The 53,704-nt window shown below is 63.6% G+C and carries 40 protein-coding genes; 22 read left to right on the top strand and 18 right to left on the bottom strand.

Annotated features, from left to right (window positions below):
* Window positions 1–195: 195 nt before the first annotated feature.
* Together HHL21_RS20540 and HHL21_RS20535 are read right to left on the bottom strand one after the other, a co-directional pair.
* A complete protein-coding gene (locus tag HHL21_RS20540; protein WP_169469382.1) occupies window positions 196–1,827 on the bottom strand; it encodes a M28 family peptidase in 1,632 nt (543 codons plus the stop codon).
* A 283-nt stretch (window positions 1,828–2,110) separates the two neighbouring features.
* On the bottom strand, window positions 2,111–2,770 hold the full coding sequence (locus HHL21_RS20535; protein ID WP_169469380.1) for an energy transducer TonB: 660 nt from the start codon (window positions 2,768–2,770) through the stop codon (window positions 2,111–2,113).
* Window positions 2,771–3,102: 332 nt separating this feature from the next.
* Here HHL21_RS20535 and HHL21_RS20530 point away from each other — a divergent pair, with 332 nt between their 5' ends.
* The 4 genes from HHL21_RS20530 to HHL21_RS20515 are packed head-to-tail and all read left to right on the top strand — an operon-like array spanning window position 3,103 to window position 7,651.
* Complete coding sequence (locus HHL21_RS20530; protein ID WP_169469378.1) at window positions 3,103–3,753, top strand: response regulator transcription factor; 651 nt, start codon at window positions 3,103–3,105, stop codon at window positions 3,751–3,753.
* Window positions 3,753–4,607 carry a hypothetical protein gene (locus HHL21_RS20525; RefSeq protein WP_169469376.1) on the top strand — a complete coding sequence of 285 codons (855 nt, stop codon included), beginning with the start codon at window positions 3,753–3,755 and terminating at the stop codon, window positions 4,605–4,607. Before HHL21_RS20530 ends, HHL21_RS20525 begins: the two co-directional genes overlap by 1 nt.
* Window positions 4,604–5,914: a sensor histidine kinase gene (locus HHL21_RS20520; RefSeq protein ID WP_169469374.1), complete on the top strand. Its 1,311-nt coding sequence runs from the start codon at window positions 4,604–4,606 to the stop codon at window positions 5,912–5,914. Before HHL21_RS20525 ends, HHL21_RS20520 begins: the two co-directional genes overlap by 4 nt.
* 48 nt (window positions 5,915–5,962) lie before the next feature.
* Window positions 5,963–7,651 carry a M14 family zinc carboxypeptidase gene (locus tag HHL21_RS20515; protein ID WP_169469390.1) on the top strand — a complete coding sequence of 563 codons (1,689 nt, stop codon included), beginning with the start codon at window positions 5,963–5,965 and terminating at the stop codon, window positions 7,649–7,651.
* Window positions 7,652–7,698: 47 nt separating this feature from the next.
* Here the strand turns inward: HHL21_RS20515 and HHL21_RS20510 are convergent, their stop codons facing one another.
* From HHL21_RS20510 to HHL21_RS20495, 4 genes are all read right to left on the bottom strand, one after another.
* Window positions 7,699–9,513, bottom strand: coding sequence for a DUF885 domain-containing protein (locus tag HHL21_RS20510; protein WP_169469372.1), 1,815 nt, complete (start codon window positions 9,511–9,513; stop codon window positions 7,699–7,701).
* Between the two features lie 16 nt (window positions 9,514–9,529).
* On the bottom strand, window positions 9,530–11,287 hold the full coding sequence (locus HHL21_RS20505; RefSeq protein WP_169469370.1) for a DUF885 family protein: 1,758 nt from the start codon (window positions 11,285–11,287) through the stop codon (window positions 9,530–9,532).
* Window positions 11,287–12,417, bottom strand: coding sequence for a branched-chain amino acid ABC transporter substrate-binding protein (locus tag HHL21_RS20500; protein ID WP_169469368.1), 1,131 nt, complete (start codon window positions 12,415–12,417; stop codon window positions 11,287–11,289). The genes HHL21_RS20505 and HHL21_RS20500 overlap by 1 nt, the downstream gene beginning before the upstream one ends.
* A 73-nt stretch (window positions 12,418–12,490) precedes the next feature.
* Window positions 12,491–12,976: an Lrp/AsnC family transcriptional regulator gene (locus HHL21_RS20495; protein WP_169469366.1), complete on the bottom strand. Its 486-nt coding sequence runs from the start codon at window positions 12,974–12,976 to the stop codon at window positions 12,491–12,493.
* 125 nt (window positions 12,977–13,101) lie between these two features.
* Between HHL21_RS20495 and HHL21_RS20490 the strand changes: the two genes are divergently transcribed.
* Together HHL21_RS20490 and HHL21_RS20485 are read left to right on the top strand one after the other, a co-directional pair.
* Window positions 13,102–15,237 carry an aminotransferase class V-fold PLP-dependent enzyme gene (locus tag HHL21_RS20490; RefSeq protein ID WP_169469364.1) on the top strand — a complete coding sequence of 712 codons (2,136 nt, stop codon included), beginning with the start codon at window positions 13,102–13,104 and terminating at the stop codon, window positions 15,235–15,237.
* 111 nt (window positions 15,238–15,348) lie between these two features.
* Complete coding sequence (locus HHL21_RS20485) at window positions 15,349–16,995, top strand: CehA/McbA family metallohydrolase (protein ID WP_169469362.1); 1,647 nt, start codon at window positions 15,349–15,351, stop codon at window positions 16,993–16,995.
* On the opposite strand, the gene HHL21_RS20480 is transcribed toward HHL21_RS20485, so the two are convergent.
* Window positions 16,992–17,567, bottom strand: a complete 576-nt coding sequence (locus HHL21_RS20480) for a TMEM165/GDT1 family protein (protein WP_169469361.1) — start codon at window positions 17,565–17,567, stop codon at window positions 16,992–16,994. The genes HHL21_RS20485 and HHL21_RS20480 overlap by 4 nt on opposite strands.
* A gap of 151 nt (window positions 17,568–17,718) precedes the next feature.
* Here HHL21_RS20480 and HHL21_RS20475 point away from each other — a divergent pair, with 151 nt between their 5' ends.
* A complete protein-coding gene (locus tag HHL21_RS20475; protein WP_169469359.1) occupies window positions 17,719–19,575 on the top strand; it encodes a M1 family metallopeptidase in 1,857 nt (618 codons plus the stop codon).
* A gap of 15 nt (window positions 19,576–19,590) precedes the next feature.
* Window positions 19,591–21,213, top strand: a complete 1,623-nt coding sequence (locus HHL21_RS20470) for a serine hydrolase (RefSeq protein WP_169469357.1) — start codon at window positions 19,591–19,593, stop codon at window positions 21,211–21,213.
* Window positions 21,214–21,331: 118 nt separating this feature from the next.
* Here HHL21_RS20470 and HHL21_RS20465 read toward each other — a convergent pair whose 3' ends face one another.
* Window positions 21,332–22,873 carry a S1C family serine protease gene (locus tag HHL21_RS20465; RefSeq protein ID WP_229496646.1) on the bottom strand — a complete coding sequence of 514 codons (1,542 nt, stop codon included), beginning with the start codon at window positions 22,871–22,873 and terminating at the stop codon, window positions 21,332–21,334.
* A gap of 103 nt (window positions 22,874–22,976) precedes the next feature.
* Window positions 22,977–23,774 carry a class I SAM-dependent methyltransferase gene (locus HHL21_RS20460; RefSeq protein ID WP_169469355.1) on the bottom strand — a complete coding sequence of 266 codons (798 nt, stop codon included), beginning with the start codon at window positions 23,772–23,774 and terminating at the stop codon, window positions 22,977–22,979.
* Between the two features lie 348 nt (window positions 23,775–24,122).
* Between HHL21_RS20460 and HHL21_RS20455 the strand changes: the two genes are divergently transcribed.
* The 10 genes from HHL21_RS20455 to HHL21_RS20410 are packed head-to-tail and all read left to right on the top strand — an operon-like array spanning window position 24,123 to window position 36,930.
* The gene (locus HHL21_RS20455) at window positions 24,123–25,760 is read left to right on the top strand and encodes a TldD/PmbA family protein (RefSeq protein WP_169469354.1); all 1,638 of its coding nucleotides are present in this window, start codon (window positions 24,123–24,125) and stop codon (window positions 25,758–25,760) included.
* 13 nt (window positions 25,761–25,773) lie between these two features.
* Entirely contained in the window at window positions 25,774–27,111 is a 1,338-nt protein-coding gene (locus tag HHL21_RS20450; RefSeq protein ID WP_169469352.1) for a TldD/PmbA family protein, read from the top strand.
* Between the two features lie 18 nt (window positions 27,112–27,129).
* Window positions 27,130–28,767: a TldD/PmbA family protein gene (locus tag HHL21_RS20445; protein ID WP_169469350.1), complete on the top strand. Its 1,638-nt coding sequence runs from the start codon at window positions 27,130–27,132 to the stop codon at window positions 28,765–28,767.
* Between the two features lie 8 nt (window positions 28,768–28,775).
* Window positions 28,776–30,110: a TldD/PmbA family protein gene (locus HHL21_RS20440; RefSeq protein ID WP_169469348.1), complete on the top strand. Its 1,335-nt coding sequence runs from the start codon at window positions 28,776–28,778 to the stop codon at window positions 30,108–30,110.
* Window positions 30,111–30,121: 11 nt separating this feature from the next.
* Window positions 30,122–30,742, top strand: coding sequence for a DUF4159 domain-containing protein (locus HHL21_RS20435; protein WP_169469346.1), 621 nt, complete (start codon window positions 30,122–30,124; stop codon window positions 30,740–30,742).
* A 2-nt stretch (window positions 30,743–30,744) separates the two neighbouring features.
* Window positions 30,745–31,749, top strand: coding sequence for an AAA family ATPase (locus HHL21_RS20430; protein WP_370659772.1), 1,005 nt, complete (start codon window positions 30,745–30,747; stop codon window positions 31,747–31,749).
* Between the two features lie 7 nt (window positions 31,750–31,756).
* The gene (locus HHL21_RS20425; RefSeq protein WP_169469344.1) at window positions 31,757–32,641 is read left to right on the top strand and encodes a DUF58 domain-containing protein; all 885 of its coding nucleotides are present in this window, start codon (window positions 31,757–31,759) and stop codon (window positions 32,639–32,641) included.
* On the top strand, window positions 32,638–33,609 hold the full coding sequence (locus HHL21_RS20420; protein ID WP_169469343.1) for a BatA domain-containing protein: 972 nt from the start codon (window positions 32,638–32,640) through the stop codon (window positions 33,607–33,609). The genes HHL21_RS20425 and HHL21_RS20420 overlap by 4 nt, the downstream gene beginning before the upstream one ends.
* Window positions 33,593–35,560 (top strand): DUF4175 family protein, encoded by a 1,968-nt coding sequence (locus HHL21_RS20415; protein ID WP_169469342.1) that lies wholly within the window; start codon window positions 33,593–33,595, stop codon window positions 35,558–35,560. Before HHL21_RS20420 ends, HHL21_RS20415 begins: the two co-directional genes overlap by 17 nt.
* Complete coding sequence (locus HHL21_RS20410; protein WP_229496644.1) at window positions 35,557–36,930, top strand: hypothetical protein; 1,374 nt, start codon at window positions 35,557–35,559, stop codon at window positions 36,928–36,930. Before HHL21_RS20415 ends, HHL21_RS20410 begins: the two co-directional genes overlap by 4 nt.
* A gap of 3 nt (window positions 36,931–36,933) precedes the next feature.
* On the opposite strand, the gene HHL21_RS20405 is transcribed toward HHL21_RS20410, so the two are convergent.
* The 9 genes from HHL21_RS20405 to HHL21_RS20365 form a co-directional block, all read right to left on the bottom strand.
* A complete protein-coding gene (locus HHL21_RS20405) occupies window positions 36,934–39,420 on the bottom strand; it encodes a TonB-dependent receptor plug domain-containing protein (protein ID WP_169469340.1) in 2,487 nt (828 codons plus the stop codon).
* 194 nt (window positions 39,421–39,614) lie between these two features.
* The gene (locus HHL21_RS20400; protein WP_169469339.1) at window positions 39,615–40,385 is read right to left on the bottom strand and encodes a fused MFS/spermidine synthase; all 771 of its coding nucleotides are present in this window, start codon (window positions 40,383–40,385) and stop codon (window positions 39,615–39,617) included.
* Window positions 40,386–40,409: 24 nt separating this feature from the next.
* Entirely contained in the window at window positions 40,410–41,744 is a 1,335-nt protein-coding gene (locus tag HHL21_RS20395; protein ID WP_169469338.1) for a sensor histidine kinase, read from the bottom strand.
* The gene (locus tag HHL21_RS20390) at window positions 41,744–43,075 is read right to left on the bottom strand and encodes a sigma-54-dependent transcriptional regulator (RefSeq protein WP_169469337.1); all 1,332 of its coding nucleotides are present in this window, start codon (window positions 43,073–43,075) and stop codon (window positions 41,744–41,746) included. The genes HHL21_RS20395 and HHL21_RS20390 overlap by 1 nt, the downstream gene beginning before the upstream one ends.
* A 30-nt stretch (window positions 43,076–43,105) precedes the next feature.
* A complete protein-coding gene (locus HHL21_RS20385; protein ID WP_169469336.1) occupies window positions 43,106–44,344 on the bottom strand; it encodes an ABC transporter permease in 1,239 nt (412 codons plus the stop codon).
* A 9-nt stretch (window positions 44,345–44,353) separates the two neighbouring features.
* Window positions 44,354–45,670, bottom strand: a complete 1,317-nt coding sequence (locus tag HHL21_RS20380) for an ABC transporter permease (protein WP_169469335.1) — start codon at window positions 45,668–45,670, stop codon at window positions 44,354–44,356.
* 9 nt (window positions 45,671–45,679) lie between these two features.
* On the bottom strand, window positions 45,680–46,384 hold the full coding sequence (locus HHL21_RS20375; RefSeq protein WP_169469334.1) for an ABC transporter ATP-binding protein: 705 nt from the start codon (window positions 46,382–46,384) through the stop codon (window positions 45,680–45,682).
* Window positions 46,385–46,412: 28 nt separating this feature from the next.
* A complete protein-coding gene (locus HHL21_RS20370) occupies window positions 46,413–47,702 on the bottom strand; it encodes an efflux RND transporter periplasmic adaptor subunit (RefSeq protein WP_229496642.1) in 1,290 nt (429 codons plus the stop codon).
* A 130-nt stretch (window positions 47,703–47,832) separates the two neighbouring features.
* The gene (locus HHL21_RS20365; protein ID WP_169469333.1) at window positions 47,833–49,683 is read right to left on the bottom strand and encodes a phosphoethanolamine transferase; all 1,851 of its coding nucleotides are present in this window, start codon (window positions 49,681–49,683) and stop codon (window positions 47,833–47,835) included.
* A gap of 353 nt (window positions 49,684–50,036) precedes the next feature.
* Between HHL21_RS20365 and rpsL the strand changes: the two genes are divergently transcribed.
* The 4 genes from rpsL to HHL21_RS20345 form a co-directional block, all read left to right on the top strand.
* The gene (gene rpsL / locus HHL21_RS20360) at window positions 50,037–50,420 is read left to right on the top strand and encodes a 30S ribosomal protein S12 (RefSeq protein ID WP_131429156.1); all 384 of its coding nucleotides are present in this window, start codon (window positions 50,037–50,039) and stop codon (window positions 50,418–50,420) included.
* 113 nt (window positions 50,421–50,533) lie between these two features.
* On the top strand, window positions 50,534–51,004 hold the full coding sequence (rpsG, locus tag HHL21_RS20355; RefSeq protein ID WP_131429157.1) for a 30S ribosomal protein S7: 471 nt from the start codon (window positions 50,534–50,536) through the stop codon (window positions 51,002–51,004).
* Window positions 51,005–51,118: 114 nt separating this feature from the next.
* The gene (gene fusA / locus HHL21_RS20350; RefSeq protein ID WP_169469332.1) at window positions 51,119–53,224 is read left to right on the top strand and encodes an elongation factor G; all 2,106 of its coding nucleotides are present in this window, start codon (window positions 51,119–51,121) and stop codon (window positions 53,222–53,224) included.
* An 80-nt stretch (window positions 53,225–53,304) separates the two neighbouring features.
* The coding region (locus HHL21_RS20345; RefSeq protein ID WP_169463945.1) for a GTP-binding protein at window positions 53,305–53,704 on the top strand (400 nt) is incomplete at its 3' end.

The following is a 53,704-nucleotide window of genomic DNA, read 5'->3' as shown; positions in this document are numbered from 1 at the left end:
GCAAGATCAACACCAACTCGTGTAGCATACATTTGGACTCCTCCTCTGTGATTGAATTGTCTGCTCGACACTTCAGTCTGGCACAGTTGCTGCCGTAGGTGGAGGAGTCCATTCCATTGCCCTACGCGTCGCGTCGACAAAAATGCCGCATCAGTTTCCTGGTGCGGCATTCTTCATTCAGGGCTACAGAAACGGTTACTTCGTCCCGGCGCGCACCTTGCCAAACGCATCGCCCGGTTTCCACGCAGGCATCTTCGGCGAGTTAGCAACCATGCGGCCCAGGTTCAGCGTGAACTGCGCCTGCTGTACCATACCCGACAGGTCCCAGCTCGGATCGTACTCATCCTTGACCTGGTGGTAGCGCGGAGCGTAGGTCTTCTGCTTGGCCTTGGCCGCTTCCGGATCCTTGATGTAGTCGCTGCCGCCCGCGATCGAGAACGCAGGAATGCCGGCCTTGGCGAAGCTGAAATGGTCGCTGCGGAAATAGCCGCCTGCCAGGTCAGGCTTCGGTACCGAAACCGCCAGCCCCATCGCCTTTGCCGTTGCCTCAGCCATCGCGCCGAGTTCGGTACGTTCGCTGCCCTTGGTGCCGATATCCTTCGCCGCGCCAATCCAGTTCAGGCTGTCGAGGTTCAGGTTGGCCGCGGTCTTGTGCGCTGGCCACAGAGGGCTCGATGCGTACGCGGCGCTGCCCAGCAGGCCTTGCTCTTCAGCGGCTACCCACAGGAACATCTGGCTGCGCTTGGCTGGCTGGCGCACCGCCGCCTGTGCCATGGCCAGCAGGCCAGCGGTTCCCGACGCGTTGTCGACCGCGCCGTTGTAGATATTGTCGGGGCCGTCGCCCTGCATGCCGAGGTGATCCCAGTGTGCCGAGTAGATGACTACCTCATCCTTTAGTTTCGGATCGGTGCCCGGCACGATGCCTGCCACGTTGAACTGTTCGATGCTGCGCACGACAGCTTTGGTTTCGCCCTTGACCTTGATACCGAGCGGAACGGCCTTGAAGTCCTTCTTTTCCGCAGCAGCGCGCAGCGTGTCGAGGTCGTGGCCGGCGGCCTTGAAAAGGGTGCGGGCGGTGTCTTCCGTCATCCAGCCTTCCATGCCCGCTCCCAGGTCACCCTGTGCCAGCTGGAAGCGTTCCGCCATCCAGCTGTTCTGAACCACGCTCCAGCCATACGATGCCGACGCATCGGTGTGGATCAGCAACACGCCTGCAGCGCCCTGGCGCGCGGCTTCTTCAAACTTGTAGGTCCAGCGGCCGTAGTAGGTCAGGCCCTTGCCGCCGAAGCGCTCTGGTTCGGCGGCCGTCGGCATCGGATCGTTCACCATCATCACGACGACCTTGCCTTTGACGTCCAGGCCCTTGTAATCGTTCCAGCCTTCTTCGGCAGCATTGATGCCGTAACCCACGAAAACCATGTCCGCGTCCATCTGATGCATCGGCTTGGCATCGCCCGGCGCCCATACCCATTCCTTGCCGAACTCAAACGCCTGCTGCTTGCCGCCGATGTCGAAGGCAACGTTGCTTTCCTTCGGCGATGCTTTCACACCGGCGATCTTGACCGCCTGGCGGTAGCTGTTGCCATTGGCTGGCTTCAGGCCTGCGGCCATCGACGCCGCTTCAAGGTAAGCCACGGTCAGGTCGCCGCCGCGCTGGCCGGTTCCGCGGCCCTCCATCAGGTCGCTCGACAGGAATGCCATGTGGCCGCGCAGTGGCGCTTCTTCAACGGTCGGCCCGAGGGCTGGCTTGGCTGCGTGAACTGGGACAGCGAGAACGAGGCTGGCCGCCAGCGTGGTGGCCGTGAGGGAAAAGAGCTTCTTATGCATGGGTTCCTGGTACGAATATGGTGAATAGAAACTGCACCCTCATGGGATGCGACAAACATTGTATGCGATTCAGAAACTGTTGCAGCGCAGCGATTCTCGAGCGGTGTGGGGTCAGCGGTGTGGGGTCAGCGGTGTGGGGTCAGCGGTGTGGGGTCAGGTCTGTCATTCGGACACGAGCTCAACAGCGCCGCTGTTGAGCTCGTGTCCGAATGACAGACCTGACCCCAAACGAAAAACGCCCCGCCCGGTAAAACGGGGCGGGGCGTGCTTGAAACGTTGTTGATTAGCCTTCGAGCTTCCAGACGTAGGCGATCTGGGCCCAGCCGGCTTCGGGAGCGCCACCGGCCATGGCCGGCTTGAAGCTGCACATGCTCAGCGCGCTGATGGCTGCCTTGTCCAGGTCGCGCGAGCCGCTCGACTTCTGAACCCGCGAGTCGTTGACTTTACCGTTGGCGCCAACAAGCAGTGCCAGGGTGACGGTGCCTTCCTCGCCATTGCGGGCGGCGCGGGTAGGGTAGTCAGGCACCGAGCAGCCATCGTTCAGCACTGCGGTACGCAGCGAACCCGCACCAGGGTCGGCCGGCGGCGCGACTTCGGTGGTGGTCGGGCCCGGTACCGGCGGCGCAGGGTCGGGAACCGTCGAGGTTTCCATCACTTGCTCAGTCTGCGGCTGCTGCGGTACCTCGACTTCCACTTCCGGCACGAACGGCTTCGGCGTCGGCGCCACTTTTGGCACCGGCTTCGGCGGCTCCGGCGGCGGAGGTGGCGGTGGTTCGATCTTCGGCAGGAACACGACGATATCGTCCGCAAGTTTCGGCATCGAGATCGAGACGCTGTTCATGTTGTTGATCAGCGCGACGCCCACCGCTATGTGCAGCGCGGCAACGATACCAATCTTGACGAATTTGCTGCCGCCGCCCTCCGGTGTATGTGAGAAATGCATGGCTATCTCCTCATTGTTGTTTTGCTCATGGGCTTTGTCGGAAGGCCCGAGCTGTTGCTGCCGGGCTCAATCAGCGTGATTTGCTAAGCGTTGGCACCAAGATATGCCACTCGCTGGCAATTGAACAGCGTTTTCTTGGTAAATATTGTTGCCAGTTGTTTCGATTCGCTGCGGGATGGGAGCTGCCCCTCAGGGCGGGCCGAGATAACTCGCGTCGGCCTTCGTTGTATGAAATAATCGCATCAATGAATTTGAATGTCTGTTAGGTCGCACACATTGCTGCTATCCGTTGGTAAGCAGATGTAACGGGCGCGGCCATGGAGGAGTAGTAAATGCAGAGTGAGCAGAACAAGATCCGCGTATTGCTGGCCGATGACCATCCGATCGTCATGACCGGGTTCGCCATGTCGCTGTCGGGCCTGGGCATGGACGTGGTCGGGCAGGCCAAGACGCCCGACGAGGTGACGGCAATGTATGCCGAGCTGCAGCCCGACGTGCTTGTGCTCGACATCCGCTTCGGTACCGAGCTGACCGGGCTGGACGCGGCGCGCGGCATCCTCGCCCGGTTCCCGTCGGCGCGCATCGTTTTCCTGAGCCAGTTCGACCAGGACAGCCTGATCAAGGAAACCTACCGTATCGGCGCGCGCGCCTTCGTCACCAAGGATTGCGACCCTGCGGACCTGGCCACGGCCGTGCGCCACGCGCATACGGACAAGTTGTACTTCCTGCCGCAGATCGCAGAGCGCCTCGCCAACCTGTCGGTGCGGGGCGATGTGTCGCCGCAGTCGCAGCTCGATGCGCGCGGCCTTGAGATTTTCAAGCTGATGGCCGAGGGCCTGACCAATGCGGAGATCGCGGAGAAGCTGAACCTGTCGGCCAAGACCATCAGCAATATCAGCCAGGCGGTCAAGGAAAAGCTGGGCGTGCATCGCCAGGCCTACATCACCAGGCTGGCCGTCAAGCACGGCCTGATCGAGCCGTAGTGCGCGCGGTCCTCGCCGTTGTGCTGGCAAGTGCCGCGTGCAGCGCGTTTGCCGTCGATGGCAGGACTCCCCGTTTCGAGATCTTCACCGGCGACGACACCAGCGTCACGCGGCGCATAACGGCGGACCTCGCGCGCCGGCTCTCGCCGCTATTTGAGGGCGCTGCGGCGAATGGACGCAAGAAGCTGTGTATCGCAGTCGGACCGGTGGCCTTACGCGACGCGGTGGCGCGCAGCGGCGATTGCGCGCTGCTCGCCGCCTATACGTCCAGCCCAGTGTGGCAAGCCGTCGCGGGCCATCTGCCGCAGTCCCGGGCAACTGCCGTCTACGCGGAGCCTTCCCCGGCCGACCAGCTGCAGCTGGTGTCTCTCCTGTACCGCCGTCCGGTGCGCGCGGCCGCCATCGTGGGCCCCGACACGGCATTCCTCCGGGCCGCACTGAGCGCCGGTGCGGAGCTGTACGAGTTCGGACGCGGTGACGACATCAACGGTGTATTGAACCGCATGGCGAAGGCCGAAGTGCTGCTCGCCACGCCCGACAGCGCGGTCTACACGCCTGAAAACTTCCGCAACATCCTGCTATCGAGCTACCGCCACAACCAGGCCGTGATCGGCTTTTCGGCCGACATGGTGAAATCCGGCGCGCTCGCATCGACCTACTCGGACATCGAGGATATCAACGCGCAGGTTGCCGAGGTGGCCGCCAGTTATGCCGCGAGCGGCGCACTCCCTCCACCGCAGTTCCCGCGCTACTTCCGCACCATCATCAACGAGGCGGTCGCGCGCTCGCTGAACATCAAGGCTGACAACGCGGCGCGCAGCTTCTCCCGCCGGCCGGTGCAGGTGGCGCCATGAAGCTCAGGCTCGGCATCGGCACGCGGATGGTCGCGATCGCCATGCTGCCGGTGATGTTCCTGTTCTCGAGCTTCATCTGGTATTCGTGGTACTCGCACCGCGCGCAGGTGGCCGAGGAGCTTGCCGAGCGTGGCCGCATCCTCGCCAAGGCACTGGCCGAGACCAGCGAATACAACGTCATCTCCGGTAACCTGTCCGACCTGCGCCTGACGATCAATGGCCTGGTGCAGTCCGACCGCAGCATCCACCGCATCGACGTGGTCGACGCCAACCAGCAGCCCACGGTCAGCGTCGCATCCGACACGTCGGCCGACGCCGAGCCGCGCTACTACGAAGCGCCGATCCGCAAGCAGCTGATCTGGATTAACCTGTTTTCCGATAACGGCGCACCGCACGTGTCGGGGTCGAGCGATACCAGGCCGCCGACGCTGACGACCGAAACCGTCGGCTGGGTGCGCGTCACGATGTCGCCGTCGCACATGCTCGACAAACAGGCGCGCCGCTTCCGGCTCGAACTGGCGATGGCCGCGCTGGCACTGATCATCAGTGTCGCGCTGGCGCTCGCTCTCGCGCGCAAGGTGGCCGAACGCACCAGGGAGCTGGTCGAATCGCGCAACGAGGCGCTCAAGGCAGATGCCGACAAGCGTAAGCTTATCCAGAAGGTCAACTCGATCATCGAGGATGAACGAAAGAGCATCGCCGTCGAGATCCACGACGAACTCAATGCCTCGCTGATCGCCGCGCGCCTTGAGTCGCAAAGCATCCTCCACCTTGCGGACAAGGCGGGCCAGGGCCCGGTCATCGAAGAGATCAAGGCCAAGTCGCAGGCGATCACCAAACTGACGCTCGACCTGTACGCCAGCGGCCGGCGGCTGGTGCGGCGCCTGCGCCCTGAAGTGCTCGACATGCTCGGGCTGCACGGCGCGGTCGAGGAGATGATCCGCCACTACGACAGCAGCCATGGCGGCAACCGTTTCGAGTTCCGCTCCGAAGGCGACTTCTCGCAGCTGGGGAACGAGCTCGCCATTTCGGCATACCGTATCGTGCAGGAAGCGCTGTCGAACGTGATGAAGCACGCCACTGCCACGCGCACCAAGGTATCGCTGGTGCTGTCGAAGGACGACGGCATGCTGCACATCGAGGTGGCCGACAACGGCGCCGGCTTCGACATGGCGACATCGTCGTCCGGCATCGGCATCATCGGCATGCGCGAGCGCGTTTACGCCCTGGGCGGCACGATTTCGTTCGCCTCGGAACCGGGCAGTGGCACCATCATATCCATCTCCCTGCCGCTTGATGTATCGTAGCGGTCTGGCGCAACCACGCGCAATTCTTTGACTTCACAAGACACCATCATGCTGAACGACCTGCAAACGCCCTACGAGAAGGGCAACAAGAACCAGACCACGACCTGGGCTGAATGCATCTCCTGGTACGAAGAACTCGCGCGACGCTTCCCGAAAGTGCTGCGCTTCAGCGTCGTCGGCACCTCCGACGCGGGCGTGCCTATCCATGTTGGCGTAATTACCGCCGACGGCGTGTTCGGCCGCGAGCAGCTCAAGCGCGAAGGCCGTCCGGTCTTCTTCAACAATAACGGCATCCACCCGGGCGAGCCGGAAGGCGTCGACTCCTGCATGGCGCACGTGCGCGACTTCTGCACGCAGCCGGAGCGCCTTGCCGCGCTGGGCAAAGCGGTGTTCCTGTTTGTCCCGATGTACAACGTCGACGGCAGCCTGAATCGCGCCAACACCTCGCGCGTCAACCAGGACGGCCCCGAGCAGTTCGGCTTCCGCGGCAACAGCCGCCACCTCGACCTGAACCGCGATTTCGTCAAATGCGACACGCTGACCGCGCAGGTATTCAACAAGCTGTTCACCGCCTGGGACCCGGACGTGATGGTCGACACCCACACCTCCAACGGTGCGGACTACACGTACACGATGACCCTGATCCACACGCAAGCCGACAAGCTTGGCGGCGGGCTTGGCGAGTTTTTGCGCGACACGATGCTGCCGCATATGTTCAAGGAGATGGAGCAGCGCGGCTGGCCTACCTGCCCGTACGTCAATCCGGTCAAGGACTGCCCGGACCACGGCATCGCTGAATTCCTTGAAACGCCGCGCTTCTCGACCGGCTACGCGGCGCTGCATCACACCATCGGCTTCATGCCCGAGACGCACATGCTCAAGCCGTTCGCCGACCGCTACGAATCGATGCGCGCGCTGGTAGAAACCGCGCTCGACTTCACGATTGCGAACGCCGGCCAGATCCAGTCGCTGCGCCGCGCCGCGAAGGAAGAGGGCAAGACGCGCCGCGAGTGGCCGATTCACTGGGCGATGAGTGAGGAGAAGGTATCGAGCTTCCGCTTCAAGGGCTACGAAGCGCAGTATTCGCCTAGCCTGCTCGGTAACTACACGCGCCTGTCGTATGACCGCAGCAAGCCGTGGGAACGCGACATCAAGTACTTCAACAGCTTCCCGGCCGATATCACCGTCGCCGCCGCGCGCGCGTATGTGATCCCGCAGGCGTGGCGCGAAGCGATCGAACGGCTGGAGTGGAACGGCGTGAAGATGGAGCGTATCGACGCGGAGAAGACCATCGACGTGCAGTGCTACCACATCAAGTCGGTGTCATCGCGTCCGAACGCGTACGAAGGGCACATGTTCCATGACGATGTGCAGCTGGAGAAGCGCACGGTGCGCGTGACGCTGCGTCCGGGCGACGTATGGATTCCGCTCGACCAGGACAACGCGCGCTACGCGATTGAGACGCTGGAACCGCAAGCGCACGACAGCTTCTTCCGCTGGGGCTTCTTCAACAGCGTGCTGGAGAAGAAAGAAGCGTATTCGGATTATGTGTTCGAGGATCACGCGATGGAACTGCTGCGCGATGAGCCGGAGCTGAAGGCGAAATTCGAAGCGTGGAAGGGAGAGAACCAGGGACTGCTGGGGAATCAGGAGGCGGTACTGGACTTCATCTTCGCGAACTGCCAGCGGTATGTAGAGCCGGAGTGGCGCCGCTATCCGGTGTATTCGGTGGTCTGACGCTCAGCATGGGTTCCCACGGGAACCCATAACCCATAACCCATCAATTACTTCGCGCCATCCTTTTCAATCCACCGCTGCACCTTCGCCTCCAACAGCGACAACGGCACCGTCCCATCCTCCAGCACGATCTCATGGAACTTCGGCAGGCTGAATTTCGGGCCTAACGCCGCCGTCGCCTGCTGCCTCAGCTCCGCGATCTTCAGCGAGCCAATCTTGTAGCCCAGCGCCTGTCCCGGCCACACCATATACCGCTCGGTCTCGCTGCGCGCCACCGCCTCGGTGTAGCCCAGGGTATCGCGCATATACTGGATCGACTGCTCGCGCGTCCATCCCTTCGCGTGCATGCCCGTATCCACCACCAGGCGCACCGCGCGCAGCATCTCGTCGTTCAGGTGACCAAAGTAATCCTCCGGCTTCCCGAACAATCCCATCTCCTTGCCCAGGGTCTCCGCATACAGCGCCCAGCCTTCGGTGAACGCGTTATTTCCGCCAAACTTGCGGAATTTCGGCAGATCCATCTCCTGCAGCAGCGCGATATGGAAGTGGTGACCCGGCTGACCCTCATGCAGGAACAGCGTCACCATGCCGGTGCTGCCGTACTGCTTCGGATCGTTCACCACCGACCAGAACACGCCCGGACGCGAGCCGTCCGACGCCGGTGCCGTGTAATGGTCCGACGCCGTCGCGCGGCTCAATTCAGGCTCGAGGCGCAGGTCGAGCGGCGCCTTTGGCATCAGGGTGAACAGCGCCGGCAGCTTCTCGCGCAGCACGCCGTCGAGCTTGCGGTACACGTCGATCACTTCCTGCTCGGTCTTGAACGGACGATACTTCTCCTGCTCCGCAACCCAGGTCGGCAGCCCCGATGCAGGCCCGGTGTAACCCATCTTCGGCCCGACAACGCCGTACTCCTGCTGGATGCGCGCGACTTCCTTCAAGCCCGTCGCGTGGATCTGCTCCGGCGTCAGCGAAGTCGTGGTCTGCGCCGCGACATTCGCGTGGTACCACTCCTTGCCGTTCGGGAGGCCGTCGATGCCGGTGCTGGTGCGCGTCGCTGGCAGGTATTCCTTTTCCAGGAAGACCGTGAGCTTCGCCAGCGAAGGCATCAGCTTTTTCGCGACGGTGGCGCGGTATGCCGCCGTCAGTTCCAGCTTGTCTTTCGCGCTGAACGTCGCGGGCATCTTCTTCACTGGCGTGTAGAAGATGTTCGCCTCGGGCGTCTTGCTGGACAGCTTCTGGAACTGCGGCAGTGCCGACGTCATCGCGGCGCGCTGCAGCACGACGCCAGTGCGCATCCCCTCGCGCATGTTGGCGATGGCCTGGTCGATCCATGCCGGCAGCTGGTTCAGGCGGCTCAGGTAGGCGCGGTACTGCTTCGGCGTGGTCAGTGGCTGCGCGCCCTCGCCGCCGGCGAAGTTAGCCAGCGTGACCGGCATGCTGCTCATCTGGTCGATCGGCAGCAGGTGGTCGGGGAAGCGCTTGAACGTCAGCAGCGTCTTCAGCTCGTATTCGAGGATGTCGTAGTTGATCTGCGCGCCGCGGTCCAGGCTGCCGCGGTCGATCGCATGCAAGCGCTTGAGGAAGGCGTCGTAGCGCGCGAACTGCTGCGCGCGCAGCGTCGGCGAAATGGTGATGCCAAGCTTGTCGTCGAAACGGTTGTCGCCGTTCTGGGTCGCGCCGACCGGGTCGTGGCGCGCCTGCGCTTCGTAGTAATCGTCGGCCAGCTTGTCGAGCCGCTTCTCGGCCTGGTCTGCGACTGCGCCGGCGACTTTGCCGGCTGGTGCTTGCGCGGCAGCGGTAACCGGCGCGAACGCCAGGGCCAGGGCTGCGCTGAGTGCGCAGAGCGTGAGGGTCTTCTTCATATTCGTTTTCGCTTGATCAGTTATAAAAACGCCAGGTCGGGCGGAAATCGCGCGGGATCTTCTCGCCCTTCAGGCGCGCGCGAACCAGCTCGGCCGGCAGCATGCCGCCTTCCAGCACGCCGTCATGGAAGCGCTTGAGGTTCATGGCGCCGCTGCCGACCAGCTCCTTGTTCAGCGCGCGCAGCTGCAGCGCGCCGATCATGTACCCGGCCTGGTACAGCGGCGTGTAGTCGCCGTTGAACGAGCGGCGTACTTCCGCGCGCGCGTTGTCCGGTTCGTGGCCGACGCGCTTGATCAGCATATCGACCGCCTGCTCCGGCGTGATCTTCCCAAGGTGAAAACCAAGCGAGAACAGGATGCGCGCGGCGCGGTGGTTCCGCCAGAACATCATCCCGATGCGGTCTTCGGGCTTGGCCGCGAACTTGCGGTCGTACAGCAGCATCTCCCAGTACACGGCCCAGCCTTCGACGAAGAACGGCGAGTCGAACAGCTTGCGCTGCGGCTGGTAGCGGTCGGCCATGAACAGCTGCAGGTGATGGCCCGGAATCAGTTCGTGATGAACGATCGCGCGCGAGAAGTGCGGGTTATTGCCGCGCATGGTCATCAGCTTCTGCTCGTGCGTCATGGTGTCGGTCGGGTACGAGACCAGGATGGTGTCGCCGCCCAGGAAGAATGGGCTGACCATCTGGCTTTCGGCCGACAGCATGTCCATGCGCCAGCTGCGCAGCGCGACTTCCGGCACCGTGACCATGTCGTTCGCGGTCACGTAGTCGATCGCTTCGCGTGCCAGCGCGCGCACCATCGCGGGCTGTTCGCCCGGCGCCACGTACATGTTCTTGACCTTCTCCATGGCGGCGCGCCAGTTGTCGCCGAAGCCCATTTCATTGGAGGCTTTGCGCAGCTCCGCTTCGCCCCACGCGAGCTCCTTCTCGGCCAGCGCCATCAGTTCTTCCGGCGTGTAAGGCAGCATTTCGCGCTTGAGCGCACTGACCAGGCCATCGCGGCCGATCGGGTCGCCGGTAACGTTCAGCAGCTTGGCGGACGCTTTGCCGACCAGCCGCTCGTCAAGCAGCGCCGAGTAGTCGGCGATGGCTTTGTCGAGCGCGATGTAAGGCTGCTTGACCCACCACGTCAACTGCGGGTCGTAGCCGTCGTAGTAAGCGTACCATTCTTTCAGGTCCGCGCTGAGTTCACCCAGTACCTTGACTGCGCGGTTGGCGGTGCTGCGCGAGGCAACCGGTTTGGACGACGACAGGTCGCCGCCGGCCTTCAGGTTTTCGGTGGCTTGCTGGACTGCGCCGATCGATTTTTGCAGCAGTGCGGCGGTTGCGCGGCCATCCTGCGCCTTCATCAGGCGGCGTGCTTCGGCCAGGTCGATCAATGGGCGCGCGAACGGCGCCAGCGGCTCCGCTTCGCGGAAGCGGCTTGCCACGTCGCTTTGTTCGCGCAGCTCGAATTCGATCTGGTTGCGCAGCATGGTCCAGTCGATGCGGTCTTCCACGCCCAGTGCGTCGAACGGCAGCGCATCCAGCGCGGCCAGCCACTGCCGGTAGAAGCGGCCGAATTCCTCGTCGCGCGCGATGCCGCTGCGGACGGTGTAAAGGTGGGCGAGGCTGGCGTGATCGAGCTGGTAACGCTGGATCAGCGCCGGCATCGCCTGTTGCGAAGCGCCGAACGACGCCATCGGGGGCGTCAGCGGCGCTGCTGCCGCGGGCGGCGCGGCATGCGCCGCGCTGCAGGCAAGTGCCGCTGCGAGCAGGAGGCGGGTGCGCATCAGTAGCTTGCGAGCGGCGCGAGGGCGCCGTTGCGGAAGGTGTAGATCGTGACGCTCGATTTCTTCATGTTGCCGGCATCGTCGTAAGCATAAGTTCCGACCACGCCCTTATGGCTGGTCGTATGCAGCGCGGCGCCGACAACCGACGGGTCGGTCGAATTGGTAGCGCGAATCGCCTGGGCGATGAACATCATCTGGTCGTAGAACGACGGCGCATATACGTCCGGATCCTGCTTGAAGCGCTTCTTGTAGTTGGCCTTGAAGGCCGGGCCGCCGGCCTGCTTCTCGAGGATCGCGCCGCCTTGTGCGCACAGTACGTTCTCGCCGACGGCGTCGCCGCCCAGCTTCGCCATCTCGGGGCTGCACAGCGTATCGCCGCCGAGCAGTTTCGCATTCAGGCCCAGTTGACGCATCTGGCGCACCATCGGCGCGCCTTGCGGGGCGTAGCCGCCGAAGAAAATCGCGTCAACTTTTTTGGCTTTGAGCGCGGTCAGGATCGCAGCGAAGTCGGTCGCCTTGTCGGTCGTGAATTCATGTGCCGCGACTTTGAGGCCCAAACGTTTTGCCTGCTTCACGAATTCCATCGCGATGCCCTGGCCGAAGGCGGTGCGGTCGTCGATGACGCCGACCGTTTTTACCTTCAGCTGTTTGGCCGCGTAGTCGGCCACCGACGAACCAACCTGCGTATCGCTGGCGACAATGCGGAACACCGACTTGTAGCCCGCCTGCGTAACCTTCGGATTGGTGCCGACGGTCGACATCAGGATGCCAGCGTCGTTGTATACGCGCGAGGCTGGAATCGCCACGCCGGAGTTGTAAGGGCCGAGCACGAACTTGACGCCGTCGTCGACGAATTTCTGCGCAACGGAGACACCGGCTTTCGGATCGCCCTGGTCGTCCTCGGAGCTGAGCGCGAAGGTGACGACCTTGCCGCCGGCCTTGATCTTTTTGGCGTTCAGTTCTTCGATCGCGAGGCGTGCGCCGTTTTCATTGTCCTTGCCGGCGAAGGCGTTGGCGCCCGACAGCGGCCCGCTCACGCCAATCTTGACGACTTCTTGTGCGCTAACGGTGTGGGATGCGAGCAGCAGGATGGCGCCAGCGATCGGCAGTGTGTATGTACGTGACTGCATGTATGTATGTCCCCTTCGATTTCTTAGAGCGCAATGATCGCACGATTCAGGTGCTAATTGTATAGGCCAGTCGTCAGGCCGGAAGCCCGTGCGACACCAGTTCCAGCGGGAGGGCGGTGCTGTATTTGATCTGCTCCATCGAGAACGCCGACGACACCCCCGACAGCCGCGCGGCCTTGATCAGCTTTTTGTAAAAGCGGTCGTAGCCGTCGATATCGGTGGTGACGACCTTGAGCAGGTAATCGACGTCGCCGCTCATGCGGTGGAACTCGAGCACTTCGGGCAGGTTGACCACGGCGGCGGCGAAGTTCTTCAGCCATTTTTCGTCGTGGTCGCCGGTGCGTACGCTGACGAATACCGTCACCGGCAATCCGACCTTGCGCCGGTTGACCAGCGTGACGCGGCTTTCGATATGGCCTTCTTCTTCCAGCCGCTTGACGCGCTTCCAGCACGGGGTGCTGGACAGGCCGATCTTTTCGGCCAGCGCCGCGATCGACAGGGTGGCGTCGCCCTGCAGCGCAGAGAGTATCGCGTAATCGAATTTATCAAGATCGTTCATATTAAAAACTCTGAATTGCGAGAATAAACATTCTTAATTCTAGCGATAAATAGCACATTTTGGAATACTTTCACTCGCCCTGATGGCTAATATAGGGGTCGGATGAACCAACTTGCACCGCTGCCATGACCCACGATATCTACCTCGACGCTAACGCCACCTCGCCCGTGCTGCCGGCTGCAATCGCCGCGGCGGCGGACGCCATGGGCGCCTGCTATGGCAATCCAAGCAGCGGCCATGCCACGGGACTGCGCGCGAAGGCGCTGCTCGACGGCGTGCGCGAACGCGCGCGGCGCATGATCGGGGCCGGCGCGGGAAGTGTCATCTTCACCAGCGGCGCCACCGAAGGCATCCAGACCGCCGTGCTGTCCGCCCTGTGCGCGGTGCGCGAGCGCCAGGCGGCCGGCGAAACTGTCGGCGACCTGCTGTTGTACGGCGCGACGGAACACAAGGCCGTGCCGGAAGCGCTCGCCCACTGGAACCGCCTGCTCGGCACCGGGCTGACCTTGCGCGCATTGCCGGTCGATGGTGAAGGCCGCCACAAGCTCGACGTGCTGCGCCAGCTGGCGCCGCGCGCCGCGATGGTGTGCACCATGGCGGCCAATAACGAAACGGGCACGATCTCCGACCTCGCCGCCATCGAGAAGGCGCTGCTGGTCACGGCCAGCAACGCCTACTGGATGGTCGACAGCGTGCAGGCGCTCGGCAAACTGCCGCTGGCGCTGGAAAGCACGCGCATCGACTACGCGCCATTCTCGGGGCACAAGCTGTACGCGCCTAAAGGCATCGGCATGCTGTACGTGCGCGATGGCGCTCCTTATACCGCGTTGATGGCCGGCGGCGGGCAGGAGTCAGGCCAGCGTTCCGGCACCGAGAACATGGCCGGCATCGCCGCACTGGGCGCCGTGCTGGCGGCGCTCGAAACCGGCGACACCTTCCGTACGCCCGCGCAGCTGCACGCCTGCCGCGAGCGCCTGGTCGCCAGCCTGCGTGAAGCATTGCCGGGCATCGTGTTCAATACGCCGCTTCACGCATCGCTTCCAACCACCGTCAACTTCTCCGTCGAAGGCTTGTCGGGCCGCGACCTGCTCGATGTCTTCGACGCAGCGGGCATGCGCGTCAGTGCCGGCTCGGCGTGTTCCGCAGCGAAGGCGGCCCCGAGCTATGTGCTCGAAGCGATGGAGCTGCCGGACTGGCGCAGCGCCTCCGCCGTGCGCCTGTCGTTTGGGCCGGCCGTCGACGACGCATTCATCGATGCCGCCTGCGAACGTATCGCGCACTGCGGCCGCGCGATGCATACCGGCGGACTGGTTCCGCATGCGCTGCGGCGGGAGGTGCGCGAAGATGTGATCCGCCTCGGCCTCGATGGCGCAACCACCTGGCTCGTACTGGACGAAGCAAGCCGCAGCTGCGTCGTCATCGACCCGATTGGCGCGCTGGGAGAACGCATCGCCTCGATGATCCGTTCGGGCGACTACCGCGTGCGCGGCATCATCGGCACGAGTACCTGCGGCGACCAGCCACCGGTGCGCGCCGCGCTTGGCGCGCTGCTGGCCGAACAAATCGACTTTACCGGATCGGCCGATCCGTTTGGCTGGCCCGCCGGAAGCGACCGCGTCAGCCTGGATGACGGAACGCGCACCGACGGCATCGCGCTGGGCGGCCAGGTAATCGCGCGCGTGCCGCACGGCGGCGACACCTCGCAAAGCTACCTGATGGGCGCGAACAGCGACGGCGCCCTGCACGCGGCCGATGTGCGTTTCGCCTTCACCGGTGCGACGCCAGCGGAGCTGCTGCACGACGCCGTGCAGCGCATGACGGCGCTGCTGAACGGCGACACCGTCGTATGCCCATCGCTTGACAGCGCCAACCTGGTCTGCACGACGCCGACGGCGGGCGCGCGGCCGGTCCCCCCACTCGACTCGATGGAGCTGCAGCCGGCGGAACTTGACCGCTTCCTGCGCGAGCGGCCGGACGCCATCCTGGTCGACGTACGCGACCCGTGGGAGCACGAAGCGGGCCGCCCGATGATCCAGGGACGGACCGCGTTCAACGTGCCGCTCTCACGCCTGCCATCGCAACTTGCGCAGTGGCTGGGCGGCGTCGAATCGCGGCCACTTGTATTCATCTGCCGGCTGGGCACGCGAAGCCAGCGCGCCGCGCAATGCCTGCATCGCGCCGGCTACACCCAGGCGTGGCATCTCGGCGGCGGGCTGGCGCTGCATTTTTCCAACCGGAAAACCGGCCTTTCTCACCCTTAACTTTTGTCAATTCGACACTAATTAATTGACCCGATTCAATTGTCGAGGTCATGTTCCCCGGAAGCGGAGTTGCGAAGATGTTAACAACGCAACCGCCTCGCGGGGAACGTCATGCAATCGAACCACATTCGCAACATCCTGTGGACCCTGGCGGCGCTGGCAGCCGCCGCGCCAGCGCTGGGATCTGTCGCCGACCACCGCGAATTCGACGCCACGCTTTACGCGCCTTACCAGGCCGAAAAGGCGGACACCGGCGCGCGCACCTTCACGCTGGTGTTCGACTATCCGATGTCGCAGGCGGCCCACGCGGTGCGCTGGCGCGTTGATCTGCTGGCGCCGTCGGGGAAGACGGAGCAGCAGTGGCGTGGCGCGCTCACGCTCACGGGCCGGCCGGCCGCCGTCAACCTGAAGTGGGGAGGGCGGCGCAACGCGGCGTCGATGCCGGACGGCGTGTACCGCGTCCGCATGCGCGCCAACGTTCACGAAGAAGTGATTGAACAGGCCTGGGACATCGCGCTTGGCAAGCTGCCCGCGGCCGCGATGCCGGCATTCGGTGCGATGGCAACCGGGCTCGCGTCGAGCGCGGCACGCGGACCGCTGCCGCCTTCCGCCGCACCGGCAGCCGCATCGCTTCCCTTCACCGTCTATCTCGCCAACCTGCACAGCCAGACGAACCACAGCGACGGCGGTGGAGACCTCGGCAACTGCAAGGGCGCGCAAGGGCCGCAGGGCGGGGCCCAAGGACCGCTCGAAGCCTACGCCTTCGCACAGGCGCGCGGCCTGGACGTGCTGATGGCGTCGGAACACAACCACATGTACGACGGCTCGGACGGATCGAATCCCGAAGCCGGCGCGGACGCCGCCAAAGCGCTGTACCGGCGCGGGCTCGCGACAGCGGCCAGCTTCAGCGAAGCCAACCCCGGCTTCCTCGCGATGTACGGACTGGAATGGGGCGTCATCAACAACGGCGGCCACGTGAACATCTTCAACGCCCCCGAGCTGCTGGCGTGGGAGCGCGACGCGAAGGGCGAACTGCTTGGCGACACGCTGACCGCGAAAGGCGATTACAGCGCGCTGTATGGCCTGATGCGCCAGCGCGGATGGATTGGCCAGTTCAACCACCCATCGGCCGGCGGACAGTTCGCCGTCAACGGTATCGCGATGGGATATACGAAGGACGGCGATGAGGCGATGGCGCTGTGCGAGGTGCTGAACACGTCCGCGTTCTCCACCAACACGCAGGAAGGCGAGACCCGCCGCAGCAATTACGAAATGGCCTGCAACAAGGCGCTGGAAGCGGGTTACCACGTCGCGTTCAGCAGCAACCAGGACAATCACTGCGCCAACTGGGGCGCCGCGTACACCAACCGCACCGGCGTCCTGATCCCGAATGGCACGGCGTTAACCCAATCGAGCTTCATCGAAGCGCTCAAGGCGCGCCGGGTGTTTGCGACGATGGACAAGAACTCGCAGCTGGTACTGACAGCGAATGGCCAGCCGATGGGATCGCGCATCACCAACAGCGGCCCGCTGCGGTTGGTCGCAAACTATGCCAACGCGGATGGCCGGACGGTGGCGAGCGTGTCGATCATCGAAGGCGTCCCAGGCCGGAACGGCACTGTCAGCGAGGCCGCATCGTCGGCGGATGCCACGTTAACGCCCGCTCCTGGAGAACACTTCTACTACGCCCGCATTACCCAGGACGACGGCAAGCTCCTATGGTCCGCGCCGGTCTGGGTAACCCAGCAAGCCGACTAGAAGCCGAGGCTCTTGCCGGCGCCGAGGAGGGTGGCGACGCCGAGGGCGGCGAACAGGGCAGCGGCGATGCCGTGCACCAGCTTGAGCGGCACCTTGTTGGCGATGCGCTCGCCGAAGTACACCGCAGGGACGTTCGCGATCATCATGCCGACCGTCGTCCCGGCCACCACCGCGAGCACCGCGTCGTAGCGCGCTGCCAAAGCCACCGTCGCGATCTGGGTCTTGTCGCCCATCTCGGCGATGAAGAAAGCCACCAGCGTCGTCGCGAACACGCCGTATTTGCCAAGGTTGCTGTCTTCTTCGTCGATCTTGTCGGGGATGAGCGTCCATGCGGCCATCGCGAGGAAGGAGACGCCAAGGATCCAGCGCATCACATCCGGCCCGATCATGGCGTTGATCCACGCACCCAGTGCGGCGGCGAAGGCGTGGTTGGCGAGCGTCGCCACCAGGATGCCCAGCACAATCGGAACCGGTTTGCGGAATTTGGCGGCGAGCAGGAAGGCGAGCAGCTGGGTCTTGTCGCCGATTTCGGCAAGGGCGACGATACCGGTGGAGATGAGGAGGGCTTCCATTGATCTGGCGTTGGACAAAAGGCCGATCATAGCAGGAAGCCCGGTAAATACTGGCGGCGTGGGCATTGCCGGTGCTTTCGCCGCGCTGGCGGAAGTGATATTCTGCACCCGCCCGGGGGCGTGCCGCTCCCGCACCATAACAGAGACGCCCATGACCAAGATGACCTTCCTGCGGGTGGCGGCTGCCGCCATCCTCGCCCAGTGCAGCGCCCTCGCGCTGGCCCTCGATCCGCTTAGCTACGCGCGCTACGACCAGGTGAAAACCAGCGCGCTGCACATGGACCTGAAGGCAGATTTCACCGGGAAGACGCTGTCCGGCTTCGCCGAGCTGTCGCTGAACTGGATCGACAAGAAGGCGCGCACCCTCGACCTGGATACGCGCGACCTGTCGATCTCGAAGGTCGAGGCGCAGGATGCAAAGGGCGTATGGAAGGTGGTCCCATACACGCTGGACCAGCGCGACGCCGAAAAAGGCCAGGCGATGCATGTCAAGCTGTCCGGCCAGCCGCAGAAGGTGCGCATCCATTACCGCACCGCGCCGACCGCAACCGCGCTCCAGTGGCTGTCGCCGGTGCAGACGATGTCGGGCAAGCGCCCATACATGTTCAGCCAGTCGCAAAACATCGAAGCGCGTTCGTGGGTGCCGCTGCAGGATACGCCGGCCGTGCGCTTCACCTACACCGCACGCATCGAGGCGCCGGAAGGCCTGCGCGTGGTGATGAGCGCGGATAACGATCCGAAGGCCACCGGCAAGGGCGGCTGGCGCTTCACGATGCCGCAGGCGATTCCGTCCTACCTGCTGGCGATCGCCATCGGCGAGATCGACACCCGTACCCTCGGCCCGCGCACGGGCGTGTACGCCGAGCCGAAACGCATCGAGGCCGCCGCATACGAACTGGCCGACACCGAGAAAATGGTCGCCGCCGCAGAATCGCTGTACGGCCCATATCGCTGGGGACGTTACGACATGCTGGTGCTGCCGCCGTCCTTCCCGATCGGCGGCATGGAGAACCCGCGCCTGACCTTCCTGACCCCGACCATGATCGCGGGCGACCGCAGCCTGGTCGACCTGATCGCACATGAGCTGGCGCACAGCTGGTCGGGCAACCTGGTGACCAACGCGTCGTGGAAGCACTGGTGGCTCAACGAAGGCTTCACCACCTACGTCACCACCCGCATCCTCGAGAAGATCTACGGCGAAGAAGTCGCGACCATGAACCTGCAGCTGGAACAGGAAGAGGCGCTGACGTCGCTGGCCGAGATCCCTGCGGCCAGGCAGGCGCTGATCACCACGCATCCCGACACCTCGTCGCAGCACTACACCGATGACGCGCTGGCCTATCCGAAAGGCGCGTGGTTCCTGCGCACCCTGGAGCAGCGCGCCGGCCGCGCTGTGTTCGATCCGTTCCTGCGCGGCTGGTTCGACCAGCACGCGTTCCAGAGCGTGACCACCGAGCAGTTCGTCAGTTACCTGCGCAAGAACCTGCTGGAGAAGCATCCGAAGGTCCTGAGCGAAGCGGAACTCGAAGAGTGGCTGTACGGCCCAGGCATCCCCGCAAGCGCGACGCACGCGGTGTCGAAGCGGCTGGCCGCATTGAACGCAACCCGCGACGCCTGGCTGAAGGGCGCCGTGAAAACCTCCCAGCTCGATACCAAAAACTGGAACGCCACCGAGTGGATGAAGTTCCTGAACGATATCGACGAGAAGGCAAACGCCGCCCAGCTCAAGGAACTGGACCAGGCGTTCAAGCTGTCCGGGACCGGCAACAACGAAGTGGCCTTCCGCTTCTACCGCGCGTCAGTCAACGCCGGCTACCGCGATGTTCGCCCGGCGATGGAGGCTTTCCTCATGAGCGTCGGCCGCCAGAAGTTCGTGGTGCCGTTGTACACGGCGCTGCGCAAAAAACCGCAGGACAAGGCATGGGCCGAAAGCGTGTACAAAAAATCGCGTGAACGCTACCACCCAGCCACGCAGAAGAGCGTCGACAAACAGATGGCCGGCAAATAAGAAGGAACAGATCAAGTGCCAAACACGAATAAAATCGCGGCAGCAGTGCTGCTCGCATTCAGCGCCGCCGCCTTCGCGCAGGCTCCATCCGCACCGGCTGCGGCCCCCGCCGCGCAAGCGCCAGCCTTCGACCTGGCCGCGGACGTCAGGCGCACCATGGCCACGTTCGACGTGCCGGGCATCGCAATCGCCATCGTCAAGGATGGCAAGGTCGTCGCGGCGCAGGGCTTCGGGGTGCGCAAGCTGGGCGACCCTGCGCCTGTCGACGGCAAGACGATCTTCGAGATCGCATCGAACTCCAAGGCTTTCACGGCAGCGGCGCTGGCGATGCTGGTCGATGAGGGCAAGCTGGAGTGGGACGACCCGGTCACCAAACACCTGCCGGACTTCCGCATGTACGACGCCTACGTCACGCAGGAAATGACGGTGCGCGACCTGCTGGTTCACCGCAGCGGCCTGGGTCTCGGCGCGGGCGACCTGTTGTGGTGGCCGACCACGCAGTTCACGACCGACGAGATCATCGACCGCCTGAAGTTCATCCGCCCGGCCACCAGCTTCCGCAACAGCTACGCCTACGACAACCTGCTTTATATCGTCGCCGGTAAGATCATCGCGCAGAAGGCTGGCAAGCCGTGGGGCGATGCGGTGCGCGAGCGCATCCTCAAGCCGGTCGGCATGGATACGACCACCACCAGCCTGCTTGAGAACGCCGGCAACGCCAACGTGTCGGACCCGCACAGCAAAATCAACGGCAAGGCGGCGCCGGTGAAGCCGATGCCGGTTGCGAACGCGGTCGGCGCGGTAGGCATCAACACCAGCGCCGAGGATATCGCGCGCTGGATGAACGTGCTGCTCGACCAGGGCCGGATCGGCAAGGATGCGGACGGCAAGGACGTACGCCTGTTCAGCGAAAAGCAGAGCCGCGAGATGTGGACCGAGCAAACGCCGATGAAGATCTCTGAGCCGAAGCCTGCGCTGGCGGCGACCAGGCCCAACTTCTACGCCTATGGCCTGGGCTTCCAGTTGCGCGACTACAAAGGCCGCAAACTCGCGATGCACGGCGGCGCGCTGCAAGGGTTCTATTCGCGCGTGCTGCTGGTACCTGAAGAAAAGCTCGGCATCGCGATCCTGACCAACGCCGAAAGCGGCGGCTCGCTGAGCGCGCTGCAGTACCGCCTGCTTGACCAGTACATGGGCATTGCGCCAACCGACTGGATCAGGATCATCGGCGATATGGAGAAGGAAGCCTACGAGAAGGACCTGGCCGCGCAGAAGAAAGCCAGCGCCACTCGCGCAGGCAAGTCGAAGCCTTCGCTGCCGACGCCGGCGTATGACGGCGAGTACCAGGACGCCTGGTATGGCATCGTCACGATCCGTCCGGAAGGGAAGAAGCGCGTGATGAGCTTCTCGAAGACGCCTGACCTGACCGGCGAGCTCGAACACTTCCAGCACGACACCTTTATCGTGCGCTGGAAGGAGCGTAACTTCAACGCGGATGCGTACGTGAGCTTCTCGCTGAACCCCGACGGCAGCATCGAGCGCATGAAGATGGCGCCGGTGTCGTCGCAGACTGACTTCAGCTACGACTTCGCCGACCTGACCTTCACGCCAGTGAAGAAAGAGAAGGCCAAGGAGTAGTCACGGCGGCGCCAGGCAGCAGCGGTCCGTCCGCATTGTCTGGTATGCCGCGGTAGTGCCGAAGTGTTTTATCGACATCCACTCAGCTTATGATGCCAGCCTTTCCGGCAGACTGAGTTTATCGCTTGACCGAGGTTTTGCCGTTCCACACGTCCATCATGTCGGTGCTGCCCTGGAGGCGGATGCCATTGTCGGAAAGCACCGTTTCAGTGGCCTCCAGCATTTCCTTGCGCGGGAAGACAATCGTTTCGCCGGCGCGCTGGTCGAAGTGGAAGACCACCAGATCATCCTTGAGGTCGCGCAATACCGCCACCAGGTGGGCGAGGCTGCGGACCGGCACCTTGTTAACTGAATAGATCACCGAGGTGAAGCGGTTGCTGTATCCCGCGCTGAGCTTGTGCGGGAAGAATGGCGCGCTGACGACCACCAGTTCTTCGCGCTGCGCATCCGGTTCGTCGCCGCGGCGCGTGATCAGCGGGTTGCCGATAAAGCTGAGCGCGTTGAAGCCCTGAAGGTTCGAGCCGAGCGCGCCGACGAATTCGGCGGTCGCGCGTGCGAACACCATCGGGCCGTAGATGAAGTACGAAGGATAGGCGCCGTCCAGGTCGGGAATCAGCATCTTGCGCTCACCGCCGACCGGCAGCTGGACCTGCATCGGCTTGCCCGCGCGGACCACGGTCAGCGGCACCTTGCCGCCCTTGGCCAGCTGCTGCACGCGGTACTGGAAGCGCACGCGCAGGTTAGGCCCCAGCTTGACCATGCCCTGGTTGTCGATCGGCGCGTCGCCGATGCGCGTGATGATGTCCCACTCCTTCAGCGGGCCGTCGGCCTGGTGTGGACGATGCACGACCGCGCCTTCGATCGACTTGTCGACCTTGAGGAACTGGCGCAGCACCGGGTTCTCCAGCGTCTGCATGTAGTCGAGCATGACCGGCTTGCCGTCGTAGCGGCCATCCGCTACGTCGCGCAGGAAGATCTCGATTTCCTCGTTCGGGATGATGTAACCCATGTTCTGCGCGTTCGATGCGGTCGCGTACGCGAGGCCGATCATCTTGTCGTCGCCGATCGCAGGACCGCCGCTGTTGCCCGGGTTGATGGCTGCATCGATCTGGATGCGCAGGCCGGCGGTGCCGAAGTTGTAGTTGACGAACTCGATGCGCGAGACGATGCCCTTGGTGATCGACAGCGAATTGCCGCCGGTCGGATAGCCGTATGCGAAGACCGCATCGCGCACGCCCGGCAGCATGTTGGTGCGCGCCACCGGCGCGTGCGTGTCGAAGAACGATTCGTCGTCCAGCTTCAGCACGGCCAGGTCGATGCCGCGCGCCATCGCGACGACGGTCGCGCCGATCTTGTCGCCCGACTGGCTGGCCTGTATTTCGACGCGGCTGGCATAGCCGACCACGTGCGCATTGGTCAGGATGCGCTTGCCTTCGATGACGACGCCCGATCCGGTCACGTCCTGCGGTGCCGCTTTGCTCCAAGGCTTGAACAGGTCAGGCCGGCGCAGCGTGGTGAATACCTTGACCACCGAGTTTTCGAGATTGGCGGGAATGACAGCGGGGACAGCGTCGGCGGCTGGAGCAGCTGGCGCTTGCGCGCAGGCGGCAAAGCTGGCTGCAGCCATGAAGGCGGCGGCGATGATGCGGGTGATCGTCATGGTTTTTGTTCTGGTGATGTCGGTGGGTCGATTCTAACGGCTTCATTAATCGGCGACCCAAAAACGTCATTCCCGCTTTCGCGGGAATGGCGGAGGGTGCAGGTTACTGCTTGACGAACTTGAGCGTCATGCGGTCGCTCTCGCCGATGGCCATGTACTTCTCGCGGTCGACATCCTTGTTCGCCAGCGTCGGCGGCAACGCCCACACGCCCTTGTTATGGTCGGCGGTGTCCTTCGGGTTCGCGTTGACTTCCGATTTGCCGGCCAGCTTGAAGCCGACGCTCTCCGCCATCTTGATGACGTACGCCTCGTGCACATAGCCGTTATCCGCGTACGGGCGCGATGCCGGCAGGCGGTGGTCGACCACGCCGAACACGCCGCCCGGTTTGAGCGTCTCATGCACCTTGGTGAAGATCTCTTTCACCTTGTCGTCGCCGGCGCCGATCCAGTTGTGCAGGTTGCGGAAGGTGAGCACCATGTCGGCGCTGCCGGCAGGCGCGATGTTGTAGGCCCTCGGCGGCTCGAACAGGCCGCGCTGCACCTTGCCGTACGCCGCCGCGTCGGACGCCAGCTTCTTGGTGAAGTTGTCCGCGTAACGGCGCGCGCCGGCATTAGTGGACTCCGGCGATTCGCCCGCGCCAATCAGCTTGCCCTTGTCGCGCAGGTAGGGCGCGAGGATCTCGGTGTACCAGCCGCCGCCCGGCGACAGTTCAACGACCGTCATGGTCGGCTTGATGCCGAAGAAGGTCAGCGTTTCGTATGGGTGGCGCGCCGCATCGCGCGCGGCGTTGGCTTCCGAGCGGTGCTTGCCCGCGATGGCTGCCTTGAGCGCGTCGTCGGCGTGGGCAGTGCCTGCTGCAGCGGATGCCGCCAGCAGTGCGGCCAAAATCAGTTTTTTCATGTCTTAGTGTCTCCCAAGGTGGTTGAACGACCGGCGATCATCGGACAAGCCCCGGTGCCGGTCAAGCACATTCTAATACGCATACGTAAGAAGGCTCGTACATACTGTCCGTGCCATGTTCCGGACAGTGCCGCGGACACTCCGGACACCTGCATCGGACGGCCCCGGTTTAAGAAATCAACAACTTAGCAAGTGGCACAAAGATTGCGTGTTCAACTCGCGGTTTTGCTGGTAAGGTTTCTGCTGCTTTTATCGGGCAAACGATTTACGCTGGATGTCTGTACTTACAACAAGAGCGGCCGGCATATGCATGGCGCGCCGCTTCCCTCGGGAGTATTTGGAGATACTATGGAACGACGCGCTTTCCTCAACATCAGCGGCTTAGCCCTCGGTACGATGCTGGTACCGGTTTTCGGGCACGCTGTCGCAGCTGACGAACTACTCAGCCCTCTCGCAGACAAATTCAAGAAGACGCTGGCCGATACGGCCCTTAACGCCGCCACCGCTGCGGGCGCGAGCTATTGCGACGTACGCATTGGCCGCTACCTGAACCAGTTCATCACCACGCGCGACCTGAACGTGGAAAACGTGACCAACACCGAATCCGCAGGCGTCGGCGTGCGCGTCATCTGCAACGGCGCCTACGGCTTCGCCGCGACCAGCGACATGTCGCCGGACTCGGTCGCCGCCGCCGCGCGCCAGGCGGTCGCGATCGCCAAGGCCAACGCCAAGCTGCAGGTCGAGCCGGTGCGCCTCGCGCCGGTCAAGGGCATCGGGGAAGTGAAGTGGGCAACGCCGATCAAGAAGGACTGGCGCGCCGTTCCGATCAAGGAGAAAGCCGAACTGCTGATCGCCGCGAACAAGGCCGGCCTCGATGGCGGCGCAAGCTTCATGCAGTCGCTGATGTTCCAGGTGAACCAGCAGAAGTACTTCGCGTCCACCGACGGCTCGTACATCGACCAGGACGTGCACCGCATGTGGATGCCGCTGTTCGCCACCGCGGTCGACAAGTCGACCAACAAATTCCGCTCGCGCCAGGGCCTGTCGTCGCCGGTAGGCATGGGCTACGAATACCTCGACGCGCGTCCTGAAGACAAGCTGAAGGCGGCAGGCGGCGTCTGCACGCTGTACAAGAATTCGTATGACCTGATCGAAGATGCGCGCGCCTGCGGCCGCCAGGCCAAGGAGAAGCTGACTGCCAAGTCGGTCGTGCCGGGCAAGTACGACCTGGTGCTCTCGCCTGAGCACATGTGGCTGACGATCCACGAATCGGTCGGCCACCCGACCGAACTCGATCGCGTGCTTGGCTACGAAGCCAACTACGCAGGCACCAGCTTCGCTACCCTCGACAAGTGGCAGACCAAGAAATTCAAGTACGGCTCCGAGCGCGTCAACATCGTCGCCGACAAAGTGGTGCCGGGATCGCTGGGCGCCGTCGGTTACGACGACGAAGGCGTGCCGACCAAGCGCTGGGACATCATCCGCGACGGCATACTGGTCAACTACCAGGCCACGCGCGACCAGGCCCACATCATCGGCGAAAAAGAATCGCATGGCTGTTCGTATGCCGACAGCTGGAGCAGCGTGCAGTTCCAGCGCATGCCGAACATCTCGCTCGAAGCGGGCAAGAAGAAGCTGACTCCGGACGAGATGATCAAGGACGTCAAGAAGGGCATCTACATCGTTGGCGACGGTTCCTTCTCGATCGACCAGCAGCGTTATAACTTCCAGTTCGGCGGCCAGCTGTTCTACGAAATCAAGGACGGCAAGATCGGCGCGCAGCTCGAGGATGTCGCATACCAGTCGAACACCCAGGAATTCTGGAACGCGTGCTCGGCGATCTGCGATGAGCGCGACTGGCGCATGGGCGGCTCCTTCTTCGACGGCAAGGGCCAGCCATCACAGGTCAGCACCGTCTCGCACGGATCGAGCACCACGCGCTTCAACGGCATCAACGTCATCAACACCGCTCGCAAGATCGGCTAAGGCAAGGACCAACATGAAACTTCTGAATTCTGAAGAAACCAAGCGTATTTGCGACCGCGTGCTGGCAATGTCGAAAGCCGACGAATGCAGCGTGACCCTGAGCGGCAGCCGCACCGGTAACATCCGTTATGCGCGCAACAACGTCTCGACTGCGGGCCTGGTCGAAGACACCCAGCTGGTGGTGCAGGTCGCGTTCGGCAAGAAAGAGGGCACGGCGACCATCAACGAGTTCGACGACAGGTCGCTCGAAAAAGTCGTACGCCGCGCTGAAGACCTTGCGCGCCTCGCACCCGAGAACCCGGAGTACATGCCGGCAGTGAGCAAGCATGCGTTCAAGGCAAGCGGCACGTACAGCGCGAAAACGGCTGCCATCGATCCCGACTTCCGCGCGCAGACTGCGGCGTACAGCATTGAAGAGAGCCGCAAGAACAAGCTGATCGCCGCGGGCTTCTTTACCGACAACGCGTCGTTCGAGACCATCGCCAATTCGAACGGCGTGTTTGGACACCAGGAAGAAACGGGCCTCGATTTCACCTGCACGGTGCGCACCGAAGACGGTCGCGGTTCGGGCTGGGTCAACCGCTCCGCCAATGACGTATCGCGCTTCGACGTGCGTGAAGCGTCCAGCGTGGCGATTGAAAAAGCGCTGCGCTCCGTCGAGGCGAAAGCGCTGGAGCCAGGCCGCTACACAGTGATCCTGGAGCCTGCCGCAACCTCCGAACTTCTCTCCGTCATGATGGGCGGCTTCGATGCGCGTCGCGCCGATGAAGGCCGCAGCTTCCTGTCCAAAAAGGGCGGCGGTAACCGCCTGGGCGAAAAGCTGTTCGACCAGCAGGTCAACATCTGGGCCGATCCGTGGAATCCGGACGTGCCTGTGCTGCCGTGGGATTCGCAGAACATGCTGCCGCGCGAGCGCATGGCGCTGATCAAGGATGGCAAAGTGGCGGCGCTCGATTACTCGACGTTCTGGGCCAAGAAGCAGGGCGTGCGTGCCGTCGGCGCACCGGGCAACATCATCATGGCCGGTACCGACAAGTCGACCGCGGACCTGATCGCCAGCACCAAGAAGGGCATCCTGGTCACCCGCACCTGGTACATCCGCATGGTCGATCCGCAGTCGGTGCTGCTCACCGGCCTGACGCGCGACGGCACCTTCTACATCGAGAACGGCAAGATCAAGTATCCGATCAAGAACTTCCGCTTCAACGAAAGTCCGGTCACGATGCTGAACAATATCGAGGAAATCGGCAAGCCGCAGATCATCGGCCGCGACGAAGGCCGTTTCGCAATGGCGATTCCGCCAATGAAGGTCCGCGATTTCAATTTCACGTCGCTGTCCGACGCAGTTTAAAAAGTTTGGAGTAATAGAGTGGAACGACGTACCTTCCTTAAAATCGGCAGCGGCGCCGCGGGCGCCATGCTGATTCCCGTGTTCGGCAACGCCATCGCTGCCGAAGAGTTGATGAACCCGGTCGCGGTCGCATTCAAGAAGTCGCTGGCCGACGCCGCGATGAACTCTGCCACCAAGGCCGGCGCCAGCTACTGCGATGTTCGCATTGGCCGCTACCTGAACCAGTTCATCACCACCCGCGACCTGAATGTCGAGAACGTCGTCAACACCGAGTCGACCGGTGTCGGCGTGCGCGTGATCGCGGGCGGCGCCTACGGGTTCGCGGCGACCAACGACCTGTCGCTCGATGGCGTGGCCAATGCGGCGCGCCAGGCGGTTGCCATCGCCAAGGCCAACGCCAAGCTCCAGTCCGAGCCTGTGCGCCTGGCGCCGGTCAAGGGCGTGGGGGAGGTAAGCTGGGCGACGCCATACAGGAAGGACTGGCGCACCGTTCCGGTCAAGGAGAAGGCGGACATGCTGATCGCAGCGAACAAGGCCGGCATGGATGCGGGCGCGAACTTCATGACCTCGACCCTGTTCCAGGTCAACCAGCAGAAGTACTTCGCATCGACCGACGGTTCGTACATCGACCAGGACGTCCATCGCCTGTGGGCGCCGTTCACCGCGACCGCGGTCGACAAGGCCACCAACAAGTTCCGCACCCGCGACAGCCTCGCCGCGCCAGTGGGCATGGGCTACGAATACTTCGACGCGCGCAAGGAAGACAAGGTCATGGCCGCAGGGGGCGTCACGACCCTGTACACCAAATCGTACGACATCATCGAGGATGCTCGTTCGGCCGGACGCGACGCGCGCGCGAAGCTCACCGCCAGGAGCGTCGAACCAGGCAAGTACGACCTCGTGCTGAGCCCTGAACACCTGTTCCTGACGATCCACGAATCGGTTGGACACCCGACCGAACTCGATCGCGTGCTCGGCTACGAAGCCAACTACGCGGGCACCAGCTTCGCCACCCTCGACAAGTGGCAGACCAAAAAATTCAAGTTCGGCTCCGAGCGCGTCAACTTCTTCGCCGATAAAACCACTCCGGGTTCGCTCGGCGCGGTCGGCTACGACGACGAAGGTGTAGCATCGAAGCGCTGGGACATCATCAAGGACGGCGTGCTGGTGAACTACCAGGCGACGCGCGACCAGGCCCACATCATCGGCGAAAAAGAATCGCACGGCTGCTCCTATGCGGACAGCTGGGACAGCGTGCAGTTCCAGCGCATGCCGAACATCTCGCTCGCGGCAGGCAAGGAGCGCCTGACGCCGGACGAAATGGTCAAGGACGTCAAGAAGGGCATCTACATCCTGGGCCGCGGTTCGTACTCGATCGACCAGCAGCGCTACAATTTCCAGTTCGGCGGCCAGATGTACTACGAGATCAAGAACGGCAAGATCACCGGCCCGATCGAAGACGTGGCGTACCAGTCGAACACCCAGGAATTCTGGAATGCCTGCAGCGCGATCTGCGATGAGCGCGACTGGCGCATGGGCGGTTCCTTCTTCGACGGCAAAGGCCAGCCTAGCCAGGTAAGTGCGGTATCGCACGGCTCGTCGACGACGCGCTTCAACGGCGTCAATGTGATCAACACCGCGCGCAAGATCGGCTAAGGGAAAATATGAAACAGCTGAACCAGGAAGAAGCAAAGCGCATCTGCGACCGCGTGCTCGGATTCTCGAAGGCCGATGAATGCCGCGTGACGATCAGCGGCGGGCGCACCGGGAACATCCGTTACGCTCAGAACAGCGTATCGACTGCAGGGCTGGTCGAAAACACCGAGCTGACGGTCAGCGTCGCTTTCGGCAAGCGCCAGGGCACCGCGACCATCAACGAGTTCGACGAGAAGTCGCTGGAAAAAGCCGTGCGCCGCGCCGAGGATGTGGCACGCCTGGCGCCGGAAAACCCGGAGTTCATGCCGGCGGTCCGAAAGCAGGCGTTTAAGCCATCGAACACCTTCCGCGCCTCGACGGCCGCAATCGATCCGGCATTCCGCGCCGATGTGGCGTCGCACAGCATCGTCGCCGGCCGCAAGAACAAGCTCGTCACGGCAGGCTTCTTCACCGACACCACCGGCTTTGAAACCATCGCAAACTCGAACGGCGTGTTCGGCCACCAGGAGTTCACCAACCTGAGCTTCACCTGCACCGCGCGCACCGAAGACGGCCGCGGTTCGGGCTGGGTCACGCGTTCGGTCAACGACGCCAGCAACTTCGACCCGCGCGAAGCATCGCAGGTAGCGATCGAAAAGGCGCTGCGTTCGGTGGACGCCAAGGCGCTGGAACCGGGCCGCTACACGGTCATCCTGGAGCCGGCGGCGACTTCCGACCTGCTCAGGTTTATGTTTAACGCATTCGATGCCCGCCGGGCCGACGAAGGCCGCAGCTTCCTGTCGAAGAAGGGCGGCGGCAACCGGCTGGGCGAAAAACTGTTCGACGAACAGGTCAACATCTGGGCCGATCCGTGGGACAAGGATGTACCGGTGCGCCCATGGGACAACGAGTCGATGCTGCCGCGCGAACGTACCGACATTATCAAGGACGGCCGCATCGCTTCGCTCGACTACACGCCCTTCTGGGCGCAGAAACAGGGAGTCGAAGCGAAGGGCCGCCACGGCAACATCATCATGGCCGGCGGCACCCGCTCGCTGGAAGAGATGATCGCGTCGACCAAAAAGGGCATCGTTGTCACGCGCACCTGGTACATCCGCATGGTCGATCCGCAGTCGCTGCTGCTGACGGGACTGACGCGCGACGGCACCTTCTACGTCGAAAACGGCAAGATCAAGCATCCGGTGAAGAATTTCCGCTTCAACGAAAGCCCGGTGTCGATGCTGAACAACGTCGACGAACTTGGCAAGCCGGTCGTCATGGGCGGCGAAGGAAGATTCCAGATGGTGCTGCCGCCGATGAAGATCCGCGACTTCAACTTCACGTCGCTGTCCGACGCGGTTTAAACAGGTAAGGGATGGCGAGCTACGATTTCTACTTCACGCGCCTGATGTACGACTCGGGCGACTGGGACGTGGACATCCGCATGCCCAGCAACGTGCTCAACTCGCTGGTGGAATACACCACCTTGCGGGTTGATCCCGTCGAACGCGTGGTTGCGCTGTCCGATCCGAAGATGCTGGAAGCGCCGTTCTGCTACCTGGCAGGGCACAAGCTGGTGCAGTTCTCGCCGGCCGAGCGCAAGAACTTCGAGCGCTACGTGCGCGGCGGCGGCTTTGTGTTCGTCGACGACTGCAATCACGACGTCGACGGGCTGTTCGCCAAATCGTTCGAAGCCGAGCTGGCGCGCATGTTCGGGCCCAAGGCGCTGCACAAGATCCCGAACAACCACCGCATCTATTCGAGCTTCTTCGAATTCGACGGCCCGCCGAATACCGGCGTCGAGCTCAATGGCTGGGGTGACGACCTTGTGCACGATTACCTGAAGGCGATCGAGTTCAACGGCCGCGTGCGGGTGCTGTATTCGAACAAGGACTACGGCTGCGAGTGGGACTACGACTTCCGTAACAAGCGCTTCCTGGCGATCGACAACACGCGCTTTGCAGTCAATATTATTCAGTACGCATTGGGAGCTTGAAAGTGTCGGAACGTGATGCAATAGCATGGAATGAATCCGAAGTAGCCGACCTGACCGCGCGCGTAAAGGCGCTCACGGCCAGCATGTCGAAGGTGATCATCGGGCAGGACAAGGTGATCGAATCGCTGGTCATCTGCCTGCTCGCGGGCGGCCATGCGCTGGTCGAAGGCGTGCCGGGACTGGGCAAGACACTGCTGGTCAAGTCGCTGGCGCAGGCCACTGACATGCAGTTCCGCCGCGTGCAGTTCACGCCCGACCTGATGCCGTCCGATATCGTCGGCACCGAGATCCTCGAGGAAGACACCACCACGCACCAGCGCGTGTTCCGCTTCCAGAAGGGCCCCGTGTTCACGCAGGTGCTGCTGGCCGACGAGATCAACCGCGCGCCGCCGAAGACCCAGTCGGCACTGCTGGAAGCGATGCAGGAGCGCTCGGTGACTTTCGCGGGCCACACCCACAGGCTGCCGCAGCCTTTCTTCGTGCTGGCGACCCAGAACCCGATCGAGCAGGCCGGCACCTATCCGCTGCCGGAGGCACAGCTCGACCGCTTCCTGCTGCGCATCGACGTCGGCTATCCGACCGAGGACGAAGAGATGATGATGGTCTCGCGCACCACCCACGCGGGATTGCAGGATGCGGAGCCGGCGATGGACGTGCAAACCCTGCTGCGCCTGCAGCTGCTGGTACGCGATATCGAAATCGGCGACCACCTGCTGCGCTACGCCACCCGCCTGGTGCGCGCGACGCGGCCGCAGGACACGAAGGTGGCGAGCATCACCAAACACGTCGGCTGGGGCGCGGGTCCGCGCGCCGGACAGGCGCTGGTACTGGCATCCAAGGCGCGCGCGCTGATGCATGGCCGCCTCGCCGTCACGCGCGAAGATATCGGCGCGATGCTGCTGCCGGTGCTGGCACACCGCGTGCTGCGCAACTTCGAAGCTGAAGCGGACGGTGTAGCTATCGCCGACATCCTGCAGTCGCTGCGCAACGAGATCAAGGTCGACTGAGCGATTCATGCTGGCCACGCCTGCGCAGCTTGCGCAAACCAATGACCTCGACCTGATCATCCGCTACGTCCTCGCGGGGCTCGGCCACGGCATCCACGCCGGGCGCGAGCGCGGGGCGGGCGTCGAATTTTCGGAATACCGGGCCTACGCGCCCGGGGACGAGTGGCGCCGGGTGGACTGGAAGCTGCTGGCGCGCGCCGACCGTTACTACGTCCGCGAGGCGGAGCGCGACAGCCATGTAGCCGTCTGGCTGTGGCTCGACGCAAGCGCAAGCATGGCCGAGGCCAGCCTGGCGATGCCCACCGTCGACAAGCTCTGGTACGCGCGAACCGTGCTGGCCTGCGTCGCCGCAGTCGCGCAGCGGCAGGGCGACGCCTTTGGGCTCGTCGTACTTTCAAATGGCCGGGTCAATTTTACGCCCGCCGCGCGCGGACCGCGCCAGATGCACCGCGTGCTGGCGCAGCTGTCGCGGGCCGAGGCATCCGGCGAGCTGCCGCCAGCGGAGACGCTGCGCGCCAGCCTGCATTTCGCACGTTCGCCAAGCCTGGTGTGCGCGGTCAGCGACTTCCTCGACTTCCCGTCGCCGATGACCGATGCGCTGCTGCGCCTGCGGCACATGCAGCATGACGTGCGCGCGCTGTGCCTGCAAACCCGGGCCGAGGTCGAAGCCAGCTTCCCGGCGAACAAATCGTACCGCGACCCGGAGCAGGGCGAAGGCGTGTTCCGCTTCGGTCCCGAGGCGCAGGCCGAATACCGGCGCCGCCGCGATGAACACTTCGCGACGGTGAACGCGGAATGGCGCAAGCACGACATCCGCGCGCAGTCCGCATGCATTGAAGATCCGGTGGCGTCGGTATTGCGCGCCTGGTTACGCCAGGCGGGGCGCGCATGACCAGCCTGTGGTGGGTGGCGCTGCCGGTCCTGCTGCTGCCGATCTGGTGGCACCGGCAGAAGCGCGAGCGCGTCAAGGCACTGCCGCTGGCGACCGCGCGCTTCCTGCCCCGCTCAGACCCGCAGCAGCAGCGCGTGTGGCAGTGGGTCGACCGCTTCCTGCTGCTGTTGCGCTGCCTGTTGCTGGCTTGCCTGATCGCCTGGCTGGCGGATCCCGCTATTCCGTGGCGCGGCGACAGCGTGCTTGTCAGGGCCGGCACCGACCCGGCGTGGGCGCAGCAGCAGGTTGATGCATCCGGTTTCAGCAGGATCGACGTCGCCGGCGATCCGTTGGTGTGGTTCGGCCAGCATGAACGTGAATGGCTGGGCGACGCGAAAGTGATTGTGCTTGGCGCCGTGCCGATGCCGGCTGAGAAGCCGCGGTTCCGCCATCAGGTCGAGTTGCGCGCGAAGCCGGTGCCGTTGGCGAAGAGCGAGCACCGCGTCGCCATCGTGAGCAAGCGCGCAGGGGAATGGCGCGCGCTGTTCGCTGCGCCCGCCGGACCGCAGCGCTACCTGATCGTCGATGCCACGGACGTCAAGCCGGAACTGGTCATCTGGGACGTACCGGAAGCACCGCCTGCAAGCTTGCGTGCCCCTCTGTGGTGGGTCGGCGATGCGACTGCATTCCCTGAATTGAAGAACGCAAAGCTGATTGAGGGCTTGCGTTATGCGGACAGCGCGCGCGGACGGTTGTGGACCTCGGCTAAGTGGCCGCCGAAGGACGCCGCTGCGGCGCGCCGCCTGTTTGAAGACTGGCAGCGGCTGCATTATCCGCCGGTGCCTTATATCGCCGCGCCGCAGGTACTGGCGGCCGACCCGTCAGCGCCGCTCGGGTCCGGCACGCGCGCGCTGCGCGACATGCTGACCATGGCGCTGATTGCGCTGTTTGTGCTGGAACGGATAGTGACGTATGCGCGCAAACGCTGATATCGCCAGCAGCATCCTGCGCGCTGCCGTGTCGCGGCGCGCGCCGCTATGGCTCGCCGTGGCGCTGCCATGGATACTCATGCGCTCGATTCCCGGTGTGATCGTTTCCGCCGCCTGGGCCGGATGGGACTTTTACCGATTGCGCCAGCGGGTGCTTGGCAACTGGACGCGCTGGATCGACAGTGCCGTGCCCGCACTGGAAGACAGCAGTGCATTGCTGGTGCACGCGCAGACGCCGGTCGGCAGGCTTCAGCAACGGCGCTTGCTCGAGCGCGTTTCATTGGCTATTGGCCGCGATGAACTGCGTGGCATCGCACGTTCCCGTATCCCGCTTGGTCTCCATTGGTTCGCGCTCAGCTGCGCCGCCGCGCTGGCGCTGTGGGGAGTGGAACGTGCAGGGACAAGCGACGCTTCCGCAACGCCTGCGCTTGCGCGCGCAGCCGCCGTGCAAAAATCCGAAATCGCGATGCGCATCACGCCGCCTAAATATACCGGTGTCGCACCGGTGCAGACGGCGCCCCGCGATCTCCAGATACCGGAACAGAGCGTCGTCGAGTGGTGCCTCAAGATGCCGCGCGACGGCGAACCGCCGATCGAATTGTCGGACGGGCAGGTGCTCAGGCTTGGGCAGGAATGCGTGCGCTGGACAGCGGCCGAATCGGTGTTCTGGCGCTGGCGCGGGGCGCGCTACAACCTGAAGGTCGTGCCGGACAGCGCACCGCGCATCACGATCTCCGCACCGAAGGAAATGGTGCATGTGCTGGCGATGGATGCGACGACCGCCCGCATCGCGGTCGAGGTGAGGGACGACTACGCCGTAACGCGCGCCACGATGCACCTGACGCTGGCGCGCGGCAGCGGAGAGAACGTGCGTTTCAGCGACCGCGAAGTGCCGCTGCCCGGCTCGGAGGATCCGAAAGTGCGCAACTGGTCGAACGACTGGTCGCTGGCCGAACTTGGCATGGAGCCGGGCGACGAGTTGTACTTCTTCGTGCGCGCAATCGACAATGCCGGCCGCGTGCACCTCTCGCAGTCCCCGACTTACACGCTGCGGCTCCCGGGCCCGGTGGAGGAGGGCGAGGAAAGCACGGCGCTGCCGATGCTGGTCAAGCCGGAGAACCTGCGTAGCCAGCGCCAGATCATCATCGATACCGAGCAGCTGGTCGCGGACATGAAGGCCAACCCGCGCATGGCGGCGGCCACGCTACAGGAACGCAGCCAGCAGATCGCCGGCGACCAGGCGATGCTGCGCCGGCGCTACGGCCAGTTCCTCGGCGAGGAATCGAGCCTGTTCGGCGGCGAAGAGGAACACGGCGACGAGCATGACGGCGCCGCCGGCGGGATGATCGCGCAGTACGGCCACATGCACGACGAGTCCGAGAACGCCACGCTGTTCGACGAAGCCACCAAAAAGGTGCTGCGACGCGCCTTGTCCGCAATGTGGGACGCCGAGAAGGCCTTGCGCGCGATCACGCCCAAGCCCGCGCTGCCGCCGGAGTACAAGGCACTGGAAGCGATCAAGGAACTGCAGCAGGCGGACCGGATCTACCTGCATAAGACGGCCTTCGCGCCGCCCGCCATCAAGGAAGAGATCCGGCTGACCGGCGACGTGGTCGGCGCGAAAAGCTACCGGCGCGAACAGGCGGCGGCCGACGAGGCCATCCCGGCGGAGGTGCGCGCGCTGCTGCAATCGCTGGCAAGCGACGGCGCGCTTCCTGCACTGTGGACGCGCGATGCGCAGGAGTGGGTCCGCGCCCGCATCACCAACGACGACCAGCGCCTCGCGGCGCAGCGCGCGGTACAGGATGTCGCCGATGGCTGCATCCCATGCCGGCCGGTGCTGCGTGCATGGCTGCGCGGCGCGATAGCCGAAGCACCGATTGTGCTTCAGGCGGCGCCGGTGACCGAGACGCCATTTACCCGTGCATGGCGCAGTGGAGCGAAGCCATGAACATTCGTCACAAATGGGTGGACGCCGTTCTGGTCGTCATCGCGGTTGCCGCGCTGGCCGGGCTTGTGGGCGAATTCTCGACGCCTGCGGAGGGCGGTCCGAAACCACTGAAGGTCGATGGCGATGGATTGCGCCCCGCGCAATGGCATGACCTTCCGGCCCGCCCGATCCAGTGGCAGGCACCGGCCACCGATGTCCTGCGCCTGGAGTTTCCAGGCCAGCTGACCCTGGGGCGGATGTTCACGCTGACTGTCCATCGCAGCAAGGCGGGCAGCGCCCGTTTGCAGCTGCTGGCCGAGAACGACCAGCTCATTGCGGAGACGGCGGGCGCCGGCAAGGACCTCACCGTGCAGTGGCTGCCGCCGGTAGTCGAGACGCTCGTTCTGAAGGCGCGCTTGCTGGATGGCGCCGGCAAGGTGATCGCACAAGGCCCTGTGCCGTTGGCCGTGCGCGATAACGCGCCGCTGCAGGTGCAGGGACGTTTTAGTGCGCCGTCCTTCGATACGCGCGTCCTCAACGAACTGCTCGCAAACAGCAACGCGGTTCTCGACTGGCAGGTCACGCTTGGCAAGACCGTCACGCGCACCGAGACAGCTCGGGAGGCGATGGCCACACCTGGCCTGATGGTGGTGGATGCCGCCTATGTCGAGAGGCTGCCGGGCGCGGCGCGTGCCGCCTTGCTTGATCGGGTCGCGGGCGGCATGCCGCTGATCGTGCTGGCCTCGAACGCAGCCGACCCGGCCATGTGGGCCCGGACCTTACAACTGAACCTGAAGGCCAGCCCTGACAAACCAGTCGGCGCGCCGCTGGCGATGTCGCCTGCGCCGCTCAATCCGGTGGCAGGCGTATGGGCGCCTGCCGGCGACCTGGCGTGGACGCGGCAATGGCAGGAAGGCCGCATCGTCTGGCTCGGCGCGGTCGACTGGCACCGCTATGCGATCAGCGAGCCGCGCTCGCTCGGCCTGTGGTGGCAGCGTGTGCTGGACGCGGCGGGCGTATCGAGGCCTGAGGCCGTGTCGTGGATCGAGCCGGAAGAGATGCCGCTGGCTGGCCAGCGCCTCGAAATTTGCGCGCTGGGAGTGCGCGGCGACGCGTGGCAGCGCCGTCCGGACAAAGCGGACGCTTCATGCATGGCGGTGTGGCCGAAACAGGCGGGATGGATGAAGGTCGATCCGCAGCACGCGGTCTACGTGTACGAGAAGAACGACTGGCCGATGTGGCAGATGGCGCAGCGCCGGGATGCGACCGCACGTTATGCGGCGCGTACCCCGGCGCCGCAGGCAGCGGGATCAACTCCGCTGCCTGCCTGGCCGTTCGCCTTGTTGTTCACAATGGCGATGCTCGCGCTCTGGTGGCGCGAGCGGCGCTAATACTTAGAACGCCCAGTCAACCCGTGCGTACATCTGGCGGCCGTTGATACCGATCGGGCAGGTTTCCCAGCAGTGCGTGAAGCCCAGCTGCGGGAACGGGAATGCCTTCACCTTGTCCCATTCGGTCGGGTACGTATCGAACAGGTTGTTCGCACCGACCGACAGGCTGATGCGCTTGGTGAACGCATAACGCACGCTCATGTCGACCAGCCATTTCGCTTCCCAGGTCTGGATGAACGGGGCGGTAAAGCCCTGGCCCTGCACTTCGCCGAAGTAGCTGGCGCGGGTGTTGACGTTCCATGGGCCGGTCGTGTAGTCGGCGGCGACAACGTGGTGCTGGCGCGGCTGGCCGCGTTCGATCAGCGTTACCTGTGCATCGTCGAACAACTGCGTACCGGTCAGCACTGGCGACTGCGAATTGCGGCTCTTGACTTCGGTCTTGTTGAAGCCCAGCTGGCCGGACAGCACCAGGGTCGAACCAGGCCACTTGGTGGTGTGTTCCGCCACCAGGTCGAAGCCGTCGGTCGTGGTGTCGATCGCGTTGGTGAAGAACTGCGCCTGGCCTACCTTGAGCGGGTCGAGGATGGCCTTGATCGGGCACGCAGCAGCCGTCAGGCATGCGCCCGTCTCTGGAGCGATATTGCTCGAGAAGACGATGCGGTCGTCGATGTCGATGCGGTACAGGTCGGCGGTGACCGAGAAGTTGGTCATCGGGCGCAGCACCATGCCGATACTGGCGCTCTTCGAGGTCTCTTCCTTCAGCGGCGAAATGCCGAACGCGCGGGTGACTGCGCTGCCTTCGCGCGCCGTCAGCGTTTCGGTCAGTACACCGGCCGAGTTCAGGTTGGTCGACACCGAGCTGTAGAATTTCTGCTGCACCGACGGTGCGCGGAAGCCGGTCGATACGCTGCCGCGGATGCCCAGCGTGCGCGATGGATCGTAGCGCATGCTCAGCTTGCCGGTTGTCGTATTGCCGAAGTCCGAGTACTTCTCGTAGCGCATGGCAGCAGCCACCAGCAGCTTGTCGGTCAGGTTATGTTCCGCGTCGATGTACAGCGCGGTGTTGTGGCGGCCTTCGTCGACTTCGGTGCCCGGGGTGTAGCCTGGGAAGCCCTGTGCGCCGGAAGCCGCGATGCCGCCGTTCTGGTCGAAGATCTTGATGGCGGGGTTGTTGGTGCGGCCGTACTGGTACGAGACCGGATCGCCAGCGACGATCTCGTAGTTATCTTTGCGGTACTCGAAGCCGGTAGCCAGCGAGATCTTGCGGCCGCCCAGGTCGATCGGGCCGCGCAGATCGGCATTGAAGGTGGTCTGGTTGAACTTCAGCGTGCCGGTATCGGCTTCCAGCGGCGATTCGGCGTAGATGCCGCCGCCTGGTTTCGGCTCATACCAGTAGCTGACGTTGATCGAGTTACGCTCGTGGAAACCGAGTTCGCTGCGACCGTGGTTCAGGCTGATGTCGAAGTTCCACGCGTTGGCCAGGTCGCGGCGATAGCCGACGGCGAACGAGGCATCCTTCACGGTGGTCATGATGTTTGGCAGGTAGCCGTTCGGATAAACGGCCGGCACGGTGCGGCCGTCGCCTTTGGAGCGGAAGAAGCCCGCCGAATCGCCGGTGCGCTTGGATACGCCGCCGAACGCATACAGCTCGCTGTCCTTGTCCATCGGGACCGCTGCGTTCCACCACAGGTAGGCGTCCTTGGCCAGGCTGTCGCCGATGCGCTGGGTGACGCGCGGCGGATCGACGCGCAGCGTGTCGACGCCGGCGCGGTTGGTCTCTTCGCGGCGGCGGCCTTCGACCGACAGGTTCAGGAAACCGCCGTCGCCCAGTGCGAGGCCGGTGTTGGCGCTGCCCGAGATCAGGTCGCCGTCGCCTTCGGACGTCGTGCCGATCGAGCTGCTCAGCTGCGTTTCGTTGGTCTGCGACTTGAGCACGATGTTGATCACGCCGGCAATCGCGTCCGACCCGTATTGGGCTGCCGCGCCATCGCGCAGCACTTCGATGTGGTGGATCGCCGACATCGGGATCGCATTGATGTCGGTACCGGCGGAGCCGCGGCCGATGGTCTGCTGCACGTTGACCAGCGCCTGCTGGTGGCGGCGCTTGCCGTTGACGAGCACCAGCAGCTGGTCAGGTCCGAGGCCGCGCAGCGTGGCCGGGCGGATGATGTCGGTGCCGTCGCTGATAAAGGTGGTCGAGAAGTTGAATGACGGGTCGAGCGTCTGCAGCAGCTTGCCCAGTTCGAGCGGGCCCGCGGTCTGCATGTCCTTGATGTTGATCAGGCCGACCGGGGAGGCGGTGTCGAGCGCCGTCTTGGCGGTCGAGCGCGAACCCAGTACCACGACGGTCGCCGGAGCGTTGTCGCTTGCGCGGGCTACTGTGGTGGTGTCTTGCGCCTGCTGTGCGTATGCGCTGTTGAGCGCGGCCAGCATGGCAGTGGCGAGCAGGGTACGTTGAAGGAGTGGGCGGCTGCTGAAATGTCTCGTCATTGTGGGTCTCTCTTGTTATCGTATGCAGATTGAATTGTTATGCGGCGACGCCAGGCGCCCCGCTGCGAACGATACTAAGGGAAACAAAATGTCCGTACAACGCATCCGGAAAGACTGTTGCGTTTACGTAGAATTTGAGCAATATTTCCAGCCAACCAGTGAAAAACGCGGTAAGCTGGAGTACCATCCGACCGCTATTCCTGGTGGTCCTGCATCCAGGACTTCAAACCGTTGACCCAGTTTTTGGCCGGCAGGTTCATACGCCGCTTGATGTCGCCGGCGCGCTCGTACAGCACACTGAAGTCGATCTGCGGCGCGCGCTTGAAGGCGATCACGATGATGTTCGCATCGTGCACCTCGGGCAGCCACACCACCGCATCGAACACCAGCTCCATGTTCTGCAGGTTCTTGTCGTAGTTCGAAAACTCGCCGAACACATTGGTGGTCATGATGCCGTCGTCGGCCAGGCAGTCGAAGCAGGCCTGGTAGAACTCCTGCGAATCGAGCACCGGGCCGCGCGCCTCTTCGTCGTAGAGGTCGACCTGCAGCACATCGATGCTGTTGCGGTTGGCCGTATCGAGCACGAAGTCCATCGCATCCATCTCGCGCACATTGAGGCGCTCGTCGTTCGATGGCAGGCCGAATTCGGCGTGGCAGATGTCGATCACGTTCGGATTGAGCTCGGCCACGTCGACACGCGCCGAAGGAAAACGCTGATAGCAGAACTTGGTCAGGGCGGCGCTGCCGAGACCCAGCTGGGCGATGCGTTTCGGCTGCTGCTTGAACAGCATCCACATCATCATCATCTGGACGTATTCGAGCTCGATATGGTCGGGCTTATCGAGGCGCATCGCGCCTTGCACCCATGAGGTGCCGAGGTGCAGGAAGCGCACGCCCCGGAATTGTGTGGTGGTCGCGGGAGGATGGCCGGGTGCGGCGAAACGGGAGGTGGGTGTGGAAGACATGACGGCGCATCTTACCACCGCGGCTTATACGGCGGCCGCCGCCGGGAGGATCAAGGTGACAGCGAGGCCGCCGCCGTCGCGGTTGCCGAGCGTGATACGGCCGCCGTGGGCCTCGGCGATCTCGCGCGCCAGTGCAAGACCGAGGCCGGTGCCGCTGCGCTTGGTCGAGTAAAAGGGCACCAGCGCGTTGGTCAGCACGGCGTCGTTCATGCCGGTGCCGCGGTCGGCCACTTCGATCCGCACCACCCCGGGCGCGGTGCGCACGCTCAGTTCGACGTCTCCCGGAGGCGAGCCCGATTCGTGGGCGTTCTTCAGGAGGTTGAGCAGGGCCTGCTCCATCTGGGCCGTGTCGAACCATGCCGGCTCGGCCGGCAGCTCGCCCGACACCTTTACAGCCACCTGCGAGGCGAGCCGCGCCACGAAACCGTCCCAGCCGCATGGTTCGATGCGCGGGGAGGGCAGCTTGGCGAAGCGCGCGTAGCCGAGGATGAAGCTTTCTAGGTGGCGGGTGCGTTCCTCGATGGTGGCGAGGATCTGCGGCAGCCGGTCGGTCTGGCCGCGCCGGACCAGCTCCGCGCCCGAATGGGCAAGCGACGTCAGTGGCGCCAGCGAGTTATTCAGCTCATGGCTGATCACGCGGATGACTTTTTTCCAGGTCTGCACTTCCTGGCGGCGCAGTTCAAGGGTCAGCTGGCGCAACAGCAGCAGTTCGTGCCTGCGCCCGTTCAGCATAAAGCTGCTGCGTGCCAGGTGGTAGACCTCTTCATCTTCGCTTTCGCCCGCCGTGAACAGGCCGTCGCCGCCGCGTCCGAGCGCTTCGACCAGCGCCGGCGTGGAGTGGGCGAGGACGTCCCGCAGCTGGTGGCCTTCCAGCTTGCGGCCTTCGTTGAGAAGCTGGCGCGCCGCCACGTTGGCGTACACGATGGCGCCGGCGTCGGCCACCAGCAGCATCGCTACCGGCGTGTTCTGGACCATCGTGTCGAGCAGCAGTTCGCGCTGCACCAGGCCGAGGCGCTGCTCGCGCAGCACGTTGCCAAGCGCGTTGTGGGCGTCGATCAGGTCGGCCAGTTCGTCGTTGTGCGCCCAGTGAAGGCTGAACGAAAAGTCACCGTCCTTGTAGCTGGTGACCGTGCCTTCCAGCGCGCGGAACAGCGACAGGATCGGCTGGACCTGCGAGCGCAGCGTGATGATCGAAATCGGCACCACGCAGGCGAGGCAGATGGCGAACACCAGGCCGGGCTGGCCGGGAATGAAGTGGTCGAGCGCCAGCGCGATGATGACGCCCAGCGCAAGCAGGGTGCCGACCAGCGCCGACAAGCGCGTGACCAGCGACAGGCGGAAACCGCGGCGCGCGCTCATCAGGGACGGGCGATGCCCAGCCGTTCCATGCGCCGGTACAGCGCCTGGCGGGACAGCCCCAGTTCGGACGCGGCCTGCGCCACCACGCCGTTGGCGCGCGCCAGCGCCTGCGCGATGGTGTCGCGGTCAGGCTCGTTTTCGACGGCGGGCAGCACCGCGACAGGCAGGCCGAGGTCTTCCGCCTTGATGATGCTCCCTTGTGCCAGCAGCGACGCGCGCTGCATGACGTTCTTCAGTTCGCGCACATTGCCCGGCCATGCATGCGCCCTCAACGTGGCCTGCGCGGACGAATGCAGGGTCTTGCCCGGCGCGAGGAAGCCCGCCGCGAGCGGCAGGATGTCGGCAGGGCGCGAGGCCAGCGGCGGCAGCCGCAGTTCGATCACGTTGAGGCGGTAGAACAGGTCTTCGCGGAAGGTGCCGGCGCGGATCATCGCCTGCAGGTCGGCGTTGGTGGCGCTGATGACGCGCACCTTGACCTGGCGTTCGCGGTTCGAGCCGAGGCGCTCGAAGCGCCCGGTCTCCAGCACGCGCAACAGCTTCATCTGCCCTGCCAGCGGCAGGTTGCCGATCTCGTCGAGGAAAAGGGTGCCGCCGTCGGCAGCTTCAAACTTGCCTTCGCGCGCACGCGAGGCGCCGGTGTAGGCGCCGGCTTCGGCGCCGAACAACTCCGCTTCGATCAGTTCAGCCGGCAGCGCGCCGCAATTGAGCACGACGAACGGTCCCTGAGCGACCTGCGAATTGGCCTGGATGATTTCGGCGATGCGTTCCTTGCCGGTGCCATTGGGCCCGGTGATCAGCACCGGCACGTCGGCGCGGGCGACCTGGCAGGCCAGGTTGAGCACACGTTCGGTGGCCGGGTCTTCCCACACCATGCCGCGCAGGTCGAACTTGCGTTCGAGATCGCGCTTTTCGCGGCGTTCGCGCTGCACCCGCTGCTGCAAGGCGCGGTTGGCCTGGCCAAGTTCGATCAGGTTGGTGACGGTCGCCAGCAGGCGCTTGTCGTCCCACGGCTTCGACAGGTAATCCGCGGCCCCCGACTTGACCAGGTCGACCGCCGCATCGAGGTGGGTCCATGCGGTGAGCAGGATGACCGGAAGGTCGGGGTGGCGCTTGCGGATCTCGCGGAACAGCGCCGTGCCCTCCACACCCGACGTCGTATCGGCCGTGAAGTTCATGTCCTGGATGACCAGGTCCACGTTGCAGCGTTCCAGCAGGGCCAGGCCTTCGTCCGGCGACGCCGCGCGCAGCGCGTCGATGTCGTGCAGCGAAAACAGGACTTCGAGCGCGATGGCGACGGCGGCGTTGTCGTCAATGATGAGTACGGTGGGCATGGCCGCTAGCATACCACCGTGAGATGCCGGTCAGGCACTGCGGGTGGCCATCGCCGGCGAGATCGTCGCGGCGCGCCACGCCGGGCCGTACACCGCTGCCACACCGAGCGCCCAGAACAGGCCGGCCCCCGCGAACAGGTAGCCCATTGGCAGCCGCGTCATCTCCAGCTTGCTGACCAACAGGTGGTTCAATCCGAGCGCCAGCATCACGCCGCCGAACACGCCGCAGCTGGTGATCAGGAAGTTCTCGGTCAGGAAGTAGCGCAGGATGTCGACACGGCGCGCACCAAGCGCACGGCGTACGCCGATCTGCTTGCGGCGCTGGGTGACCCACAGGCTGGCCATGCCGACGATGCCGCTGGCGGTGATCATCAGCAGCAGCACGCTGACGGTGATCAGCATCCACGACAGCGCCTTGTCCGCGCGGTAGCGGTCAGTGCGGTCTTCATCGACGCTCTCGACGTCGAGTAGGACAGGGCGTGGAGCCGCCTTGCGCAAGGCTTCTTCCGCTTCCTTCATCACGCGGTCGCGCTGGCCCGGTTCGGCGCGTACCGTGAAGATGGTGCCGAAGCCGTTTGTAAGACGCATCGGAACGATGGTGGAGTACTCGCCGCTTTCGTCGACCTGCGCCGACTGCGTCTGGAGCCGCTCGATCACGCCGACGACGCGCGCGCCGTTGGCGTCTTCGCCGGTGCCGAAGAACAGCGTCTTGCCAAGCGGACTAGCGTCGTTCGGCCACACCTTTTTCGCCAGCGCACGCGTGACGATGACCGATTTCGGGAAGTTGTCGCGGTCGGCGCTGGCGTCGATCTCGATGACCTCGTCGGGTGTGAAGTCGCGCCCTTCAACGATCTTCAGGTTCCAGGTCTTGACCAGCGATTCAGGGCTGAAGTAGAACGATGCGTTGGCGCTTTCGTTGACCTGCTTGCGGTCGGCGGCGACGCTGTTGGTGCTGCCCGAGCGCGACATCGGCATCTGGTTGGTGAAAGCGACCGAGGTAACGCCAGCCACCGCGCGCAGGGTCGCGGCTTCGCTCTTCTGCAGCGCGAGCTGGCCGTTGTGATCGGAGTCGTCGAGATGACGCACGCGCAGGTAGAACAGCGAGCCTTCGTCTTGCATGCCGCTAGGGCGCGCTGCCACGCCCTGGCGTATTTCGACGATATGCAGCGCGTTCGACAGGATGGCCAGGCTGATTGCAACCTGCACGGCGACCAGGATGGCGCCGGTTTTGCTGCGTAACAGGGCTGACAGGATTGGACGGATTTCCATGTTCTTACCTCACTGCGATTTAAGTTGGATGGCGGGCGTCACCTGGCATGCGCGCCAGGTTGGCAGCAGGCCTGCGACGACCGCGGCGAGCAGCGACATGACGAATGTCAGCCCGAGCATCTGCCAGTCCATGCGAGTGACAACGGACAGCTGTTCCGACTGCGTTCCGATCAGCGCCAGTGCGCCAAACGACAGCAGCAAGCCAAGGATGCCGCCCGCCAGGCCGACCACGGCGGTCTCCATAAGGAACTGCTGGAAGATCTCCTTGCGCGACGCGCCCAGCGCGCGTCGGATGCCAACTTCGGAAGCGCGCACCGAGAATTTCGCCAGCAGCAGGCCGATGGTGTTCACCAGGCACAAGACAAGGAAGCCGAATGCCAGCCACGCAGCCAGGCGGCTGTCGTTGCCCACGACCTTGCGGCGTTCCATCCATTCCATCACGTCGAACAGCTCGTTCTTCGCGTTGCGCTTCAGGCGTCCCAGCTTGCGCTGTTCGGCGGCGTAGTTGTCCAGGTACGCCTGCAGGTCGGCGCGGTCGCCGCTCGATGCGGTCTCGAAGAAGAACTGGAGCCAGGTGCACTCGGAATCCAGCAGCCCCTGCCAGCCCGGCTCACGGCGCGAGCTGCAGCTCATGCTGCCGTTGTGGCCAGTCTCGTGGCGGATCGCCGATGCGAACGGGATCATGAACTCTTCTTCCTTGCCGAAGGCGCCATCGCCACCGACCAGGCGATAGTACTTCGGCACCGGCACCCATTGTTTCAGTACGCCGACCACCTGGAATTCGAAGCCCATCATGCGCACGCGCTTGCCGACCGGGTCGACGGTGCCGAACAGCTTCTCGGACAGCGCCTTGCTCAGCACGACAACGTCTGCGCCGGCCTTGTCGTCCGCTTCGCTCCACGGCTGGCCGTACAGGAATGGCGCTTCGACCATGGCGAAGAAATCGCGCGTTGGCGCGAGGCCTTCGGCCGACATAACGGCAAGGTCTTTGCGCTCCGGTTCGACCGGTGCGCTGACTGCGTAAAGCACCGTCCTGCGTTCGCCAAAGCCGTCCTTGAGGAAGTTGGCCGCGTCGCGGTAACTCATCTGGTCATGCCCGCGATTGTCTTCCGCGGGGTTGTAGCCTTCAATCGGGCCGTTGTCGATCACCGGGACCAACAGGCGATTGCTCTTGTGCGGAATCGGATCGCCCGACATCACGTGCAGGATGGTCAGGGTCGACATGGTCGCGGCGACGCCGATGGCCAGGGTCAGCACCATCAATGCGGTCAGCGCGGGATTGCGTCGCAGGCTATGGACGCCGAGCCGGAAGTAGTAGAGGAACATGGCGGCTCCTTACGCGACGTGGCCGGCGACCAGTGTCGGCGCCTTGCGCACCAGGTCGGACACCTGGCCGTCGATGATGTGCACGTTGCGCTGCGCGCGCACGGCCAGTTCCGGATCGTGGGTGACCATCAGGATGGTGGTGCCCTGCGAGTTGATCTCTTCTAGCAGTTCCATCACGCCGCGCGCCATCTGGGTGTCGAGGTTACCGGTCGGTTCATCCGCCAGCAGCAGCTTCGGCGAGCCGGCCAGTGCGCGCGCGATCGCCACGCGCTGCTGCTGTCCGCCCGACAGTTCGGCAGGGTAGTGCTTCATGCGCGACGCCAGTCCGACCTTGGCCAGCGCGTCCTCGATGCGCTCCTTGCGTTCGGCCGAATTGAAGCCGCGGTAGCGCAGCGGGACGTCGACGTTGTCGAACAGGTTCAGGTCGGGGATCAGGTTGAAGCCCTGGAAGATAAAGCCCAGCTTCTCGTTGCGCAGGCGCGAGCGCGCGTTGTCGTCCATGCCCTTGACGTTGACGCCGTCGAGCACGTACTCGCCGTCGGTGAAGTCTTCGAGCAGGCCGGCGATGTTCAGGAAGCTGGTCTTGCCCGAACCCGAAGGGCCGGTGACGGTGACGAACTCGCCTTGCTTGACGGCGATCTCGAAGCCGCGCAGCGCGTGGGTCTCGATCATGTGGGTGCGATACACCTTGCTCAGGTTTTTCATGCGCAGCATGGGATGTCCTTTCAGGTTCGGTTGATTGTTATTGATTGATTGAGACGCGGGCGGCGTTCTTGAATGTGTCGGTGCCCGCGATGACCACCTTGTCGCCCGGCTTCAGGCCGGACAGGATTTCGACCGCGGAGATGCTGGTCGCACCCACGGTGATCGGGCGGCGCACGGCGACGCCGTCCTCCACCACGTAGGCGAAGCGTCCGCCCTCGTTTTCGACGAACGGGCCGCGCGGCACCATCAGCACATTCGGTTTTTCTTCGATCAGCAGGCGCGCGGTCAGGCGCTGGCTCTGGCGCAGGCCTTTCGGCTGTTCGCCATCGAAGCGCACGCGCGCCAGCACCTGGTTGCGCACCACTTCCGGCGACAGCGCGGACAGCTTGCCGGTCGCGGTACCGGACGGCAGGACGATTTCGGCGGTCATGCCGAGGCCCATGTCGGACACATAGGTTTCCGGTACTTCGAGTTCGACTTCGAGGCGAGACAGGTCGACCAGGGTCATCAGGGCGGCGTTGGCCGGGACCACGCTGCGGTTCTGCACCGACAGCGTGCCGATGAAACCATCGACCGGTGCGCGCACGGTCAGTTCATCGACGCGGCGCTGGGCGTTGGCCATCGACAGGCGCTGGCGATCGAGTTCATTGACCTTGGTCTTGAGCGCGAGGCCGACGTCATCGCCTTCCAGAACTGCCGCGTCCGACGCATGCTTCGCGCGGATCTGCGCCGACTTCAGCGCGTCCTTGGCCTTTTGGTAATCGATCTTGGCGATGATGCCTTCGTTGGCCACGCCTTCATAGCGCTCCAGCGTGCGCTGGGCGGACAGGCGGTCGATTTCGGCGGTGTCGGCTTCGCGCTGCGCCAGCAGCTTCTGCTTGCGCGCGAGGATGCGCTGGCGCGCGACTTCGGCCTCAAGCTGCTGGTAGCTGGACTGCTCTCGCTTGAGCGCGTCCGACAGGTCGGGCGACTCGAGCACGGCCAGTTCCTGGCCGCGCTTGACGGTGTCGCCCGCTGCGACCTTCAGGGTGACGGTGGACGGAGCGGTGGCGTAGAGGGTAGGGCTGACGGCGGCGACCACGCGGCCGTTGACGGAAGCGTCGCGCACCAGCGTGCCGCGGCCGGCCTCAGCGACGCGGATGCGGTTGGCGTTGACCGAGTGCTCGCTGCTGCTCCATGCGGTCAGCAGGAAGACGACGGCGGCGGCACCGACGGCCACGCTGGCGCCGATGATGGCGCGGCGCTTGTTTTTCTGGCCCTTTGGCGGGGCGACGACGGTGTCCTGGTGTGATGTATCGCGAATCATGGCCTGTTTCAGTTTGTGCATTGATGTAAATATCAATGCACAAACTGTGCCAGAAGCTAAGCGTTTGATTTGCAAGCGATTGTTATTCTCGCGTCCGGTGTCCGCCCTGTCCGGACAGGTTCTGGCGGACGTGCGCGGACGCGGTCCGCGACTACTTCTCCCGCTTGAGCGGTGTGCCCCTGTCGATCACTTCGCGACAGTCGCCCTTGAAGTTCGCATTGTCGTAGTTGCTCCAGCCGTAGCTGTCCACGTAGCGCTTGTGTTCAGCGAAGGCCGAATTGACGAAGCTGCGTTCGAGGCGCTCGCCCGAATAGTGGATGTCGCCGATATCGAGCAAGGTATGGAACATGTTCTCGGTCGCCAGCTTTGCGCCGCGGTGCCGCGCCAGCTGGTCGACCTTGTCCGGATAGCGCTCGCGCCAGGCATCCGAGTACCAGACGAATGCCGGCACATGGAAGTCATTCTGCGTGTTGTGGCCGTGAAAGCCGAGCTTGCAGCTGCCGTCGTACAGCGACTGGCCGTGGTCGGCCACATACACCAGCGCACTGCGATGCTCGGCGCCTTTCAGCTTGCCGATCACCTGCGCCAGGAACCAGTCCGTGTACAGGATGCTGCTGTCGTAGCTGTTGTTCAGGTGCGCCTTCAGCTTCACATCCGTGTAGAGCGGCTTGTCCATCCCCAGCAGCGACGGCTGCCATTTGTCGAACGCCTTCGGATAGCGCTGGCTGTAGTTCCAGTGGCTGCCCAGCGAGTGCAGGACGATCAGCTTCTTCGGCGTAGCGTCGGCCAGCGCGATCCGCAACGGATCGAGCAGGATCTCGTCGAAGTTCGAGTTGTTGGTGAAGCCGCCAAGGTTGAGGAACTGGATCACGTCCGCTTCTTTCGCAAACACCGACACCGGCGTGTCGTATTCGCCGAACGAGATCTGGTTCGACAGCCAGTAGGTCTTGAAGCCGGCTTCCTTGAACGCGGTGATGAAGGACTTCTCCGCGAATCCATCCTTCAGGCTTTGCATCGACGGCTTGCGCGAGATGATCACCGGGACCGACAGGCGCGTGGCCGATACGGCCGTGATCACGTCCGGCAGCGTCACCAGGTTGGCTTCCTGGCGCAGCAGCGGGTTGGTGTCGCGCGTGTAGCCGTTCAGGCTCCAGCGGTCGTAGCGTGACGATTCGCCCAGCACCAGGACCACGGTTTCGGGCGCCGCGTCCGGCGCCGCCTGGCGCGCGCCGAAGCGGAAGTTACTGCTGCGCCGGCCCAGTTCGGCGAGGTGCTGGCGTTCTTTATAGTAGTCGGCGCCGCGCGCCATCAGCCCGAATGGCCATGACTGCGCGAAAGCTTCGAAGTCGAACGGCAGCTGCGCCCATTGGGGCAATGGCGGAAGATTGCGCCCGGTGTGCCCGGCGCCAGTGATCGCAGGCGCCGCCTTGACGGGTTCGGTCTTTGCCTTGGCGAGGTGCGCCAGCGGGGGCAAGGCGCGTTTGACCTCTGGCGCGCTGTGGGCGGCGATGCCGAACTCGTGGCCGTAACCCCAGACGGCGGCACCCGCAATGAGCGCCACCAACGCCACGATGCGCGAGCTGTCGTTCCAATCCAGCTGCCTGGTCGACCGCGTCGCACGCCAGGTGGTGAACCACCAGGCTGCCGCCCCGGCGAGCACGGCAAGCATCAACCACACCGTGCTCCCAAGGAACTCCATCGCTTCCATCGGGCTGGTTTCCGCGATGATGCCGAGGTGGTGCGTCGAAATGCCCTGGCCGTAATAGGTGAGCAGGTAGATTTCGGTCGGCAGCGCAAGGAAAGCCGGAATCAAAAGCCAGTGGAAGCGCGCCGGCCGCCGGAATACGGCCCAGGCCGCCATCCAGGCCAGCAGCTCGATGCCCAGCACCTGCCATGGCCGCGCCAGCGGCTTGCCCAGCAGGGCAGGCACGAACGGCACCGCCGACAGGCATATATATGTCAGCAGCAAGTACAGGGTGGCGGGGCGCAGCAGGTGTCGCATGATTGGACGAAAGCAAAAAGTCGTCTATTATCATGGCGTTCTCGGCTGTAGGGGAACTTTTTCGGACCCCGCCCCATAGCGCGGCCACTGCCAATTGTCGCCAGATAACGACGCCAGGCCGCCGTTTACCGTCGCGTTCCGCCCGCCAGGGCAGTAAACCGGTTGACCCTGCCCGCCATCAAGGCTATACTCGCGAGTTCTCGAATTTATTCTGCACACCGCGTGCGTTGCTCGGCCGCTCCTTCGCGAGTGGCTATTGTCGCCTCCGCTGTCAGTCCAAACCGGGACTCAGTTTTAGTCCCCGGGCATTTAGCCCGGGTTATTCATGTTGTATCTTTGTTGGATTAATAACGATGCCAACCATCAATCAACTGATTCGCAATCCACGCGTCGCTACGATCGTGAAGAGCAAATCGCCGGCGCTGGAAAATTGCCCGCAAAAACGTGGTGTTTGCACCCGTGTTTACACGACGACCCCAAAGAAGCCTAACTCGGCTCTGCGTAAAGTCGCCAAAGTTCGCCTGACCAACGGTTTCGAAGTCATTTCGTACATCGGCGGTGAAGGCCACAACCTGCAAGAACACAGTGTCGTGCTGCTGCGCGGCGGCCGTGTTAAAGACTTGCCGGGTGTGCGTTACCACATGGTTCGCGGTGCACTGGATACCCAGGGCGTTAAAGACCGTAAGCAAGCTCGCTCGAAGTACGGTACCAAGCGCGCTAAAGCCGGCAAGAAGTAATATTTTTGCCCATCTATTGAGTTGAACCGACCGAAAGGTCGAGTAAGTGGATGGCTATGATGGCCACCGCGAGTGCGCTCAGCGCGCTCAACTGAAGACTGAAAGGAATTGAAATGCCACGTCGTCGTGAAGTCCCCAAGCGCGAGATCCTGCCTGATCCAAAATTCGGCAACCAGGATGTCGCCAAATTCGTCAATATTCTGATGCTGTCCGGTAAAAAATCGGTCGCTGAAAACATCATCTACGGTGCGTTCGAGCACATCAAGCAAAAGTCCGGCAAGGACCCGCTTGAAGTCTTCGCTGCCGCGATCAACAACGCTAAGCCAATGGTCGAGGTTAAGTCCCGCCGTGTTGGCGGCGCCAACTACCAGGTGCCAGTTGAAGTTCGCCCAGTTCGCCGTATGGCGCTGTCCATGCGTTGGTTGCGCGAAGCCGCAAACAAGCGCAGCGAAAAATCCATGCCACAACGCCTTGGCGGTGAGCTGATGGAAGCAGCAGAAATGCGCGGCGGCGCAATGAAGAAGCGTGACGAAGTTCACCGTATGGCTGAAGCGAACAAGGCGTTCTCGCACTTCCGCTTCTAATCTGTTGGCCAGACCCCGCGAGGGGCGCGGCCATCCATCCGTTGTTCGAGGCCGGGCTCATTTTGTTGAAAAAATGTGGCTCGGTTTTGTTCATTAAAAGATTTAGGAATAATTATGGCACGCAAGACCCCCATTGAGCGCTACCGCAATATCGGTATCTCCGCTCACATCGATGCTGGTAAGACCACCACCACCGAGCGCGTCCTGTTCTATACGGGCGTGAACCACAAGATCGGCGAAGTTCACGATGGCGCGGCCACGATGGACTGGATGGAGCAGGAGCAGGAACGCGGTATCACGATTACCTCGGCTGCGACGACCTGCTTCTGGAAGGGGATGGCTAACAACTTCCCTGAGCACCACATCAACATCATCGACACGCCGGGCCACGTCGACTTCACCATTGAAGTTGAGCGCTCGATGCGCGTGCTCGACGGCGCCTGCATGGTTTACTGCGCAGTCGGCGGCGTGCAGCCACAGTCGGAAACCGTATGGCGCCAGGCTAACAAGTACAAGGTCCCACGTCTCGCGTTCGTCAACAAGATGGACCGTACCGGTGCGAACTTCTTCAAGGTCTACGAGCAGATGCGCGCTCGCCTGAAGGCCAACCCGATCCCGCTGCAGATTCCTATCGGCGCTGAAGAAAACTTCAAGGGCGTGGTCGACCTGGTCAAGATGAAAGCCATCTACTGGGACGACGCGTCGCAGGGCATGAAGTTCGACTACCGCGACATTCCGGCTGAGCTGGCTGACCAGGCTGCCGAATGGCGCGAAAAGCTGGTCGAGACCGCTGCTGAAGCGTCGGAAGAGCTGATGAACAAGTACCTGGAAGAAGGCGACCTGTCGGAAGCCGAGATCAAGGCTGCCCTGCGCCAGCGCACCATCGCTTCGGAAATCGTTCCGATGATGTGCGGTACCGCGTTCAAGAACAAGGGCGTGCAGGCAATGCTGGACGGCGTCATCGAATACCTGCCATCGCCAGTGGACATTCCACCAGTCGGCGGCACCGATGAATACGACGAGCCAACCACCCGTAAGGCGACCGACGACGAGAAGTTCTCGGCACTCGCGTTCAAGATCATGACCGACCCGTTCGTCGGCCAGCTGATCTTCTTCCGCGTCTACTCGGGCACGATCAAGTCGGGCGACACCGTCTTCAATCCGATCAAGAACAAGAAAGAACGTCTTGGCCGTATTCTGCAGATGCACGCTAACCAGCGTGAAGAGATCAAGGAAGTCTTCGCCGGCGACATCGCCGCCGCAGTCGGCCTGAAGGATGCGACCACCGGCGAGACCCTGTGCGACCCTTCGGCTGTCATCACGCTCGAGAAGATGGTCTTCCCTGAGCCGGTGATTTCGCAGGCGGTCGAGCCTAAGACCAAGGCCGACCAGGAAAAAATGGGCCTGGCGCTGAACCGCCTGGCACAGGAAGATCCTTCGTTCCGCGTCAAGACCGATGAAGAATCGGGCCAGACCATCATTGGTGGTATGGGCGAGCTGCACCTGGAAATTATCGTTGACCGCATGAAGCGCGAATTCGGCGTGGAAGCAACCGTCGGCAAGCCACAGGTTGCCTACCGCGAAACGATCCGCAAGACCTGCGAAGAGTCCGAAGGCAAGTTCGTCAAGCAGTCGGGTGGTCGTGGTCAGTACGGTCACGTGGTTCTGAAGATCGAGCCGCAAGAGCCGGGCAAGGGCTTCGAATTCGTCGACGCGATCAAGGGCGGTACCGTTCCACGCGAATACATCCCTGCAGTTGAAAAGGGTGTGCGCGGCACGCTGGGTACCGGCGTCCTGGCTGGCTATCCAGTCGTTGACGTCAAGGTCACGCTGTTCTTCGGTTCGTACCACGATGTTGACTCGAACGAAAACGCGTTCCAGATGGCAGCTTCGATGGCGTTCAAGGACGGTTGCCGTCGCGCCTCGCCGGTGATCCTCGAGCCGATGATGTCGGTTGAAGTGGAAACCCCGGAAGACTACGCCGGTTCCGTGATGGGCGATCTGTCGTCCCGCCGCGGTATGGTGCAGGGCATGGACGAAATCCAGGGCGGTGGCGGCAAGATCATCAAAGCCGAAGTACCACTGTCGGAAATGTTCGGTTACTCGACCTCGCTGCGTTCCGCAACGCAAGGCCGTGCAACGTACACGATGGAATTCAAGCACTACTCCGAAGCGCCTAAGCACGTTACCGACGCAATCGTTACTGCTAAAGCTAAGTAATTCAGTTAGTCAGGCCCGGGGCATGTGTCTCGGCCTGACAAAAGAAAAAAATTAAATCGCTCTTTTAAAGGAAGATCAAAATGGCAAAAGGTAAATTCGAACGGACCAAGCCGCACGTCAACGTCGGCACTATCGGCCACGTCGACCACGGCAAGACCACTCTGACCGCAGCAATCGCTACTGTCCTGTCGAAGAAATTCGGCGGCGAAGCAAAAGCTTACGACCAGATCGATGCAGCACCGGAAGAAAAAGCGCGCGGCATTACCATCAACACCGCACACGTCGAGTACGAGACCGCAAACCGTCACTACGCTCACGTTGACTGCCCAGGCCACGCCGACTACATCAAGAACATGATTACCGGTGCGGCGCAGATGGACGGCGCGATCCTGGTTTGCTCGGCAGCTGACGGCCCAATGCCACAGACCCGCGAGCACATCCTGCTGGCACGCCAGGTTGGCGTTCCATACATCATCGTGT

This window comes from Massilia polaris (assembly GCF_012927275.1).
Lineage (GTDB): Bacteria > Pseudomonadota > Gammaproteobacteria > Burkholderiales > Burkholderiaceae_D > Telluria_A > Telluria_A polaris.
The sequence above is the reverse complement of the archived record's forward strand: the minus strand, read 5'-3'. Positions and strand labels throughout refer to the sequence as shown.

Bases quoted from the DNA above. Each gene is read 5' to 3' on its own strand.
- HHL21_RS20540 (WP_169469382.1), bottom strand. From the start codon at position 1,827: ATGCATAAGAAGCTCTTTTCCCTCACGGCCACCACGCTGGCGGCCAGC.
- HHL21_RS20535 (WP_169469380.1), bottom strand. From the start codon at position 2,770: ATGCATTTCTCACATACACCGGAGGGCGGCGGCAGCAAATTCGTCAAG.
- HHL21_RS20530 (WP_169469378.1), top strand. From the start codon at position 3,103: ATGCAGAGTGAGCAGAACAAGATCCGCGTATTGCTGGCCGATGACCAT.
- HHL21_RS20520 (WP_169469374.1), top strand. From the start codon at position 4,604: ATGAAGCTCAGGCTCGGCATCGGCACGCGGATGGTCGCGATCGCCATG.
- HHL21_RS20515 (WP_169469390.1), top strand. From the start codon at position 5,963: ATGCTGAACGACCTGCAAACGCCCTACGAGAAGGGCAACAAGAACCAG.
- HHL21_RS20510 (WP_169469372.1), bottom strand. From the start codon at position 9,513: ATGAAGAAGACCCTCACGCTCTGCGCACTCAGCGCAGCCCTGGCCCTG.
- HHL21_RS20505 (WP_169469370.1), bottom strand. From the start codon at position 11,287: ATGCGCACCCGCCTCCTGCTCGCAGCGGCACTTGCCTGCAGCGCGGCG.
- HHL21_RS20500 (WP_169469368.1), bottom strand. From the start codon at position 12,417: ATGCAGTCACGTACATACACACTGCCGATCGCTGGCGCCATCCTGCTG.
- HHL21_RS20495 (WP_169469366.1), bottom strand. From the start codon at position 12,976: ATGAACGATCTTGATAAATTCGATTACGCGATACTCTCTGCGCTGCAG.
- HHL21_RS20490 (WP_169469364.1), top strand. From the start codon at position 13,102: ATGACCCACGATATCTACCTCGACGCTAACGCCACCTCGCCCGTGCTG.
- HHL21_RS20485 (WP_169469362.1), top strand. From the start codon at position 15,349: ATGCAATCGAACCACATTCGCAACATCCTGTGGACCCTGGCGGCGCTG.
- HHL21_RS20480 (WP_169469361.1), bottom strand. From the start codon at position 17,567: ATGGAAGCCCTCCTCATCTCCACCGGTATCGTCGCCCTTGCCGAAATC.
- HHL21_RS20475 (WP_169469359.1), top strand. From the start codon at position 17,719: ATGACCAAGATGACCTTCCTGCGGGTGGCGGCTGCCGCCATCCTCGCC.
- HHL21_RS20465 (WP_229496646.1), bottom strand. From the start codon at position 22,873: ATGACGATCACCCGCATCATCGCCGCCGCCTTCATGGCTGCAGCCAGC.
- HHL21_RS20460 (WP_169469355.1), bottom strand. From the start codon at position 23,774: ATGAAAAAACTGATTTTGGCCGCACTGCTGGCGGCATCCGCTGCAGCA.
- HHL21_RS20455 (WP_169469354.1), top strand. From the start codon at position 24,123: ATGGAACGACGCGCTTTCCTCAACATCAGCGGCTTAGCCCTCGGTACG.
- HHL21_RS20450 (WP_169469352.1), top strand. From the start codon at position 25,774: ATGAAACTTCTGAATTCTGAAGAAACCAAGCGTATTTGCGACCGCGTG.
- HHL21_RS20440 (WP_169469348.1), top strand. From the start codon at position 28,776: ATGAAACAGCTGAACCAGGAAGAAGCAAAGCGCATCTGCGACCGCGTG.
- HHL21_RS20435 (WP_169469346.1), top strand. From the start codon at position 30,122: ATGGCGAGCTACGATTTCTACTTCACGCGCCTGATGTACGACTCGGGC.
- HHL21_RS20425 (WP_169469344.1), top strand. From the start codon at position 31,757: ATGCTGGCCACGCCTGCGCAGCTTGCGCAAACCAATGACCTCGACCTG.
- HHL21_RS20420 (WP_169469343.1), top strand. From the start codon at position 32,638: ATGACCAGCCTGTGGTGGGTGGCGCTGCCGGTCCTGCTGCTGCCGATC.
- HHL21_RS20415 (WP_169469342.1), top strand. From the start codon at position 33,593: ATGCGCGCAAACGCTGATATCGCCAGCAGCATCCTGCGCGCTGCCGTG.
- HHL21_RS20410 (WP_229496644.1), top strand. From the start codon at position 35,557: ATGAACATTCGTCACAAATGGGTGGACGCCGTTCTGGTCGTCATCGCG.
- HHL21_RS20405 (WP_169469340.1), bottom strand. From the start codon at position 39,420: ATGACGAGACATTTCAGCAGCCGCCCACTCCTTCAACGTACCCTGCTC.
- HHL21_RS20400 (WP_169469339.1), bottom strand. From the start codon at position 40,385: ATGTCTTCCACACCCACCTCCCGTTTCGCCGCACCCGGCCATCCTCCC.
- HHL21_RS20395 (WP_169469338.1), bottom strand. From the start codon at position 41,744: ATGAGCGCGCGCCGCGGTTTCCGCCTGTCGCTGGTCACGCGCTTGTCG.
- HHL21_RS20390 (WP_169469337.1), bottom strand. From the start codon at position 43,075: ATGCCCACCGTACTCATCATTGACGACAACGCCGCCGTCGCCATCGCG.
- HHL21_RS20385 (WP_169469336.1), bottom strand. From the start codon at position 44,344: ATGGAAATCCGTCCAATCCTGTCAGCCCTGTTACGCAGCAAAACCGGC.
- HHL21_RS20380 (WP_169469335.1), bottom strand. From the start codon at position 45,670: ATGTTCCTCTACTACTTCCGGCTCGGCGTCCATAGCCTGCGACGCAAT.
- HHL21_RS20375 (WP_169469334.1), bottom strand. From the start codon at position 46,384: ATGCTGCGCATGAAAAACCTGAGCAAGGTGTATCGCACCCACATGATC.
- HHL21_RS20370 (WP_229496642.1), bottom strand. From the start codon at position 47,702: ATGCACAAACTGAAACAGGCCATGATTCGCGATACATCACACCAGGAC.
- HHL21_RS20365 (WP_169469333.1), bottom strand. From the start codon at position 49,683: ATGCGACACCTGCTGCGCCCCGCCACCCTGTACTTGCTGCTGACATAT.
- rpsL (WP_131429156.1), top strand. From the start codon at position 50,037: ATGCCAACCATCAATCAACTGATTCGCAATCCACGCGTCGCTACGATC.
- rpsG (WP_131429157.1), top strand. From the start codon at position 50,534: ATGCCACGTCGTCGTGAAGTCCCCAAGCGCGAGATCCTGCCTGATCCA.
- fusA (WP_169469332.1), top strand. From the start codon at position 51,119: ATGGCACGCAAGACCCCCATTGAGCGCTACCGCAATATCGGTATCTCC.